The organism is Hyphomonas jannaschiana VP2, assembly GCF_000685215.1.
In the GTDB taxonomy this organism is placed as follows: domain Bacteria; phylum Pseudomonadota; class Alphaproteobacteria; order Caulobacterales; family Hyphomonadaceae; genus Hyphomonas; species Hyphomonas jannaschiana.
Map to the genome: position 1 here is coordinate 504869 of NZ_ARYJ01000001.1, position 53280 is coordinate 558148.

Below are 53280 nucleotides of genomic sequence, written 5' to 3' on the forward strand. Positions count from 1 at the left end.
GGCCAGACCATTGACGCCGGATGTGGCACAAGCCTGCCGGACCATGACGCTGTCGAACCAGCCGCAACGGCGGGCGCGGCCAGTGTTCACACCCACTTCGCGACCAACTGTGCCGAGGCGTTCGCCGATCTCATTGTCCTGCTCGGTCGGGAACGGCCCTGCCCCGACACGGGTGGTGTAGGCTTTGGCGAGACCCAGGACGTAAGAGATCGCACCGGGGCCGACGCCGGACCCTGCCGAGGCGTTGCCTGCCACGACATTGGAAGAAGTGACGAACGGATAGGTGCCGTGATCGACGTCCAGCATTACGCCCTGCGCGCCTTCGAACAGGATGCGCTTGCCTGCCTTCACCTGCTCGTCCAGCAACTTCCAGACCGGCTGGGCATAGGCCAGAATTTTGGGCGCGATCTCAAGCAGATCGGCCTTCAGCTTCGCGCCGTCCGGCTCCGGCAGGTCGAGCCCGGCCCGAAGCGGGCGGTGGTGCGCCAGCAGGCGTTCGATTTTCATGTCGAGGGCCGCCGGGTCTGCCAGGTCTGCGACGCGGATGGCACGGCGGCCGACCCGGTCTTCATAGGCCGGGCCAATGCCGCGCTTGGTGGTGCCGATCTGCGCTGCGCCGAGGGCGCCTTCGCGGGCGGCGTCGATGTCCTTATGCCAGGGCAGGATAAGCGCAGCGTTATCGGCCAGCACCAGCGTTTCGGGGGAAACTTCCACCCCCTGCCCTTGAATGCCTTCGATCTCGGTCAGCATGTGCCACGGGTCGACCACAACGCCATTGCCGATCACTGAGAGCTTTCCACCGCGCACGAGGCCGGACGGCAGCAGCGCCAGTTTGAAGACCTTGCCGTCGATCACCAGCGTGTGGCCGGCATTGTGCCCGCCCTGGAAACGGACAACTACGTCTGCCCGGCTCGACAGCCAGTCGACAATCTTGCCCTTGCCCTCGTCGCCCCACTGGGCTCCTACGACCACTACGCCAGCCATGTGCCGCTCCTGTTCAGTCCGCGGCGACAAGGGCAGGATTCAGAGCAGAAAAGCAAGGGGCCTTTGGCCGCGCCGCTATTCGAAACTGTAGCTGAAGCGGACACCGAGATTGTCCAGGCCCTGATTGCGGCCATTTCCCAGGACCTGTCCGTGGCTGAGATGCTCATACATGATCTCGACACCCCAGGTCTCGTTGATGTCGTGATGCAGGCCGAAGGTCGTGCGGAACAGGTCGCGTGAGCCGAGCAGAACGTGCTCTTCCGTAAACGCGAGGCTCCGCGGATCCCCGTCCGGATAGGGGCTCGCGAGCTCCCCGTCATGAATGACATAGCCAAAGCTCGGCTCAAACTGCCAGCTTTTCGCGACCGGGAACGACCAGTGCAGACCGACGCCGCCAAAGCTGGTTTCACCCTGGAAATTGGCGCTACCCATAACGTAAGGCTTCGGGCTCCAGATGAATCCCAGGAAATCAGGGGAATGGAAGAGAATGTCGCCATTCAGGCTCTGGCCGGGCTCCTTGTTGGCATTGTCGCAGTCGAGCACGCAGATGTTCTCCTGCATGATGCCGAGGCGGACCTCGCTGACGAGATCGGCGGAGGCGGAACCGGCAAACGCGGTCGCAGACGCAACAGCAGCGACACTGGCAAAAAGGTAACGGCGCATGGAGACTCCCTATAATATTACAGGCGAGTAAGGAATTCCGGACTCGCCCGTCAAGCGTGAAACAGGCCGTTCACGTCAATTTGCAGGGACAGGCAACCAAACCGACACAGCGCCCCTACCCCCAATAGAAAACGGGCGGCCCGCCAGGACCGCCCGTCTTGCAGAAAAGAATCAGACTGATCGCCTGACACCCGTTCAGAAGGTCAGCACCCTAGCGTACCGGACCTGCGGCAGGGCGCTCAGTTTATCAACCAGGCCACTGCTCGGTGTGGAGTCGATACCAATCAGGGCAATCGCCTCGTCCCCGGCCGTCGTGCGGCCAAGGTGGAAGGTGGCAATGTTGATCGCCTCTTCCCCCAGCATCTGGCCGAGGGCGCCGATGAAGCCCGGCTGGTCGAGGTTGTTCACGTACAGCATGACCGGCGCAAAATCGCCTTCCAGCGCCATACCCTTCACCTCGACGATACGCGGCTTGCCGGCGATCAGCGTGCCGGCCAGCGTGCGCCAGCCGCCTTCCGGGGCGTTCTGGGTCGCCTTGGTTTTCACCTTGATGCGGACCAGGCTGTCATAGACCGGGCTGTCCTCGGTCTTGGTCTCGGTCAGCTTCACGCCGCTATCAGCAAGGATGGCCGGAGCGGAGACCATGTTCACGTCCCCTCGCGAGGCACGCAGCAGGCCCGCCAGCAGCGCCGCCGTCAGCGGCTTGCGGTTGAGGTCCGCCACTTCGCCTTCATACTCGATGACGACTTCGTCATAGCCGAAGTCGGAGATCTGACCGGCGAAGGAACCGAGCTTCTCGGCCAGTTCTGCGAACGGCTTGATCCGGGGCGCTTCTTCCGCCGTGATCGATGGCATGTTGAGCGCGTTGGTCACGGCGCCCGACAGGAGATAGTCCGACATCTGCTCGGCGACCTGCAGGGCAACATTTTCCTGGGCTTCAGTGGTCGCCGCGCCAAGGTGCGGCGTGGCAATAAAGTTCGGCGTGCCGAAAAGGATGTTCTCCTTGGCCGGCTCGACCGCGAACACATCGAACGCAGCCGCCTTGATGTGACCGCTCTCCAGCAGATCCTTCACGGCCGCTTCATCGACCAGGCCACCACGGGCGCAGTTGACGAGGATCAGGCCCGGCTTCGTTTTCTGCAGATTGTCGCGGCTGAGGACATTCTTGGTCTGCTCCGTCAGCGGAACGTGCAGCGTGATGATGTCTGCCCGCTTCAGCAGTTCGTCAAGCTCGACCTTCTCCACACCGAGTTCCACGGCGCGTTCTTCCGTCAGGAACGGGTCGTAGGCAGCAACTTTCATTTTCAGGCCGATGGCGCGCTCGGCCACGCGGCTGCCGATATTGCCGCAACCGATCAGACCGAGCGTCTTGTAGGAAACCTCGGTTCCCATATAGCCGGACTTCGGCCATTTACCTTCCTGGGTCTCGGCATTGGCCGCCGGGATCTGGCGGGCCGCTGCGAACATCAGCGCGATGGCGTGCTCAGCCGTCGTGATGGCGTTGCCGAACGGCGTGTTCATGACAACGACACCCTTGGCCGTCGCTGCCTTGATGTCGATATTGTCGACACCGATACCGGCCCGGCCGATGACTTTCAAATTCGTTGCCGCGGCGATGACATCCGCATTCGGCTTGCAGGCCGAACGAACGACGAGGCCGTCATATTCCGGAATCTCCGCAATCAGTTCTTCCGTGTTCAGACCGGTCTTGGTGACCGTTTCGATGCCGCGGGCATGGAAGATTTCCACAGCGGCAGGAGAGAGTTTATCTCCGATAAGGACTTTAGGCATTGTCTTTTCCTTTGCTCGCGGCTGTTGCGGGCATGTCGCCCGCGCCGCTGCGCCTTCGCCTTGCTCGTGAAGGCGCGCTTTGCAGATTTCGTTGCTAGAGTGACGCCACTTCTTCAGCGAAGGCCCAGTCGAGCCACGGCGTCAGTTTCGCAACGTCGGACGGTTCCACCGTGCCGCCGCACCAGATGCGCAGTCCCGGAGGGGCCTTTGCGTAACCGGCCGCATCGAAGCAGGCATTTTCCTTTTCAAGGCGCTTCATCATCGCCTTCACGAACGCGCGCTGGCCCGCCTCATCGAGGCCTGCAACCCGCGGATCGACGATCTTGAACGTGACGCCCGTATTGGAGCGGACATCCGCATCCGGACAAAGGAAGTCGACCCAGTCCGTCCTGGCGACCCAGTCGGCAAGAATGCCAAGGCTTTCGTCGGAGCGCGCTTTCAGGGCTTTCCAGCCGCCAAGGCCTTCGCACCAGTCCAGGGCCTGGAGATAGTCTTCCACGCACAGCATGGAGGGCGTGTTGATCGTGGCGCCTTCGAACAGGTCCTCGTTCAGCTTGCCGCCCTTGGTCATGCGGAAAATTTTCGGCAGCGGCCGGTCCGGCGTGTAGGTTTCGAGGCGCTTTACGGCGTTCGGGCTGAGGATCAGCATGCCGTGGGCCGCTTCCCCACCGAGAATCTTCTGCCAGGAATAGGTCACCACATCGAGCTTCTCCCACTCGATGTCCTGCGCAAAGGCAGCAGATGTCGCATCGCAGATCACGACACGATCCGGGTTCGGCTTGATCCAGTCGGCATTCGCAACGCGCACGCCGGACGTGGTGCCGTTCCAGGTAAAGATGATGTCAGCGTCGTCGCGCGCCTTTTCGAAGGGCGGCAGCTCGCCATAATCACCAACATAGGTGTTGCAGTCTGCCAGCTTCAGCTGCTTGGTCGCATCGGTGACCCAGTCCTGCCCGAAGCTTTCCCAGGCAAAGACGTCCACAGGCTTCGCGCCCAGCATGGACCACATGCACATCTCGACGGCGCCGGTATCGGACGCAGGCACGATGGCCACGCGATAGCCTTCCGGCAGGCCGAGAATGGATTTGGTCCGCTCAATCGCGTCCTTCAGCTTCTTCTTCGCATCACCGGAGCGGTGCGAGCGGCCGAGGGCGGCGGTGTTCAGTTTTTCGAGGGAAAATCCCGGGCGCTTGGCAGTCGGGCCCGAGGAAAAATGCGGGCATGCGGGAAGCACGCCGGGTTTGGCGACGGTCGTCATCTGTTTGTACTCCTATCCTTACAGATAGGCTGGCATCCGTTGGGGGATGCTGGCCCGCCGCGTCTGTCTCATATTTCGGGTGCGCGCGCAAATGGCATTTCTGTGACTTGATAAGCGCGTGACCTGATGCCGCGACCTGCTAAGCTGCCCCAAAAGTGGAGGAAACCCTCGTGAGCATGACCATCCAGCCCCTGACCGGCACCCTTGGCGCGGAAATCCACGGCGTAGACCTGAAGCAGGATCTGTCGAATGCCGAGTTCGACGCGGTCCATCAGGCCTTCCTCGACTACAAGGTCATCGTGCTGCGCGGCCAACAGGGCATGACGCCGGACCAGCACAAGGCCTTCGCCCGCCGCTTCGGCACGCTGAACATCCACCCTTATGTCAAAGGTATGGACGGGCATCCGGAGCTCTTGGAGATCATCAAGGAGCCGGAGGAGAAAACCAATTTCGGCGGCGGCTGGCATTCCGACATGAGCTTCCTCGAGGAACCGGCTCTCGGCTCCATCCTGCATGCCCTCGAAGTACCACCCTATGGCGGCGATACGCTCTTCGCCGACCAGCAGGCGGCCTATGACCGCCTCTCCCCTGGCCTGAAGAAGACGCTGGAAGGCATGACCGCCATCCACACTGCCAGCAAGGAATATGGCGCAGACGGCTACTCCGCCGCCGTGCGCCAGTCGATGGATGCCAAGTCCGCGCCCGACGCACCGGAATATGAACATCCGGTGATCCGCACCCATCCGGAAACCGGCCGGAAGGGCCTGTTCATCAACCCTGCCTTCACGCTGCGCTTCGCCGGATGGAGCCGCAAGGAAAGCCGTCCACTGCTGAACTATCTGTTCGACCTGTCACGGGAGGAACGCAATACCTGCCGCGTGCGCTGGCAGGCCGGTGACGTGACCATGTGGGACAATCGTTGCGTCTGGCACTATGCCCTCAACGATTATCACGGCCACCGCCGCCACATGCGCCGCGCCACAATCAATGGGGATCGTCCGCGCTAAAGAAGTTTCATTGAATGCTCACAGACATCGGCGAATTTATAGTGGGTGCGCACCTTCAACTCATCGAAGGTTGCGACATTGTGGACTATAATGTCCGCCCTCCAGGCGGCGGCTTACAAGGACTAAACGAGTTGGACGTGATCGGACTAAATTTCAGTTCGAATACAATATTTTTTTGTGAAGTAACCACCCATATTCGTGGGCTTCTCTACAAGAACAATGCTGAAACCGTCGCGCGCATAAAACGAAAACACGAAGCACAAAAGCGATACGCGGAAATATACTCTGATAATTTCCAGCATCACCGCTTCATGTTCTGGTCCCCAAATGTACCAGTCGGTTTTATTACAAATGGTCTCGCCGAGATCCCCGATCTGCAACTCGTCATAAACGGGGACTACAAGAAAAAAATCCTCGAGCTACAAAACCTCGCTCGCACCACCACGCACGATGCACGAAACCCATTTTTTCGAATGCTGCAGATTATGGAGAATCTACGCGACTAATTGGCATCTGCCAGGAACGGATAGACCCCGCCCCACGCGATCAGGGCCTGCCCGAAGAAATAGAGCCCCCACACGGCCAGCGATGGTGCCATTCGCTTTGCTGCGCCCGGCGGCCGGGTGAACAGCTGCAGTGACAGGATCATATCGGACGCTACGAACATCACCGCCCCCAGCGTCACCAGCAGGAAGGGTGGTTGCAACCGCAGCGCCGCAGCCCCCATCACGAGGATGATCGCCGTATAGGCAAAGACCGGTATCCGCATCGGCCCCAAGGATGGCGCGAGCCAGCGAACGAAGACAACGCCGCCAAGGACCAGCCCGATCTGTGCGGTGAGATTCAACAGGTTCCGCTCTGCCTGAGGCAGTGCCCAGAACAGGGCGACATAGGCAACATGCGCCAGGAAGAAAGCGGCCATGCCAGGCTTCAGCCATTTGTCCTCCCCCGGCTTGTCCATCGCCAGGAAGGCATCCCCCGCTGAGGAGAGCGCGAGGCCAGTCACCAGAAGCCAGGGCCCGCCGACCAGATAGGCAAACAGGGCCAGCAGCGCGGTCGAGCCGGTTTTCACGATCAGGCCGGGCAGGCCTCCGTCTTCGCGCCAGCACCACCCCACCCAGTAAAGAACGCCCAATACAATCGCGCCCGCAAGCGCGGCAGTCTCCCCAGCCATCCGGCAACCTCCCCTTTTGTGTTTTCTAGTCTTCTTTCACCGGCTCCGGCACCCGCAACAGGCGCCGGGCGGCCGTCCGGTGGGTTTCTTTCACATGCATGCCCACCAGACCAAGCGCCGTCGCAAGCACAGTTGCGTCATCTGTGAAACCGAGGCCGGTGATGAAATCGGGCAGCATGTCCATTGGCGTGACGAAATAGGCCACTGCCGCGAACAGCACGGCTTTTGCACGCATCGGTGTGTGCGGGTCACGCGCAGCATACCAGGCCGCCACAAGATCGTCCGCGAAAGGGATCTTGCCCACCATACGCATAAGCTTGGGAATCAGGCCGCGCGAGGTGCGCGCGTCCCGCTCGATCGACTTCGGGATATAACGTCCATCCTCGTTCAGGACGGTGTTGATGACTTCCGCTGCGTCAGACATTGCGTCCTCCTGTGAGACCTATAGATCATCTGAAAAGTTGTCAGAAACAAGGGAGGGCCGCGGCCCATGGAACTCAATTCGAATATTTCGGCAGTCATCACCGGTGGCGCCTCCGGACTCGGCGCTGCAACGGCGAAGAAACTGGCCAGCTATGGCGTCAAGGTCGCCCTGTTCGACCTGAACGCGGAAAAAGGTGAAGCCCTCGCCAAGGAACTCGGCGGCGTGTTCTGCCAGTGTAACGTCACCGACGACGCAAGCGTCGATGCTGCCTTCGAAAAAGCCCGCGCCGCGAACGGCCAGGAGCGGATCCTGATCAACTGCGCTGGCACCGGCAACGCCATCAAGACTGCCAGCCGCAACAAGGAAACCGGTGAAATCAGCCACTTCCCGCTCGATAAGTTCGACCTTATCATCCAGATCAACCTGGTCGGCACCTTCCGCTGCATCGCGAAATCGGCCGCCGGCATGATGACGCTGGACCCGATCGACGGCGAACGCGGCGCGATCGTCAACACCGCATCGGTGGCTGCTGAAGACGGCCAGATCGGCCAGGCTGCCTACTCCGCTTCCAAGGGCGGCGTTGTCGGCATGACCCTGCCGATCGCCCGCGACCTTTCCCGCGAGCTGATCCGCGTCAACACGATTCTGCCGGGCATCTTCAACACCCCGCTGCTGCAGGGCGCACCCGAGCCGGTCAAGCAGGCCCTCGGCGCGCAGGTGCCGCACCCGGCCCGCCTCGGCAACCCGGAAGAGTATGCATCGCTCGCCACCGAAATGTGCCGCAACGGCTACTTCAACGGCGAAGACGTCCGCCTCGACGGCGCAATCCGCATGGCGCCGCGCTGATTGATTGCTCGCGGCGGTTTCCGCGCCTCTGGCGCGGAGCCGCTGCGCCTTCGCCTTGCTCGTGCGATGGCTCTCCACCACAAGCGACGCGCAGGCGCAGGTGCCGCGGGCATCAGCCCGCGAACAGCACCGAGCAGCAAGGCCGGAGGCCGCGCAGCAACAAAAGGCCTGCCCCAAGGGGCGGGCCTTTTTTCTTTGCCGCAACGGCAGGGGCTGTCACCGGCTGCGGGTACGCTACAAGGGTTCCGATAAGAGATTGGGAGAGACACCAGTGGAATATGATGACGTTGTGCGCGGCCGGCGCAGTATCCGGGGCTTCCTGAAGAAGCCGGTCCCGAAGGCGCTGGTCCGGGAGATCCTGGAGATCGCGATGCGCGCGCCGACCTCTCTGAACTCGCAACCCTGGAACTTCTATGTCGTCTCCGGCGAGGTGCTGGACCGCATCCGCAAAGGCAATGTCGAGCGTAACGTCGCTGGCGTGCCGGACAGCCGCGAGTTCCGCATGGGCCCGCCCTATGAAGGCGTGCACCGGGAGCGTCAGGTCGAGATCGCCATCCAGCTGTTCCAGGCCATGGGCATCGAGCGCCATGACAAGGAAGCGCGGATGGACTGGGTCCTGCGCGGCTTCCGCCAGTTCGATGCGCCGGTTTCCATCGTGGTGACCTATGACAAGGCCCTCGCAGGCGGCGACATTCCGCCCTTCGACTGCGGCGGCGTGGTCAACGGCATCGTCAATGCCGCCTGGAACCGGGGCCTTGGCTGCGTCATCAACTCTCAGGGCATCATGCAAAGCCCGGTCGTGCGCGAGGAAGCGGGCATTCCGGATGACCAGGTTATCCAGACCTGCGTCGCCATGGGCTGGCCGGATGAGACCTTCCCGGCCAATGCCGTCGTCTCGAAGCGAAAGTCTGTAGACGAAGCAGCGACATTCCTCGGCTTCGAGGACTAGACGGCTGGTCCGCGCTGCTGCGAAGACGCAGCGCCAACGAAGCACGCCGCGCCGACAACCAGTTCGAGCAGCGTGATCCAGACCATCATCTGATCCGGGACGCCATCCACCATCAGGCTGGCGAACCGGGCGAGGCCGTACCCTGTGTAGAAGAATGCACTGGCCGTCAGGGCAAGGGTCCTGATGCGGCGGGCAAACAGAGCGGCCAATGCCAGCAGGCCTATGGCGAGGATCGGTCCGCCCGCGGCCCGCATCTCATTGAGCAGGGCGGAATCCCCCTCGCCGATATGAATGCCGGCCGTTGCGTGGAACCCAACCGGATTCCAAACGATGCCCGCGCCGATCAGGACGGCAATCACGCCGGAAACGAACAATGCGGCAGAATGGAAGGTGAAACGGGACATGGGAATCTCCATTTGAAAAGCCTGTGATGGAAGGTCAGGCCAGTTCGACAACGGCCATCAGCATGAAGATGGCTGCGGCTGCCGAGGCGCGCGTGCGGACGGTGTTCCAGAAACTCCAGGCCGGCACATATCGGTGCCAGTAGGCTGCGGCGACGGCGCTGTCGTACGCCATCCGGTCGAGGCGTTCATTCATCGGCACATTGAACACCACCGTCACGCCAAACGTGCCGACCACATAGGTCGCCGCGGCTGATACGATCCAGACCGTCGCCGCCTCACCTCCCTGCAATATGGCGAACACTGCCATGAGGGGTGAGACGATCGCCATGCCGATGAGCAGGACCATGAAAAGCGTACGGAACACTTTGCGGTTGATCTGTTGCATCGCTTCGATCCCGCCTGCAGGCTGCGTTGCAGCCAGCGAACGCATGACGAAATCGGAAAAGGTGAGGAACACGCCGGCCACGAGGGCATAGGCGATCACGGAAAACTCGCTGGCAAGCAGCATCCATTGCGGGGTCATATCAGTCTCCTTTGCGGGATTGGGAATACCGGTCAGCTGGTCAGCCAGGCCGGTTTGTGCAGGTAGGTATTGTCCGAAAGCTGACGGATCAGGAAATCCGCCACGTCGGCGCGATTGATGCGGAACTTCAGCTTCCGGTCCAGCGCCTTGCTGCTGAGACCATGCGCATAAGTGCCGGTCCGCTCACCATCCCGGTAAGGACCCGGCCGCGCGATAATCCAGTCGAGGCCGGATGCGGTAATCTCGGCCTCCTGCGCCTCATGGTCGGCAAACATGTTTTCCATCATCAGCGGGCCGAGCAGGTATTTGTAGTGGGCCGGGATCAGCTTGTAGCTGTCCCCTGCCCCGATAGACGACAGACAGACGAGCCGGTCGACGCAGGCGTCTTTCATGGCCCGGATGATCTGGGCCGTACCAGTGGCGCGGATCCCGCTCTTGTCCTGCAGAGGTGCGCCTAGCGCGCAGACCACGGCATTCGCCCCGGCCACCGTGTAATAGACCGCGTCTTCGTCTGAAATGTCGCCCGGAACGAGCGTCAGACCCTGCGGCAGGTCCGCCAGCTTTCCCGGTGACCGGACGAGCGCCGTCACGGCGACGCCCTTCTCCAGGGCCTGTTTCACAAAATGCCGGCCGACGCCGCCGGTCGATCCGAATACTGCAACACGCATGATCGCCTCCTTTGCTTGACACCATGTCAATTGACACGATGTCAAATAGGTGATCACTTGACACTATGTCAAGTCCGAATCCCGATACCCGCCAAAGAATCCTCCAGGCCACGGCCGACCTCCTGTCCGAAGGCGGCGGCACAGGCGTGCGCATGTCAGACATTGCGAAGCGCGCCGGCATCAGCCGTCAGGCCGTCTACCTGCACTTCGCCAATCGTGCCGACCTGCTGATCGCAACGACGTTTTATGTCGATGAGTTGAAAGATACGGCGGCGCGTCTTGCCCCCAGCCGGGCAGCCGAGACGGGCAGGGAGCGTCTGGACGCCTTTGTCGAGGCCTGGGCCGGTTACCTGCCCGAGATCTATCCCATCGGGCGGGCTCTGATCGATATGAGCCCTACGGACGAGGAAGCCCGCAGCGCCTGGGCCCAGCGTATGCAGGATATGCGGGAAGGCTGTGAAGCCGCCATCAGCGCCCTGAAGCGCGACGGAGATCTCGCGCCCGGCCTGCCGGCATCGCAGGCGACCGACCTGCTCTGGACCCTACTCCTGCTGCCGAACTGGGAACACCTGACCAGGACCTGCGGCTGGTCGCAGAAGCAGTACCTGAAACACATCACGGCCACCGCCCGCCGCCTCTTCGTCATTGATGCTTGAGCTCGCCTGATATTTGGCAGAAGATGCAACAATTGACACATTAAGTGCCGCTACATGCGGCCGGGGGAGGACAATATGCTGAAGGTCTACGGGCTCAAGGTTTCCTATTTCACGGGAAAACTGGAAGCCTATCTGCGCTGCAAGGACATCCCGTATGAGTTCTGCCCGATGACGGCGCAGGACTTCATGCGCACCATTCCGGAGAAGACCGGCGCCATGCAGATGCCCGCCGTGGAGCTGCCGGATGGCCGCTGGATGACCGATACCAGCCCGATGATCGACTGGTTCGAGACCCAACATCCGACTCCGCCGATCCTGCCGGAAGATCCGGCACAGGCCTTCATCTGCCGCCTGATCGAGGACTATGCCGATGAGTGGCTCTGGCGCCCCGCCATGCACTACCGCTGGAGCTATCCGCTGTCATCGAAACTTCTCGCCCGGCAGATTTCAGACGCCATGGGCCGGGACATCAAGGCGCCCGGTTTTCTGAAGCGCTGGCGAACCGAGAAGCGCCAGAAATACAATTTCGTTACGCGCGATGGCGTCACACCGGAAACCCGCGCGCATGTCGAAGGCTCTTACCTGAGGTTGCTCGACCTGCTTGAGCCCATCGTGCAGGCCCGTCCCTTCCTGCTGGGCGAGCGGCCCACACTGGCAGACATCGGCCTGATGGGCCCCCTCTTCCGGCACTGCGCGATGGACCCGGTCCCCGGAATCATCATGCGGGAAACCGCCCCCGGCGTGATGGCCTGGGTCTACCGGGTCTGGAACGCCCGCGCCTCCCGAACCAGCTGCACTCTCGTCAGTGGTATCCCGGGCGATCTTTTACCGCTGCTGCGCGAACTGGGCGAAACCCATCTGGAAGCGCTGAACGCCAACGCCATTGCCTGGCAGGCGGGTGCAACGCGCCACGGCATGACCATTCAGGGAACGGTCTATCGGGATATTCAGGTGTCCCAGTACAGGGTCTGGTGTCTGGAGGTGCTGCAAACGCGCTATCGCGCATTGGACGATGCCGCCCGCGAGGCACTCGATCCCGTCCTGCAGTCCACTGGCATACTCGAACCGCTGCTGCGCCTGCCAGACGTGGAGAGCCAGTACGCCAATGCGGAGAGCGCCCCGTTCGGCAAATCCCTTCCCGTGTTTGCAGAGGTCCGGAACTGACAGTCTCCCTTGCGGCAGGTTCCGTTGGGAGAGTGCTGGCGTAGCCGTATCCGGGGCGTATAAATGGCCATACAAGATTGGAAGAGGAACGCGTGACATGGCAGACGCATATATCGTAGCAGCAAAACGTACCGCCGGCGGCCGCCGCGGCGGCGCCCTCGCCGAATGGCATCCGGGTGATCTTGGCGCACAGGTGCTCAACGCCCTCGTGAGCGAAACCGGTATCGACCCCAAGGCGATCGACGACGTGATCATGGGCTGCGTCTCGCAGGCCGGTGAGCAGGCTGGCCAGATCGGCCGGACTGCCGTGCTCGCCTCCAACCTGCCGGACTCCGTGCCGGCCGTGACGATCGACCGCCAGTGCGGCTCGTCCCAGCAGAGCCTCCAGTTCGCCGCTCAGGCCGTGATGTCGGGCACGCAGGACCTGGTGATCGCCGCAGGCGTCGAGAGCATGACCCGCTGCCCGATGGGCATCAACGCCCGCGCCGGCAAACTGTTCGAAGTGCCAACCGACCCGACCCCGCAATCGGTGAAGGAAAAGTTCGGCATCAAGCAGTTCAGCCAGTTCGTTGGTGCCGAGATGATCGCCAAGAAGCATGGCCACACAAAGGAAGAGCTCGACGCCTTCTCCGTGGAAAGCCACAAGCGCGGTGCGGCCGCGACCCAGGCTGGCGCTTTCAAGGATGAGATCATCGCCCTCAAGGGCCGCGATCCCGAAGGCAACGAGGTGATGCACGACAAGGATGAGGGCATCCGCTACGACGCATCCATGGATGCGATGGCGAAGCTGAAGATCCTCATGGATGACGGCATCATGACCGCCGCCAATGCCAGCCAGATCTGCGACGGCGCCTCCGGCGTAATGGTCGCCAATGAGGCCGCCATCAAGGCGCATGGCCTGACCCCGCTGGCACGTATCCACAATCTGACCGTCACGGCAGGCGACCCGGTCATCATGCTGGAAGAACCGCTCTTCGCCACGGACCGCGCCCTGCAGCGCGCCGGGATGAAAATGTCCGACATCGACCTTTACGAAGTGAACGAAGCCTTCGCGCCCGTTCCGCTCGCCTGGCTGAAGCATCACGGCGCTGACCCGGCGAAGCTGAACGTCAATGGCGGCGCCATCGCGCTCGGCCACCCGCTCGGCGCTTCGGGCACCAAGCTGATGACCACGCTGATCTACGCGCTGCGCGCACGCGGCAAGAAGTATGGCCTGCAGACCATGTGTGAAGGCGGCGGCATCGCCAACGTCACCATTATCGAAGCCCTGTAAGCCAGGTCTTCAGACTGAATTGGCAAACGCCGGACCCTCACAGGTCCGGCGTTTTTCTTTGGCCTCAGCCCGCGCGCTCAAGCAGTGCTTCGGCGATCTGCACGGCGTTCAGCGCGGCGCCCTTGCGCAGATTGTCGCCCACGACAAACAGGACGAGCCCATTGTCCAGCGCGCTGTCCTTGCGGATGCGCCCGACACTGACATTGTCCTTGCCCGTCATCTCCAGCGGGTTCGGCACGAGATCGACCTGCACGCCCGGCGCTTTCCGTAAGATCGCCTCAGCCTCTTCAGCGGAAACCGACCGCTCAAACTCGGCATGGATCGACAGGCTGTGCCCGGTCATCACCGGCACGCGCACGCAGGTGCCGGAAACTTTGAGACCCGGCAGCCCCATGATCTTGCGGCTCTCGTCACGCAGTTTCAGCTCTTCGTCGGTATATCCGTCCTCCCCCAGCACATAGTTCATGGGCACCACGTTGAAGGCGAGCGGCACGGCCCATTTCTTTGGTACAGGGAAGTCCACCGCAGCCGGATTGTCGGCAAGGCTGGCCATGTCCCCGGCTGCTGTGGCGGCCACCTGCGCGGTCAGCTCTTCCGAGCCTGCCACCCCTGCCCCGGAAGCGGCCTGATAGGTCGAAGCAAAGAGGCGCGTCAGCCCCCAGGCATCGTGCAGCGGCTTCAGAACCGGCATCGCCGCCATCGTGGTGCAGTTCGGGTTGGCGATGATACCTTTCGGAATGCTGGCCAGCGCACCGGCGTTCACCTCCGGCACAACCAGCGGCACATCCGGATCCTTCCGCCAAGCGGAGGAATTGTCGATCACGAGCGCGCCGGCTTCCGCGAATTTCGGCGCATACTGGCGCGAGGTTTCTCCACCCGCCGAGAAGAAGACGATGTCGAGACCGGACACATCTGCCGTGGCAACGTCCTCCACCACGATCTCGGTGTTACGGAACGGGACTTTCTTGCCGGCGGAACGTGCCGAGGCGAACAGGCGCAGCGAGGCGAGCGGAAAGTCCCGCTCGGCCAGCAGCTCGCGCATCAGGCTGCCGACAAGGCCGGTCGCGCCGACGACGCCGACACGGGGCGGATTGGATCTTGAGAAATGGGGTGACATGGCATTCTCCGGTTTGGAGCCTTCGGAGCGGGAGAGCCATTGTCAGGAATTGGCCGTCCCGCGCCTTGGCGGGACGTTGGTGAGGGTGGCTGGCTTCAGATCGCACGCACCCGCAACGTCCCGCAAAGGCGGGTCGTCTTGGTGGTAATAATGATCTGTGTCTTCAGCATGGCGCGCTGAATACGGTCATGGTGGACAGAAGTAAAGTGCCTTGACCGCGGCCTATCCCCTCAGGATCAGCACGGAACAATTGGCATGAAGCGCTGTCTGCGAAGCGTGCGAGCCGAACAGATGGTCGCTCAGCTTGGGATGGTGCGTCGCCATGACGACAAAATCCACGCCATGCGTCCGGATCACCTTCTGGATCGTCTCGTTCACGGCCTCATGACTTTCGAACAGTGGCGTGATGGCATGGCTCAGCCGTTCTGCCTCTGCTGCGACAAAGGCCTCGAAGTCCGGTTTCCGCGCTTCCGGCATTTCTGTCAGATGCGTGCCCAGCGGATTTATGACCGTCAGGATCGACACTTTCGCTCCAGCCCGTCGGGCAAGATAAACTGCAGATTCCACGGCCAGTTGCGACGCCTCCCTGTGCCGCATGTCCACGGGGACAAGTATATGCGTGGCGGGAAAAGGCGGTGTGGTCTGATCGGTCATGAATGTCTCCTCACGGTCAGCCTAATGGCTCCGGCCCGCTTTGTCAGGCGGCGGTCCTGCCGTAGCAGGCGCGGCGCACGTCATAGGCGTTCAAGCACATAAACAGTCGCGCCTGAATTTTCTCCGTGTGCCTGAAGATGCGGACCATAGGCTTCTGACCGAATGGCCACTTCCCCACTGGAAACACTTCTTCGAACACGCCCGCCATATTCGTCCATCGCCATGCTCTGGTCATTCAGCGAGAAAGCCAGCAAGTCACCGGGGGTCAGGATCGCAAGCAAATCGTCATAAACTGACGCAGGCGCCGCCCCCACGCTAATGACCCCGATTGCGGTTACGGCGCGATATTCGCCTGGTTTCACCGGGAGCGGTACCGACGGATCCGTTTCCCACAGTTTGTGATAGATCTGCTTTCTACGGGCCATGGCGAGCATTTCGCCTGACAGATCCGTGCCGTCTATTCTGGAAAATCCAGCTTCGGCCAATGCAGCCCCTGACAGGCCGGTGCCGCATCCGAAATCCAGAATGGGAGCATCCTTGTGGGCCAATTCGGCGCTGAGCGCCAATGCCACCCGGGCTGGCGTTACATAACCGGTTTCAAGCAGGTCCTGATCGTATTTGTCTGCCCACGCATTGTAGAGGTCGCGCATCCCTTCATTTCCTGAGGTGCGATAGACTTTGTCGATGAAGGTATCGGTCATGCGCGAGACTGTATGCGCAAGCGCCGGGGCGTGTCCATGTAACCAGACCGGACAAGGCGCCGCGTTGACCCGCAATATACGGGAACAGCCCGCCTCATTTCTGAGGCGGGCTTCCTTTTCCGGGCGCGCGGTTTGCAGGGGGTCGCCGGAGCCGCCCGGTGGAGGTTCGGGAGCCTGGCGCTTACTGGTTCTGGCGCTCTTTCACGCCTTCCTCGTCTGCAAGGGCGCGGTCTTCTTCATTGAACTCGATCTCGGCCTCTTCGCCCTTGCCATAGGCGCGGGATTTCTTGGCCAGCGCCGACATGCTCTCCTGCATGCTGCCTTGGCCGACGGCCATGGTCTTGCTGGCATCCATGCCAACGCTTTCGGCATCGTCGAAGCTCGCAAACTCAGCGCCGAGGAAGACGACTTCCCAGCCCTTGGCCCGGGCCCGGTCCAGCGCAGCTTTCGCACCGTCTTTCGTCAGCTCACGGGAGGAATTTTCGAGTCCGTCTGTCATGATGACAATCACGGCCTTTTCCGGCTGGTCGGCTTCGGCAAGGCTCACCATGCGTCCGATGGCATCGAACAGGGGCGTCATGCCGCGCGGATTGGCTTCGTCGTCGGTGACATTCTTCCAGTCTTCGGCCTTCACACTGTCGCGCAGCACGTCGAACTGCATGCCTTCCTGAAAGTCGAACACGGCGAGCGTGACATCGGTCTCGATGTCCTCGCCGTCGATCTCGCCTTCATCGGCTTCGCCAACACTGGCGGCATAGGCATTGACCGAGCCAAGCGCCTCTTCCCAGATATTGGACATGGAGCCTGTCCGGTCGAGCAGGATATAGGAATGGACCGCCCCCGGATCTTCCGGAGCCTCCGGCAGGATCTTGGCGCTGGCCGTTCCCGCCAGTGCGATGGCGGCGGCTCCGAGTGTGAGTTTTGCGATGAAGGATTTCATCCTGGCGTCCCTTCCAGTTTTATGGCCCAGTTTTATAGCCCAGTTTTATGGCCGGAACCGCCGGCCGCGTGCGTCTGAGGCCCCCACGGCCCGATTGAGATAAACGATCGGTTAGGATTGAGGCGCGTTCGTGGCGGCTTGTTGCCGTTTGGAAGGTAAAAGGCCCGCCGGCGAACCGGCGGGCCTTCCAGTCTGAACGGGTGTTCAGTTTCGGCTTATTTCTTCCGCATAAAGAAGCCTTTTCGCTTTTCACCGGTTCGCTTCTGCACATCCGCTTCGCCCGCCTCTTCGCGGTCGGTTTCGTCGAATTCGACCGGCGCACTTGCCTCCGAGGCATAGTAGATCTGGCTCTTGCGGGCGAGCCGGGTCATCGACTCCGACATCCGCCCCCGGCCCATCGCCATGGATTTGCGCGGGGAGATGCCGACCGCGTCGGCGTCAGAGAAGTTTGCAAACTCCGCGCCCAGGAAGACGATTTCCCAGCCGCGTTTCTCGGCCCGGTCGAGCGCGGCCTTCACGCCCTCCTTTGTGACTTCGCGGGATGCATTCTCCGCTCCGTCGGTCATGATGACGATGACGGCCTTGTCCGGATTGTCGCCCTCGGCCATCGAGATGAGCCGCGCAATGGCGTCGAACAGCGGCGTCATCCCGCGCGGGCTGGCTTCCTTGTCGGTCACCTTCTGCCAGCCATCCGGCGGCACGGCGCGCCTCAGCACATCGAACTGGAGGCCGTCCTGCGCATCGAACACGGCGAGCGTGATCTGAGGCGCGACGTCCCCGGCCTGCCCGGCGATGTTGGCCGCATAGGCATTCACCGAACTCAGCGCCTCGTCCCAGATGGGAGACATGGACCCGGTACGGTCGAGAAGAATGTAGGAGTGTATTTTGGCCGGTGCGTGAGTCTTGTCGTCTGTCTGGGCCATGGGAGTCCCTCCTCTGCTGGCCCCCCGGCCCGTCAGGAGAGATGGGGCGGGCCCCTGCCCGCACAAGTGGCAAAATCAAAAAGACCGGGAGGCTTGCACGCTCCCGGTCTCCCCATTTTGGTCCGCACCCGGCCAGAACCGGCCGCTATATATGGTGTATACATGGTGTATATACGGTGTTTTATATTGCCCTTCGGGGCCGATGGTCAGGCAAATTGCGGCGCGATGCGCAGGTTCCGGACCCAGCCGATTTTCTCCATCGCGAGCAGGATCGTGCCGTTATAATCGACAATCCGGTTCCACACGCCCTTGCGCGGGCGGTGCAGCGCGCTGGTCGGCTCGGAATGGTGATGGTCATGGAAGGCTTCGCCACCGGTCAGCAGGCCGATCAGGTGGTCCGCCCAGATGGGCGTCTTCAGGTGGCCCAGCACGTTGATGCCGTAGACAGTCGCGTGGAACTGGATCGCCCGGCCGATCACGACGCTCGCATGCAGTAGCGCTGTCAGCACCAGCGAGCCGCCCGCCGCCCAGACGATCAGATAGATCGTCGCCGGGATGACGAGGTGCACCACAAGGCTGATTTCATTGTAGAAACGGTCCATCCAGACAATCACCGGCTGGTTCTTCAGCCACATGGCCAGCGGACGCTCCATGTCTTTCTTGTCGCGCCACAGGATCCAGCCGACCCAGGCCCAGCGCTTGGATTCGAACGGGTTGTGCGGGTCGCCCGGCTTGTCGGAGAAGCGGTGGTGCTGGGAGTGGTAGTTCACCCAGTCCTTCACATTGCCCTGCATGGCGATGACCAGGTTGATCATGGTCAGCACCTGCCCCGGCACGGCGAGCTCGCCTGCCCGGTGCTGCAGGATGCGGTGCAGCGGACCGATCCCGGCATTGCAGACAAAAATCGTGAAAGCGATCACGGCAAACGCGATCAGCATATACCACCAGTGGAAGGTGAGATGGCTGATAAAGATCCCCAGCAGAACCATGGTCACAAACAGCGCAACACCCAGGACGGGATAACCAATCGCCGAGAAAAAGCTGGCGAAATTGAAGGTTTTCCAGTTCTTCGGAATGGCAAGGGAGCGCGGCAGGGTCATTCAGTTCCTCCAGATGACAGGCGGTCTTCCGCCGGACCACTGTCCATCCGGCGGGTTAAGAGCATCCTTAAGCGGTGTGCCGCCGCCGTAAAGATGAAACGGGCGTCACGTATGCGTTATTCTGCCCACGCTGGCACCGGACGGCGGGCCCTGCCGGGTCCGGGTGACAGCCGGGGGTGACTGCGACGCGGGGATTCGGATAGACAATCCCCTTGCCGGGGCGCGTTCGCGCCATGCGAACGGGGTCAGAATTTCATGGCGGACGAACGTCTCCTGCAGGCGATCCAGCAGCTTGAGGAACTCGGTGTCGACTTCGAGTCGAGCCAGGACGATACCGAAGTCCGCACGCTGTGCGACCTGACACCGGATTGCCGCGAGGGTGGCGAAAGCTCGCTTATTCTCAATCGCAGGCAAGGTACGTTCCACTGCCCGAACTGCGGATCGGAAGGCAGTTTCGCGGAGCTGGTCCGCCTGAAGGAAGACGTCCGCCGCCAGCGCATCCAGGAGATGCAGCCCCTGCCACTTCATGCCGAAGTGATCGAGGAAAGTGACGCGCCCGTTCCCGCTGTGCGCCCGCAGGTCCAGGATGCCGAGTTCACGCCAGCGCCGCGCAAGGTGCGCCGGAACCTCGCAAAGCACGAAGCGAAAGTGAAAACCCTCGGCGAGGCCGACAAGCTGGAAGAGCGCTTCCCGCACCTCAAGCCGAAAGAGAAAAAGCCGTTCAACGGAGAGAAGTTCATCATCTCCCTGCTGGCGTTGGTCTTTTTGACGGCCGGCCTTGCCGCCGCAGCCCTGTCGGGCTTCGCCAATTATCAGGCCTTTTCCAGCTCGGTCGCCGATCCGCTCCAGTCCGGCATCTGGGGCTGGACCGGCGTGATCGCCGCCGTCATCTCCTTTGGCGGGTTCACCTTCTTCTACTGGCACACGGCCAATCACCGCATGAAGGAAGGCTGGCGCGCGCTGATCTTTGCCCTCGCCGGCATGGGCACTTCCATCATCGGGACCGAGCGTTTCATCGCGGCAAACAACACGGCAGCCGCCGAAGAAGTCGTGCGCGCCGATGCCAATCGCAGCGTGCTGGAATCGCAGATCGCCGACTGGCGCCGCCAGCTGGAAGGCATTCCGCCGGAGACACGCTCGGTCGAAGGGCTTGAAGCCTATCTCTCTGAAGTGGAACGTGTCGGGCGTACGGAGCAGAAGCCCTATCGTGATGCGCAGAATGAACTCGGCCTCGCCAAACGCCGCGACGAATTGCAGGCGAAGATCGAGGCCGCCAATGCCGAATTGCTTGGTTCGGGCGAAGGCAACATCCTGACAGAGGCTCAGACACGCACCAATCTGCCGTCCTGGTTCTTTGCCCTGATGCTGGAGGCGTTCTCAAGCCAGGGCACCTCGATCGGCCTGGTCGCCTTGCTCATCCTCTACGGGCGGCGCAAACAAGCTTAACCCAATCCCTTGTTTTATTAATCATAATTTCCAGACAATTTGGAACGGTCCGGGCGGCACACGCATATGTCCTGCGAAGTTCCAATGCTGGTGCTTCTCCATCTTACCTGCTCAATGGGCCAGTTCAGAACGAACTGGCCCTCTTTTTTGGGCTCAGGCCTGGTTAACGGACCATAGCCCCGCCCCGGCTGGCCCGGCCGGGCTTGCATTCGGCCACATCCGCCTCATAGTCACCCTTGGGAGGACGCCGGGCCGTGCAGCAGAGACTGCAGGGGCCGGGCAACTTTCCGTAATGTCTGGACCTGCCACCAGGAGGCGTTCCGCCCCGATGAATCTGTTCTTCCGGCTCCTCAGGATCATGCTTTGGGCATGGTTTTCAAAGACCCGAACGCACATCCTCGATGTGCACACGATCCGCACCGGCGTCTGGATCGGCGACCATGACCCGATGGGGCATATGACCAATTCCCGGTACGCCTCGATCACCGATCTCGGAATCATGAATTTCATGTTCCGGACCGGCACGATGAAGACGTTCCGCAAGCGCGGCTGGATCCCCATCATCCAGTACGAAGCACTCACCTACTTCCACTCGATGAAGTTTCCCCAGAAGTTCGAACTGCAGACGCGTATGGTCGGCTGGGACGGAACCTATATGTGTTTCCGGCACACATTCGTCTCGAAAGGGCGCACCGTCGCCACCAGCCGCATGATCGCCCGGCTCAGGGGACGGAAAAGGGAAAGGGTAACAGCAGACATGGCACTCGAAGCGCTTGGCATGCCGATGGAAAGTCCGCCGCTGGACAAGCCTTTCCTGGATGCGATTGCGGACCTGCGGGCGGAACGGGCCTCTCACGCATGAGCCTTCCCCTGATTATCGATTGCGATCCCGGCGTTGACGATGCCGTCATGCTGATGATGGCACTGGCGAGCGACGCGTTGGACGTGCGCGCGATCACCACGGTGGCCGGCAATGTGCCGCTGTCGCTGACCAGCCGGAATGCCCGCATGATGTGCCAGCTGATGGGACGGCCCGAGGTCCCGGTCCGTGCCGGATGCCCGCGCCCGATCCTGCGCACGCCGGTGACCGCTGAAGACTTTCACGGGGAAAGCGGCATTGCGGGCCTCGCCCCGTTCGAACCGGACAGGCCGCTCGCTGACGGCCATGCCGTGCCCTTCCTCGTCGAGACACTGAAAGCGGCCGCGCCGGGCGAATACACGCTGGTCGTGACCGGCCCGATGACCAATATCGCCGCCGCGCTGGTGCTGGACCCGTCGATTGCGAAGGGCATCTCCCGCCTCGTCCTGATGGCCGGCGCCGACAGTGAAGGCGGCAACATCACCCCCTTCTCGGAGTTCAATGTCTTCGCAGACCCGCACGCAGCAGCCATCGTGTTCCAGTCCGGCATCCCGGCAACGGTGATGAGCCTCGACGTGACCCATACGGTCCGGGCCGAGCTGCCGCGGATCGAAAGTCTGAAGGCCATTCCCACCGAGCGCGCGGCGATCATGGTGAAGCTGCTGGAAGCCGGCAACGAGCTCGAAGGCCGCTGGAAGGAAGGACGCAAGTCGCCGATGCATGACCCGTCCACGATCGCCTTCCTGCTGGCCTCGCACCTGTTCGAGGCGAAGGCCACGACGGTCAGCGTGGTGACCGAAGAGGGTGAACGCTTCGGCCAGACCTGCCTCCCGGCAGAGCCCGGCGGGCCGCATGACTGGGTCACCACTGCCGATGCGGATGGCTTTTTCGGCCTCATCGCCTCCCTGATGGAGCAGGCATGATTACCGTCGTCGGCTCGATCAATCTCGACATCGTGGCCACCGGCCCCGCTCTGCCGCGGCCGGGCGAGACGGTTGGCGGCGCACGCCTTGCCCGGCATCCCGGCGGCAAGGGCGCGAACCAGGCGCTGGCTGCCCGGCGCCTTGGCGCAGAGGTGCAGCTGGTCGGGGCCGTCGGCGCGGACGACATGGCCGACGAAGCCCTGAAACTGCTGCAGTCAGGCGGCGTAGACCTCTCTCAGGTCGCCCATGTGAATGGTGAGACGACAGGAGTCGCCCTGATCGCGGTCGATGCGACCTCCGGCGAGAATCTGATCGTCGTCTGCCCCGGTGCGAACCATGTGCTGCGCCCGGATGATGTGGCCGATCTGCCGATTGAACACATGATGGGCGTGCTGGAAGTGCCGGTGCCGGTGCTGCTGGCGGCAGCGGAAAAGGCGACCGGATTTGTCAGCCTGAACCTCGCCCCGGCCATGACCATACCGGACCAGCTCATGACCATGGCGGACCTTCTCAGTGTCAACGAGACCGAAGCGGAGACTTATGGTGACCGCCTGATGACTTGCGGCGCGCTGGTCGCCGTCTCGCTCGGGGCGGAGGGCGCGGTACTCTACAAGGACGGCAAGGAGATCGCCCGGGCCGCACCGCCGAAGGTCCAGGTCGTCGATACGGTCGGTGCCGGGGACACGTTCACCGCCGCGCTCACCGTCGCCCTGATCGAGGGCAAGTCGCCAGACGACGCACTCGCCTTTGCCGTGACTGCCGGGGCGCTTGCCTGCACACGGCCCGGCGCCCAGCCCAGCCTGCCGCAGCGCCGCGACGTCGACGCGCTTGCCCTCGGCGGGAAATGACGGCACCTGTCTGGCAAGCTTTCCCTGCCCCGTTCCCTGCCGGAGACCTGCCATGCGCCGCCTGCTGCTCAGCCTCGCCCTTGCCGCCACCATTGCCTCCCCGGCCTTTGCCTGGGGCAAGACCGGGCACCGCGTCGTCGCCGCCATCGCGGACGACTATCTGAGTGACGAGGCCGCCGCGGCGGTGGAAGAGATCCTCGGGCCGGAAAGCATGGCCGAGGCCGCCGACTGGGCGGACTTCATGCGCTCGGATTCTTCAGACTTCTGGCGCCGCGAGGCCAATCCCTGGCACTATGTCACCATCCCCGAAGGCGAGATGTATGCAGACATCACCCCGCCGCCGGAAGGCAATGCCATCACGGCGCTGGAGCATTTCCGAGCCATCGCCGTGGACGAGACCCAGCCGCTGGAACAGCGCCAGCTGGCGCTCCGCTTCATCATCCACCTGGTCGGTGACCTGCAGCAGCCCCTGCACGCCGGCAACGGCACGGACCGGGGCGCGAACCTCTTCACCTGCTATTTCTTCGAAGACCTGACCAATCTGCACGAAGTCTGGGACGAGCTGCTGATCAATTACGAGGAGCTGTCCTACACCGAATGGACCGACTGGCTGACCTCCAAGATCACGGCCGAAAACGTCCTCGTCTGGTCTGCCGCGACCCCCGCTCAGTGGGCCGATGAAAGCGCCGCGATCCGCGACACGATTTATCCGGACCACCAGATCCTCAAATGGGAATATGTCTACCAGACCCGCCCCCTGCTGCGCCAGCAACTCTCCAAAGGCGGCGTCCGCCTGGCAGCGTATCTGAATGAGATGTTTGCGGAGGGGGCTGTGGCGCCAGCGGAGTAGCGGTCCGTCGGCAGCTAACGTTCAATGGCGAGTATTCGCCGGAAGCAGTCACTAAGCTTAAGCCTGAGGCTGGCGCCATCGGGATGAAAAAGTTACGACTCTCAAATGCTACCTAACGTGCTTGTGCCTATTTCATCGCAGGTCTTCTATCCGTCGTCACTGCGCAGCCGGCTCATGAACCCATGCGAGGCGAAGTGAGATACCCTCGACAACGACAGGGTCACTCATCGTTCCAATGCTCGCACCCTTGACGCCGATGACCTCAGCAAAAGCAGCATAGTCATCATACCAACCAGGTTCTGCGCTGAAGTCATGAACCAGCATTGCAGCATGCGGCGCATGATATCGTTTCGCCTCAAGCACGGCCGACGCTGTCCGGTGAAACAGCTGCCATCTCAGATCCCCGCAGTCCTCTTCATCAACGCCAAACAGCTTGCAAGCCCACGACAATCGCGCTGAACGACCAGCCGTCGTGTTCCATCCCGATATCAACTCGCCAAAGGTTTCGCCGGCCTTCGCTTCGACAGCGATAATCCCGAGCGTGCTCTCCAGGCGGCAAACGGCAAGAAGGTCACTATTAGATGGGCCCCTGTCCGTATCCAAGGGTGTCGCATGTTCGAAGAAGCCAGACACCAGTTCAGCGTTTTTCCATTCTGGCGCCACATTTAGCGTCGCACGCACGAGCAGAGGCAGGCCCCCTTCCTTTTGAAGATTTCCATTGACCCAGGAGTGGGCCGCCTCATACGCCGAACGCCCCTTCTTCCAATGAAGTTCCGGATCTCTCAGCAAAGGCTGGACCGATTCAGGCTTAAGCAATGGGGCGGCGTAGAGACGAGGATAATTTTTCATTTTTTGATTGATGATGAGCCGACAAGAAAAGGCAAGAGCTTCGGAGGAAGCAAGCGGCCAGCCCCGTGCCGGACTTCGCCGGAAGTGGACAATGGCAAACGACGCTACGCGATCTTTACGAACCAACACGTTTCGGATGCGGCCATATCCGTGGTGTCTTGGACAAACCCGAGCTTGGGGCCAGCGCGCTCATGACTTCTATTTGTCTACGGAGGGATGCTTCCAGCCTTGGCGGGCCGCGAACATGAACGAAGCTGAACCGGCCATTCAAAGCGCATTCAGTACGAAGCCGTCATTCCTGTGCGGGATCGAGCCACACCTCAACCAGGCTCGAGATGAAACCAGGAGTCAGAAACATGAAACGTCTTCTCACCACTGCCGCTGCGGCCCTTATGGTATTCAGCCTCGGCGCCGCGCATGCGGACCCCCGCAACCGGGTGCGTGTCGACCAGTCCGGCTATGGCAACGGCGCCGCAGCTGCGCAGCAAGGCGACCGCAACGGCACCGTCATTGTGCAGGGCGGCCGCGGCCAGTATGCGCGCGGCGTCCAGTCCGGCTACAACAACTTCCTCCGCATGGACCAGTACGGCACGCGCAACAGCGTCGGCACTGCCCAGATCGGCGAGAACAACTTCGCCGTGACCGGGCAGGACGGCCTGAACCTTCGCGCCGACACGCTACAGACCGGTTATGGCAACGTATCCGGTATCGCCCAGATCGGTACCAACAATAGGGCCGTGGCAGACCAGGACGGCTACAACAACACGTCCGGTATCATTCAGGTCGGCAATGGCCAGGATGTGACGGTGCGCCAGCGTGGCGAAGGCAACATCTCCGTAGTCGTGCAGAGTGGCTACAACTGACGCCTCGCGCGGGGAGGCCGATGCGCCTTCCCGCAACACCCGCCCAAGGAGACACGCAGATGAAAATCCCATTGATTGCGGCTGCGCTCGCGGCGGGCACGGCCTGCGCCGCGCCGGTCCCTGCCTCGACCTACGAACTGTTGCCGCCGGACGAAGCGCGCGCAGAGGCCGCACCGGCTGCGTCTGCTGACTGCTGGATCCGCGAAACGAAGACAGCCAACGGCGTTCGGATCGAAGCCGTCGTGCGGGCGAATGACGCAGTATACGGATCTTATGATTTCAGTATGACGTCGTACGGTCCTGGCGGTGGGACTGACGTGACGCAAGGCGGCGAGGTCGACCTGACGCACGGCAAGAGCGCCACCGTCGGCTCGGCGGAATTCTCCGGCGGGCACTACCGCGCCTTTCTGACCCTGCGCGATGCGGGCGGTGAACTTTGCTCGGCTGAACAGCTTTCCTAGGAGACCACGATGATCCGTTCCCGCAAGATGATGCTTGCCAGCCTGGCGCTCGCTGTCTTTACGATACCGTTAGCCGCATACGCCGATCGGGGGCGAGGATACCCGAGGCAATTCCCGGGTGACCGGCTGCGCGAGCAGAGCGTGGTAGCGCCGGCGGCTGCGTTCAACCGGGTCTCCGTCGTGCAGCAAGGCAGCGGCAACGGTGCCGGCGTTCTGCAGACGGGCAGCGGAAACACCGCCAGCATCCTGCAGTTCGGCCGGGGCAATACCGGCGTGATCACGCAGGAGGGATCGGGAAACACGGCGTGCCTCATCCAGGCGGGACGCAATCTCAACGGATCCATCCAGCAGGTGGGCGAAAACCAAAGCAGTGGCTTGCTGCAAAACCGCTGGGGCTCCGAAGTGGTACCGGTGCAGCTGTGTTCAGCCGATACGACACGGCGGGATCTGAAAGACTATGCGACGCCAAATCCGCGAGCTGATGTGCGCACGCGGGCGCGACCGATGGCCCAGCGGCAATAGGCACCGGCGTGGGCTAGTGCCCGGAACCACAATTGACTGTTACGTCGGTGTTTAAATTTCCGCTGGCGGAGCTTGGTCTTTGTCCAGATGAACGGAGCGGCGCCTTCATTGTAAGAACCGATAATAACACCGATGTGATCTTTCAGTTGCAGGACGGATGTACCGGATGTGCCCGCAAGGGATTTTTCCCGCAGGGTCGAGAATCACTTATCGACCTGATTGAGCCATGAGGCGATCGTCGGCGTGAATTGGAAGTGTACGTCTGGATGACGCTTCAGCCAAGCCTCATTCCCTTTATGGATTCTTCAAGATCCTTCCGTCCAGGCAGAGAAAAGGTATCTTTGGCTCAACATCAGCGAGGGTCGAAAGCAAAAGCCTGAACTGGTTAACGAAGCGATGTCGCTGTGCCGGCGGCGGCGTAATGTCCACTTAGGGTCATTTGCGGCCATCCGCGACCAACGGCTTGAGGCCCCTGTCCTCAACTCGCCCTGTTAATCCGGCGGCGTTGGACGCTGGAGGGGATGTTCAGGCTTTCGCGGTATTTGGCGACCGTGCGGCGGGCGATTTCGACGCCGTAGCCGGTGAGGATCTCCACGATCTGGTCATCTGACAGAACGTCTTCCGGGTCTTCCTGATCGATCAGCTGCTTGATCCGGTAGCGGACGGCCTCGGCGGAGTGTGCCTCCCCGCCCCCGGTCGCCGGGATGGCGGCAGAGAAGAAGTATTTCAGTTCAAACAGCCCGCGCGGTGTCGACATGTATTTGTTGGTCGTCACACGGCTGACGGTCGATTCGTGCATCTCGATCGCGTCGGCCACCTGTTTCAGGTTCAGCGGACGCAGATGCGCGACACCATGCGCAAAGAAGGCATCCTGCTGGCGGACGATCTCGCTGGCGACTTTCAGGATGGTGCGGGCGCGCTGGTCGAGGGACTTGATCAGCCAGCTGGCCGAGGCCGCGCATTCGGAGATGAATTCCTTCTCCTGCTCGCGCATCTTGAGCGCTGAGACTTCGGCATAATAGGCCTTGTCCATCAGCACGCGGGGGAGCGTGTCGGAGTTCAATTCGACGGCGAACATGCCGTTCGGCAATTCACGCACATAAACGTCCGGCTGGACGGCGATGGTCGTGTCGGAGGAATAGCCGGCGCCCGGTTTGGGGGAGAGCTGGCGCAGCTCCGACATCATCTCCATCAGGTCTTCCTTGCCGACACCGCAGCGGTCCGACAGGGTTTTCAGATCGTGCTTGGCGACGAGGGCGAGGTTTTCGATCATCGCTTCCATGGCCGGGTCATAGCGGCCGCGCTCTTTCAGCTGCAGCGCCAGGCATTCCGGAATGGAGCGGGCCATCACGCCCGTCGGCTCAAAGCCCTGACAGACCTGAAGCACGGCTTCGACATTGGCTTCGTCGGCGCCGAGGTCCTTGGCGACCTCTTCGACCGTCGTGCGGAGGTATCCGCCCTCATCGGTCTCGTCGATCAGGCGGGCCGCGATCAGGCGGTCGGCGGCGGAGAGGCCGGCCAGCTGGAGCTGTTCGTGCAGGTGCTGGTTCAGCGTCACATCGGAGGATGCGTTGGAGGCCGCGTCGAAATCGTCGCTGGCAGGCCCTGCCCCGATGCCGGACCAGTCGGCCTTGGCGGAGGGGCCGGAAACGCCGGCCGGCATGGCATTGTCGGAGCCGGTGCCCGGCTCGTAGACGTCCTCGCCGGGGGCATCCAGCTGCTCGCGTGCCTCACCCATGCCGGAGCTGTCGTCGAGCGACATCTCTTCACGGCGGGCCGGCTCGCTGCCTTCGCCGGGACCGTCATTGTCTTCGGCCTTCTGGAGCAGCGGATTGCGCTCGATCTCGGCCTCGACGAATTCGGCAAGTTCCTGGTTCGACAGCTGCAGAAGCTTGATCGCCTGCTGCAGTTGCGGCGTCATCACCAGGGACTGGCCCTGGCGCATGTCGAGTGATTGTTTCATGGCCATAAGCCGCGCCCCCTGAGATCAAGCGGCGAACTGTTCACCCAGATAGACCCTGCGCACGTCCTCATTCTGCAGCACGCTTTCCGGCGAGCCGTTGAAGAGCACTTCACCATCATACATCACATAGGCCCGGTCGACGATCTGGAGCGTTTCGCGCACCTGGTGGTCCGTAATCAGGACGCCCAGGCCACGCTGCTTCAGGTAGCGGACAAGGTCGGAAATGTCGGAAATGGCAAGCGGGTCGATACCGGTGAACGGTTCGTCCAGTAGCATGAAGCTCGGACGTGATGCGAGTGCGCGGGCGATCTCGACACGGCGGCGTTCGCCCCCCGACAGGGAGGTGGCGGCCTGGTGGCGCAGATGTTCCACATGCAGTTCGCTGAGCAGGCTGTCGACCTGTGCCATCCGGGCGGCGCGGTCTTTTTCGACCAGTTCCGCCACAGCCAACACGTTTTCTTCCACCGTCATGCCCCGGAAAATCGAGGCTTCCTGCGGAAGATAGCCCACGCCGAGGCGTGCGCGCTGATACATTGGAAGACGGGTTACGTCCTCGCCGTCGATCGAAATCGTCCCCGAATCGACGCCGATAAGGCCCATGATCATGTAAAAGCAGGTCGTCTTGCCGGCCCCATTGGGTCCAAGCAGGCCAACAACTTCCCCGCGCTGAAGAGAAAGCGAGACATCCCGCACGACCTGTCGCTTGCCAAATGCCTTGGCAATATTCTTAACGACAAGGCCTTCGGCCGGCTCGGTCATCTTTCTCCGGAATCCCTTTCAGTGCGGGCGTTGTTGCCCGGGAGGACTGTTACCTTCACATGCTTAAGATCGCTTTCACGATCCCGTTGAAATTCAATCATTCGTCCCATTTTGGGAGTCGGGATCGATCATCATGCGCGTGCGGCCATCGCCGCCATCCAATGTGGTGCGCCGGTTCGTGATCTCAAGCTTGAGCACTTCACCTTCTGCCACATCGCGCCCGCGCATCAGGGCGACATTGCCAGTCATGGTGATTGTATCGGTCGCAGCGACATAGACGCCGCGTTCCCCTTTGGCCTTCAGTTCGGGGGTCACATAGAAGACATCGCCCTCGGCCGTCATCGACTCGATCTGGCCGAAACTGCCGCCGACTGTGCCGGCGCCGCCGCCTTCCTTGCTGGCAAAGACCATCGTCACCTGATTGGCGCGCAGGCGGGCATCGCCCTGCTGGATGTCGACATTGCCGATCAGCAGCACCTTGCGTTCCCGCTCCAGGCTCTCGGTGCGGTCGGAATTGATGTAGATCGGCCCGCCTTCGGAGGAAATCTGGGCATGGGCCGGCGCGGCGAAGGCCGCAAACATGCCTGCCAGCAGAACGCCGAGTCGTCTAATTCGAGCCATCAGTTTCACCTTCACCCGTCGTTTCCATTTCTTCCTGCACCTCCTGGATGGGTGCCGGATAGATCACGGTGCGCACATTGCCGGCACAGACAATGCGATTGCCGTCATCGAGAACTTCATACGAGTCGCAGCGGATGTCGCCAAGGGGCCCTTGCCCCTGCAGCGGCGAAAGCCCCTCGACCCGGCCTTCCCCGACATAGACCCGCGCGCCCGAAGACACGAACGTATAGCCGGAGGCATCGGTAATGCTGACATCGTCATACAGCTCAAGAATGCCCGCATCCCGGTCATACATGCCGGTGGGTGCGCTCACCCGGCTGCCAGCTTCGTCCTGCAGGACCGGGGCTGTCAGGTCGACCGTCTGGTCCGTGCCGAGGCGGCGGCGCGCGGCATCTGCCGTGATCTGGAAGCTCTGCCCGCTGGAGTCGCGCCCGGTGAAGCGCGGGTTCACCATGGTCACCGACTCGTCCTTGGTCACCCGGACAGGCCGGGACTCGCTGGTCAGCGCGCTTTTGATGATGTGGCCGGCGAAGAATCCGATCGAAATGGCTGCGCCAGCCACGAACACCATGCGCAGGATCTTCACACGTTCCGAGCGCTGGCGCGCCTGGGCCAGCGTCAGCTGGCGGCGCGGGGCCCAGAGCGAGGCGGGATCATGGTGTGTGGCGGCGTCCATGCCGATGGCGAACCTGTAAGCAACTCAGCTGTTTTCTTAGCCGCGATCCTGCCATGACAAAAGCGGTGAAGGCATGGCAGCCGGTCAGCTATGGGCGAAAATGTCCTGATCGTCCCAGCCGGCCAGGTCCAGACGGGCCCGCATGGGCAGGAAATCGAAGCAGGCCTGCGCCATTTCCAGCCGGCCTTCACGGATCAGCATGGCCTCAAGGCCCGCCTTGATCTGGTGCAGATGCAACACATCGGAGGCCGCATACTGCATCTGCGCATCGCTCAGCTCGCCCGTGCCCCAGTCAGAGCTCTGCTGCGCCTTGGACAGTTCCACCCCCGCCACTTCGCGGGCGACATCCTTCAGGCCGTGGCGGTCTGTATAGGTGCGGGCGAGCTTCGAGGCGATCTTGGTACACCAGACCGGCGCGCAGGTGATTCCCATCCAGCGCAGCATCATGGCGATGTCGTAGCGGCCGTAATGGAAGATCTTGATCACCTTCGGATCGGTCAGCAGCGCCTTCAGGTTCGGGCAGTCATAGTCCCGGCCGAGCTGGACCAGGTGCGCCGTGCCGTCGCCGGACGACAGCTGCACCAGCGTCAGGTGGTCACGATGGAGGTTGAGGCCCATGGCCTCGCAGTCGATGGCGACGACGGGGCCGAAATCCATGTCGGCCGGCAGGTCGCCCTTGTGAAGTGTGATCCCGTTCATGAACGGGCTCTAGCATGAAAGCGGTTAAGGGCAAGTGTGAACGCTGCCCCGCGGGCAGGTCTTGGCCTGCCTGACCGGTGGGCTAGCCTGTTGGATAAGTCCGCCCGCCGGACCATGTACAATCCAATATATAGACCATGTATGCACCATATACAGGAGCCGGAAATGACCGCTGACCAGCTCACCGCCCTCGCCGCTTCCATGCCCTTCGCCAAACTCATCGGCTTTGAAGTGGTCGAGGCCGGAAAGGACAAGGTCGTCGCGCGGGCAACCGTCCGCGACGATCTCTGCACCGCGGGAGGCATCGCCCATGGCGGCTTCCTGATGACGCTGGCCGACTGTGCGGGGGCGCTCGGCGCCTTCCTGAACCTGCCGGAGGGCGCGAAGACGACCACCACGCCGGAGAGCAAGACGAACCTGATCGCGGCGGCGCCCGCCGGCTCGGTCCTCACCGCAACCGCGACGCCCGTCAGCATCGGGCGCCGCCTGCAGGTCTGGCAGACAAGGATCGAACGCCAGGACGGCAAACTCGTCGCCCTGACCACGCAGAGTCAGATGAACCTCTAGACGCGGGTTCCGTTCGATTGGCCGCATGAGACGACAAACACGCAGGCAGCGGACCTGATTTCATGGGGCCGGAAGGCCGGATCCCTGCAATCCCCTTTCAAATGCTTGTAGGCTGGTGCCATCAAACAACCGCCGTCCGTACACAACATTGCGGCGGCATGCAAAGGGAAGCGCGGAACACATGAACCGGAGACAGATCTTGGGGGTGGCAGGCGCAATGCTGGCGCTCGGGCCGCAGGCAATGAAGGCGGCAGCGCAGGCAAATACAAAGACCCCGGTTCTCCTGCCGCCGCGGCTGAAGGCGGGCGACACAGTCGGCCTGATCGAGCCGGCCTCTGCCACCTGGGAGCCGTTCGCCATCCAGCTGATCGAGGAGGCCCTCGGCAATCTCGGCCTGAAGTCGAAGCGGGCGCACAATATTCTGGACCGCGACGGCTATTTCGCGGGCGACGACAAAGCCCGCGCAGAGGGCGTGAACCAGATGTTCGGTGATCCCGATGCGAACGCCATAATGAGCGTGCGCGGCGGCTGGGGCACGGCGCGCATCCTGCCCTGGCTCGATTTCGACCTGATCGGGCAGAACCCGAAAGCCTTGATCGGATACAGCGACATCACCGCGCTGCACCTCGCCATTCATGCGATGACCGGCATGGTCACCTTCCACGGCCCGGTCGGTATTTCCGCCTGGGGCAAGCAGTCGCTGGAGACATTCAAGCCGCTGCTGTTCGACGGCGCCACGCCGGATTATGTGAACCCGGTCGCGGCGGAAGACCGGTTGGTGCAGCGCAAATGGCGTACCCAGACGATCACGCCGGGCACAGCCCGCGGGCGCCTGCTGGGCGGCAATCTGACCGTGATGACTGCTCTTGTCGGCACGCCCTACCTGCCCGCATTTGACGGCGCCATCCTGTTCTTCGAGGACATTGACGAGGCCGTCTACCGCGTCGACCGGATGCTGACGCAGCTCGGCCAGGCGGGCATCCTCGGGCGCGTCGCGGGCGTGATTGTCGGCAACTGCACCGATTGCAGCCAGGGCAACAGCATTGGCGGCTTCACCCTGACGGAAATTCTGGACCATCATCTGAAGCCGCTGGGCGTGCCGGCCTATTCCGGCGCCTTCATCGGTCATCTGACGGATCAGTTCACCGTGCCGGAGGGCGGCCTGATCGAAATGGACGCAGACGCCGGAACCTTCCGCCTGCTGGAACCGGCCGTGCGCTAAAGCGACTTTTTCAGGGCGACCATGGCGACTTCCATGGCGTTCAGGAAGTTCGAACGGTCCTGCTTCGTGAAGGGCGCCGCCCCTTTGGGGGCGCCTTCGCCGAGACCCGCGCGGAGGTCTGCATGGATCGCACGCACGGCGACCGCATTGCCAATGGAGGCATCGGTGAACGGTTTGCCATTGGGGCCGAGCACGCGGGCGCCCTTCTCCAGCGCGCGCTGGGCGAGGAGAATATCCGCCGTGATGACGAGGCTGGCGGGGCTGGCCTCATTCGCGATCCAGTCATCGGCCGCATCGAACCCGTCCGTGACGATCTGGCGGGAGATCAGCCGGTGCTCCGGAATGCGCAGATAGGAATTCGCGACAATCACCACCGGCACGCCATGGCGCAGCGCCACCCGATACACCTCCTCCTTCACCGGACAGGCATCGGCATCGACGAGGACTTTCAGGCCGCTCAAACCATGCCTCCGTCTGTCGGCAGGCCGAAGAGGATGCGGCCGGTCAGTTCCCAGGTGGCGGGGGCGGTGATGATGTGCTGGGTCATGGCCTGCGCATCCCGGAACTGGCGCTGGAGCGGAGAGGTTTCGAACAGGGCCGCGCCGCCGCCAAGCTCATAGAGGGTGCGGCAGATGTCAGCACCGGTGCGGGTGACATGGGTGCAGGCAAGGCGGAGGTCCGCGCGGGCCTCCATCGGGATTTCGTCAGAAGTCTGCGCAATTTCCCACACCCGGTCGATTTCGGCGAAGAGCAGCGCCCGGGCCGCGCGCCAGCTGGCTTCGGCCTGCGCATAGGCCGCTTGCACGGTCTGGCGTTCGGCCAGCGTCTTGGCAGAGCCCTGGTTCTTCTTGGCGGCGGCCAGCGCGTGGAATGTGTCGAGGCTGCCCCGCGCATTGCCGAGCGCCGCGGCACAGACACCCAGCGAGAGGAAGCCAAAGGGCGGGAATTTGTAGAGCGGACCGGTCTCTCGCGGATTGCCTTCCGCGAGGCGCACGCAGCGCCCTTCCGGCACGAAGATGTCCTTCACTTCGATGTCGCCGGAGCCTGTGCCTTTCAGGCCCATGACATGCCAGGTGTCGTGCAGCGTGGCCTCGGCCGCCGGGAAAACGGCCATCAGCGTCTCCGGCGCGCCGTTTGGCAGGCGCCGCATCTCGCCATTCTCCCAGACGGTGCAGCCACCCCCGAGCCAGGCGCTGTTCGCCGAGCCCGAGCCCCATTGCCAGCGCCCGGTGACGCGGTAGCCGTCTTCCGCCACCACGGCGCGGCCCATCGGCGCGAAGACGCCGCCGGTGATGACATGCGGATCATCGAAGATGGCCTCGGCCTCCTCCGGCGCCATGTAAGCGGCATTAAGCGCAGACGTGTTGGCGATCATGCAGCACCAGCCAGCGCTCGCATTCGCGGTTGAGAGCGTCTCGACGGTTTCGACAAAAGTGCGCGGGCTCGCCTCCAGTCCGCCGAAACGGCGCGGCGTGACAAGGCGGAAGACGCCTGCCTCCGCCATCTTGCGCGCCAGGTCTGCCGGCAGACGGCGCACCTCATCCATTTCGTTTGCGCGCTCTGCGAGTTCCGGCAGCAGGGCTTTTGCTGACGCCACAGGATCCGGCGTGTCTGTCTTCTGGCGCATGCGCCTCCCCTATTGTTCTTTTTCTCTCAAGCGATCTTCCGGAATGTCGCGCGCAGGATCAACGGTAGACTTTCGGTTTCTTCTGCTGGAAGCGCACGCCGGCCCGGGCGAGGCGGGCATGCTGGGCAGGGCCGGCGAGTTCATAGGTCCGCTCCCGCAGAAACTCCATCAAGCCGCGGCGCTTGCCTGCGGCAGCCAGATCATCCGGCGACAGCGTCTGCCCGATCTCCACCCGCAGCGACTGCCCCATGCGGCGGCGCACCTCGCGGAAGACGAGCGCGAGGCGCAGCTCCAATGACAGGTGGCTCGCCATCTGGAACAGGCGCGAATTCTGTCCGTCGAAAAAGACCGGCGTCACGGACGCATTGCCATGGGTGATGAGTTTCGCCGTGAAGGGCTTCCACTCATCGTCCACCGCCGTGCGGTCAAACGGACGCGGCGTGGTCGAGACGCCGCCCGAGGGGAAGACAATGACGCAGCCGCCATTCTTGATGTGGTCCAGCGCCGCCTTGCGCATGGCGACGTTAGCGGCCATGGCTTCGCGCGTGCCGGAAAAGTCGACACGGAGCAGATAGTCCCGCGCCTCGGGAATTCCGTCGAGAGCGGAGTTGGTCAGCACCCGGAAATCCGGCCGGCGGAGGCTGACCAGCCAGCAGATGACCAGCCCGTCCAGCACGCCGAAGGGATGGTTCGCCACAACGACCAGCGGGCCCTCTTTCGGGATCTCCGCGAGGCGGGACGCCGAGAACTGGACATCCAGATTCAGGAGGCGGATTGCCGCCTCGAAGAAGGGCACGTCATTGGCGAGGTGTTCGCGGTAATGCTGGTAAAGTTTCTTCAGCCGCGGCTGTCCGGAGAAACGCTCCACCATCCGCACCAGATGGCGCTTCACCGGATCCTCGAAATAGGACGCGTAGGAGAGTTCCGGAGAAGGCGCTTCGGCGGGAATCATCGCGCTGTTCTACGATGTCACAGCAATTCCGAGAAGCGGAGAAGATAGCCGTCCGGGTCCTGCACCACGCATTGGCGCACGCGGATGGGTTCGTCGTCGCGCAGATAGGTCTTCTCTTCGAGACCCTGGATCAGGGGCGCTCCAGCGGCGAGGGCCGCCTCGCATAGGGCAGCGGCATCCTCCACCGCGATCTGGAAATTGACGCCCCGGCCATAAGGCGCCTCCAGCGGCCCGGCGAGCCAGGTGCGCCCGACCGGTTCCTCCAGCATAAACTCAGCCCCGTTCCGTTCGATATAGGCGAAGCGTTCCTCAGGGCGCTGGTAGACGATGGAGAAGCCGAGGGCGCCGCAATAAAAATCGAGGCTGCGCGCGAGGTCGCTGACATAGAGCTCAGGGACGAGGGCCGCGGTCATGACTCAGTCCTGCACGCCCTCGACGTCTTGCTTCCCAGCGGACATCATTTGTCGCTGTCCCTTCTGCCAGTGCCTGTAAGCAAGCACACCGAGATTGAGTGGCACCAGCAAAGCGACAACAACAGCGCAAGCCAACCATAAAGTATCATGACCGTTGAAATTCGACCAAACGGCACCTCCCACAGCCAGGAAGGCAACAATCCTCGTCCAGTTGAGCCAATCACGCATCGTTCATGCCTCATCCCTTCCCGATCTCGGCGAGATCATACGGCGTGGACTGATAGACCTGGTTTACCCAATTGCCAAACAGGAGGTGCGCGTGGCTGCGCCAGCGGTTCAGCGGCTTGCGGGTCGGGTCGTCGTCCGGGAAGTAATTGTGCGGAATGTCGATGTCGCTTCCGGCGGCCACATCGCGCTCGTATTCTTCCTTCAGGGAGAACGAGTCATATTCCACATGGTTGAACATGAAGACGCTGCGGCTCGGCGCATGTTCCAGAAGGCTCGGCCCGGTGGCCGGGCAATCGACCAGCAGGTCCAGTTCCGGCCGGGCGAGCACATCTTCGGCATGCACTTCCGTCCAGCGGGAGACCGGGATCAGGAAGTCGTCCGAAAAGCCGTTGAGGTAAGGCGAGGCCGGCGCAAGATTACGCTGGCGGTAGACGCCGAAAGCCTTCTTCGCCAGCTGGTATTTCGGCAGCTTGTGGAAGTACCAGGCCGCCGCCATCGCGCCCCAGCAGATGAACAGGTTCGAATGCACATTCGTCCGTGTCCAGTTGAAGATCTGCGTCAGCTCATCCCAATAGGTAACGTCTTCGAAATCCAGCTGCTCGACCGGCGCGCCGGTGACGATGAAGCCGTCGAACTTGCGGTCTGCCACTTCCTCCCAGGTTTCATAGAAGCTGATCAGATGATCTGCAGAGGTATTCTTCGGCGTGTGATTGCCGATGCGGATCAGCGACAATTCCACCTGCAGCGGCGATGCCCCGAGCAGGCGCGCGATCTGCGTCTCCGTGCGGATCTTGTTCGGCATCAGGTTCAGGAGGCCGATCTGCAGCGGGCGGATGTCCTGCCGCGCCGCCTCTGACGCACGCATCACCGCCACGCCTTCTTTGAGGAGGGTCTCACGGGCAGGCAGGGCATCAGGAATCTTGATCGGCACAGGGTTTACTCTCGCTTGGATCGGCCAGCTTAGGACTTGAAAACAAGGAAAAAAGGGGGCGCGGAACGGGTCTATACTTCCTGCGCGCGGCCCTTTTAGCGACTTGTTTTACGTGGCTGCAAGCCGGCCGGCCAAATCACCACGATGATGCGCATGTAGCGCCGGATGCAGCGCGGGACAAGGCCTGCATTGCGTTGCCAGTGGAGACATGATCTATCTGCGGCCCGTGACCTCCATCCTGCTGATCAACGGCCACCAGCCTTTCCCGACCTCACCGGGCAGGCTGAACCAGGCCTTTTGCGACCGCGCGCAGGCGCATTTCGAGACGGGCGGCGCCACCGTCCGGCAGGTCCGCACCGCAGAGCCGTGGGATCTGGAGCGGGAAGTCGAAAACCAGCTCTGGGCAGATCTGATCTTCCTGCAGTTCCCGCTGAACTCGATGGGCCTGCCCTGGTCGCTGAAACGCTACCTGGATGAAGTCTATACGGCCGGCATGGATGGCCGCCTCGCCCGCGGCGACGGACGCAGCCGGAAGGACCCGACGCGGCAGTACGGATCCGGCGGCAAACTTGAAGGCAAACGCTACATGTTGTCGGTGACGCTGAACGCGCCGAGAGAGGCGTTCGAGGACCCGGCCCAGACATTGTTCGCAGGCCGCAGCCTGGAGGAGCTGCTGGCCCCGGTGCATATCAATTTCGCCTTCTTCGCCTTGACGCCATTGCCGACCTTTGCCGCGCACGATGTCAGCAAGGCCCCGCAGATCGAGGATGATTTCGAACGCTTCGATGCGCACCTGAGGACACATGCTTCAGGCTTTGCACCTTAAGACGCTCTAACCGAGCGGGTGCACGAGATGCGGCAGGGTCCGGCCCGGGATGGAGCCGGATTCGGCGGTGCCGCTGCGGACGGCACCGAGGCCCTCATAGAAAGCGGCGGCGTCCGGGTCTGAATCGATCACCAGGTTCTTCGCGCCATTTTCCCGCGCGACGCGGCAGGCCCAGACATAGAGCAGCTTGCCCGTCCCCTCCCCCAGCCGGTCCGGATCCACGAACAGCTTCTCCAGCACCGCATCCTCGCCCTGTTTCGAGAGCTGCACGACCCCCGCAATGCCGCGCTTGTCTTCGGCCAGCATGACGGCGTCTTCGGCCAGATCTTCCGGCGTCAGGGTGAGTTCCGCCTCAAAGGCCTTCAGCATGTCGCCGGAATAGCCCCAATGGGCCTTGGAGCGCAGGCAGAGGCCGGAGAGCGCGGCAAGTTCGCCGGATTTCGGTTCGCGCAGAATCATGGGGAGCCTCGCTTCCAAATGAACCGGCCGCTTGACTCCGGCGCACAAAATGTTCTCTTTATGTTCACGTTCGTTTTCCGGGTCCGTCCGATGCGCCTGCCGACTGAAATCGAGTCTCTGTATATCGACTTCGATGCCTTCTTCGCAAATGCCGAAAAGCAATTGCGGCCGGAACTGCGCGGCCGGCCGGTGGGGGTGATCCCGCTGGAGTCCGAATATTCAGGCCTGATCGCCCGCTGTTACGAGGCGAAGGCCTACGGTATCCGGCGCGGCACATCGGTGCGGGAAGCCCGGGCACTGTGTCCCGGCATCGCCCTGCCGGTCGCCCGCCACGATGAGTATGTGAAACTGCATCACAGGATCCTGGCGGAGCTGGACCGGCATGTGCCGGTGCGCAAGGTGTGGTCTGTGGACGAGATGGAGTGCGCGCTGATCGGCTCTGAACGGCGGCGGGGCGAGAACATCGCGCAGAGCATCCGCTGCGGCCTGAAAGAGGCCATCGGACCGTGGATGACGGCCTCCATCGGGCTTGCGCCGAACCAGTTCCTGGCCAAGGTCGCCGCAGAAATGAACAAGCCGGAAGGCCTGGTCGTGCTGCGCCCGGAAGACCTGCCCGGCCCGCTATTCGATCTGGATCTGCAGGACCTGCCCGGCATATCCGGCCGGATGCATACGCGCCTTGGCAAGGCCGGAGTGTTCACGGTGGAGCAGTTGTGGAACCTGTCCCCCAAACAGGCCCGCGCCATCTGGAATAGTGTGGAAGGCGAGCGGATGTGGGCACAGCTGCACGGCTATGCCGTCTCCCGGCCGGAAACGGAGCGACGCATGTTCGGACACGGACGGGTTCTCTCCGGAGAATGGCGGCAACCGGACAAGGCTCGCGGCTGCCTGCGCCTGCTGACGGCGAAGGCGGCCCGGCGTCTGCGCCGCGAGAATTATCTCGCTCGCGCCATTCATGTGTCCATCGGCGCACAGGACGGCCGACGGTGGAGCGGCGATGCCAGCTTCTCCCCGGCCCGGGACGATCACACTTTCCTGCAGCATACCTCCGTCCTGTTCGATGCCGGGATGGAAGCACTGGGCTCACGGCACCTATCGAAAGTTTCAGTCTTCCTGCACCAGATCAGCCGGCCGGGTGAAACCAGCGGCGACCTGTTCGAACAGGCAAGCTGCGCAACGGAACGCGCCCGCTGGGAACGGGTGACGGATGCAATGGATGCGCTGAATGCCCGCAACGGCGCCTGCGTCGTCTCACTCGGCCCGCGCAAGGAGCCGCCCGGTGGCTATGCCGGGGCAAAAATTGCCTTTGGCCGTGTGCCGGATCTGAATGATTTCCTGACCGCCCCGGCAGACTGACGCAAGGCAAGGGCTTGCAGGCCGGGCCGATCCCGCCTTCTCTGCCCCTCAGGAGGAAACAATCATGAGCGCCAAGCCCGTCCCGACCCGCATCACCGACATGCTCGGTATCGAAAAGCCGATCATCCAGGCCGCCATGGGCTGGATTGCCCGGTCGCAATTGTCGTCTGCCGTCTCGAATGCCGGAGGCATGGGCATCATCGAAACCTCTTCCGGCGAACTGGATGCCGTGCGGGAAGAGATCAAGAAGATGAAAACGCTGACGGACAAGCCGTTCGGCGTGAACGTGGCACAGGCTTTCGTGCGCGATCCGGACATTATCCAGTTCGTGATCGACCAGGGGATCAAATTCGTCACCACATCCGCCGGGGACCCGATGAAGTATACCGGCATGCTGAAAGAAGCAGGCCTCACCGTCTTCCACGTCGTGCCGTCGCTGCAGGGCGCGATGCGCGCGATTGAGGCGGGCGTCGACGGCCTGATCGTGGAGGGGGGCGAAGGCGGCGGATTCAAGAACCCGAAGGATGTGGCCTCCATGGTGCTGATCCCGCAAGTCTGCGAAGCGGTGGACGTGCCGGTGGTCGCTGCTGGCGGCATCATGGATGGGCGAACCATGGCGGCGGCCTTCTGCCTTGGTGCCGAAGGGGTGCTGATGGGCACGCGCATTCTCTCCTCCGCAGAGAGCCCGGTGCACCAGAACTGGAAGGACGCGATTGTCGGCGCGGATTCCACCGACACTGTGTTCCTCAACCGCTCAGGCCCCGGCCCTGCCCTGCGCGCCTTGCGCACGGAACGGACGGACCGCATCCAGAAGGAAGGCGTAGAGAATATCTTCGGAGAGTTTGCCGGCACGCAGGACGTCTATTTCGGCGGAAACCTTGAAGCCGGCATCGCCCTGACCGGTCAGGTCGCCGGCCGCATCAAGGAGGTGAAGCCCATCGCGCAGATCTTCGAGGAAACGATCGAGGAATATCACCGCGTGGTGTCAGGGCTTCCCCGTTAGCAGGTGGATCAGGGCGCCTGCAGGTCGCTGACCCAGTGGATCTCCGGATCCTCCAGCGAATGCATGCCCTTCAGCTCAAAGACGTTCTTGTAGCCATAACCATAGAGATTGATGAAGGTCGGCACGTTGAGGGCCAGCGGCGCGCTTTTCAGCATCACTGGCGCCACATCGTCTTCGAAATTGTTATTGCAATAGATCAGGATGCGCGTGTCCTTTGACGGGATCGCGGCCGCGAGCTTCTCTTCGGTGAAGTCGGAGAAGTTCACATTGATCGCGCCTTCGATATGGCCCATCGCAAAGGCTTCGGCGCTGCGGGAATCGAGAATGATCGTGCCGGGCTCGGCCTTCATCTCGTTGAACTCGATCAGGGGAACAAGATGCTGCTGGCGATAGGCAGCCACTTCTTCAGAGACACCGAGGAAGCCGTCATAATCGATGAAAGAATCCCGCTCCTGCGCATTCGCCGCCAGGCCGCAGCCGATGAATGTCGCAATGGTCAGAATGCCAATCAGCGCATTCCGTATACGGCGATTCTGTTCACTTCCTGCGCTCACGGCGCGTCTCCCTTGTCTGCTTGCCCCTAACATCGCGCGCAATTGCGGCAGGATCAAGGGCAGCAGATGCCGGCAATACGGAGTTTACAACCTTCAGGCGCGCGGATGGGCGGCGGCGTGCACTTCCCGCAGACGGCTCGCATCGACACCGGTATAGACCTGCGTGGTGGAGAGCGAGGCGTGGCCGAGCAGCGTCTGGATGGCGCGAAGGTCTGCCCCGGCCGCCAGAAGATGCGTCGCAAAGGCATGGCGCAAGGCGTGCGGCGTTGCCGTGTCCGGCAGCCCGAGCAGGCCGCGCAGGCGCTGGACAAGTCCCTGGATCAGGCGCGGGTTCAACGCCCCGCCCTTTGCGCCCCGGAACAGGGGTTGCGTGCGGGTCAGTGCATAGGGGCATTGTTCCGCATAGAAATTGATGGCGTCGCGCACAGCCGGGATCAGCGGCACGATCCGCACCTTTCCACCCTTACCCGTGATGCGCAGGCGTTCAGGTGCGGGGACATCCGCGCCGGTCAGGCTCAGCGCTTCGGAGATACGAAGGCCTGCCCCATAGAGGAGCGACAGCACGGCCGCATCGCGGGCATTGATCCAGGGCGCAACATCCGGATCGTCGGCCGCTTCATCGATCATGTCCTTCGCCGCTTCGGCGGAAACCGGCCGCGGCAGGCGTTTCGGGCGCTTCGGCCCCTGCAGGTACGCCACCTCCGCATTCTCGATGTCAAAGGCCCGGTTCAGCCAGCGATACAGCGCCTTGATGGACGAGAGCAGCCGCGCGACCGAAGCGTCAGATAGGCCATCCCGCCGGCGCTGGGCAATATGGGCGCGGATGTCGCGCGCCTTCAGCTCTCCCAGCAGCTTCGGCGTCGGCTCCTCGCCCATATGATGGCGCAGGAAGTTAAAAAATTCCGCCAGATCAGAGCGGTAGGCCTCCACCGTCTTGGCGGCCATGCGGCGCTCATGGGAAAGGTATTCGACAAAGGCAGGCAGCGTTTCCATCCCGCCAGTCTCTCAGACCCGGCTTAAGGAGAAGTTGTCAGCCGCGTCTCAGGGCTCGTTGCCTTCCCAGTCGACGATCCAGTCTTCCGGGTCTTCGTCGAAGACGGTGTCTTCGGACACGGTCCGCCCCCGGATGGAATTGCCGGTTGTGTGGACACGGTTGCGGTCTCCGCAGACGAGATAGTGCCAGTCCGGCAGGTCCTTGCCTTCCAGCACGAGGCGGTAGGCACAGGTGCGCGGCATCCATTTGATTTCGGCCACGTTTTGCGGCGTCAGGATCACGCAATCCTCGACAATCTTCTTGCGGTTTTCGTAGTCCATGCAGGCACAGGCCTGCCCGTCGAGCAGGCGGCAGTGCAGCTTTGTGTAGGCAATCTCGCCGGTGTCTTCATCTTCCAGCTTCAGCAGGCAGCATTTGGCGCAGCCGTCGCAAAGCGACTCCCACTCGTCCCGCGTCATCTGTTCGAGCGTTTTCTGTTTCCAGAACGGGGCCGTCATGCCTGAACGGCCGACCATTCGGGCGTTTTCTCGATCAGGGCGCTGGCGAACCAGCAGCTGGACGAGACCATCTCGCCGCTGGCGATGACATCCGCCATCACGGTTTCAACAAGGCGCTTGCCAAGGCCGCGCCCGCCCAGTGGGCCCGGCACGATCGTGTGCGTGATATGGACCTGTCCGTCGCGCGGGCGCTCATAGGTGAGATAGGCTTCGATGCCATTCTCGAAATACGAATAGCGCATCCGGTTCGGGTCGTGGGTAATCTCGCTCATGCCAGAACGTCCTGCCATTCCTTGTGTTTCTCAATCTGCGCCTTCGCAAAGGGGCAGAGGGGGATGATCTTCAGGCCTGCCGCGCGGGCGTCTTCGACGGCGCGCTGCACCAGTGCCACGCCAACCCCACGCCCGCCAAGCGCTTTCGGCACGCCGGTGTGATCAATAATGATGCGGGAAGTGCCGGCTTTCGAATAGGTCATCTCGGCTTCATGGCCGTCGACGACGGTCACATACCGCCCGCCGGTCTCGCCATCTTCCTGGCGGATCTCGAAAGTCTCCATGGCTCGCTCCTGCTGCGTCTCCCCTATCTGGGCGGCGAAAACCTTCCGTGCAAGCGAAAGCCGCCCGGAGTTACCGGACGGCTTGCTTGAAAGCGGATTGGCTTAGGAAACCTTTTTCACAGCATCCTTCGCATCGCCGACTTTCTCGCGGACTTCGCCTTCGGCCTTGTCCATTTTGCCCTTCATTTCCAGGCTCTTGTCGCCGACGGCCTTGCCGGTGGCTTCCTTCAGCGTACCCTCGGCCTTCTTGGTGGCGCTTTTCACATGTTCCTTGTCCATAATGCGTCTCCTTTTCTGTGCCGCTTTTGTGCGGTCACTCAATCAACGTGCGACTGCGAGGAAAGGTCCGAACTTTCTGAAATAGTTTGCCGGATGCGTGATCTCGCCCTCTGTTCAATACGCGCGCGCGAGGCTAGGCCACCTGCCCATGACCCGCCTGCTGACCCAACCTGAAATCGACTGGAAAGACGACGGCACGCCCGTCGCCCGGGCGGCGGGCGACGTCTATTTCACTGCCGGCGATGGTCTCGGCGAAACCCGGGCCGTTTTTCTGGCGGGGTGCGGCCTGCCGGAGGCGTGGTGTGGGCGGGAAACCTTCACCATCGGCGAAACCGGGTTCGGAACGGGGCTGAATTTCCTCGCGGCCTGGGATCTGTGGCGCCAGACGCGGCCTTCGCCCACCGCTTACCTACATTTTGTCAGCTATGAGGGCTTTCCCCTCGCTAAAGACGACGCGGAACGCGCCCTCTCCGCCTGGCCGGAGCTGGCAGACCTGTCCGAGCGCCTCATTGCAGTCTGGCCCGGCCCGGTACGCGGCGTCCGCCATTTCATCTGGCCGGAAGACGGGGTGACACTTACCCTTCACCTCGCTGATATTGCAGAGTCTTTTCCGGACAGCGTTTACCATGCCGATGCCTGGTTTCTCGACGGGTTCAGCCCCGCGAAGAATGAAGCCATGTGGGCGCCGGACCTGTTCAAATGGGTAAGTGAACGCAGCGTACCGGGTGCGCCAGCGGCAACCTTCACCGTCGCGGGCGCCGTGCGGCGCGGACTGGCCGACGCCGGGTTCTCCGTCGCCAAAGCGCCTGGTCATGGCAGGAAGCGGGAGCGTCTGGAGGCGCGCCTGGCCACGCCGCCCGCCCCGGAACCGGATATTTTCGGTTTGAACCGCCCCCTCCCCCGCGCAAACCGTGTTGCCATTCTCGGTGCAGGCATTGCCGGGGCAAGCGCAGCCCATGCGCTGCAGCAGCTCGGCGCAGAACCGGTCATTTTCGACCCGGCAGACGGCCCCGCCAGCGGCGGCAGCGGCAATCCGATGGGCCTCGTCATGCCGCGCCTCGATGCCGGGGACACCGCGCAGGCCCGCTTGCTGGTCGATGCCTATCTTGCTGCTCGGCACGCCTATCGGGGGCGGCCGGGGGTGACGGAAACGGACGTCCGGCAGGTTCCGAAGGACGACGCGGAAACGGCCCGGTTCGAAAAGCTGCTGGCAGACCCGCCCCTGCCGCTGGAGGATCTGGAAGCCCTCGCTGGCGGCGGCCTGCTGCACAAGCGCGCCCTGATCGTGGAGCCGGCGAAGCTGATCCCTTCCCTGCTTGCGGGTGTAAAACAGCATTATGGCGCCGCGCCGGAGGTGGATCTGGCAGCGCGGACCGTGAATGGCGCTGAGTTCGACGCCATCATTCTCGCCAATGGCATGGCGGCGGGCAGCATGCTGCCCTGGCTGGAACTGGAAGCGCGCATGGGTCAGGTGGATTTCACCGAAGGCCCCGCCGATGCACCGCCTTTCGCCATGGCGAGCGGAACCTATGCGCTGGCCCTTGGCAGGAACCGCCTCTGGGGCGCGACCTTCGAGAAGGTTGCGCCGGATGCGGCGCCCTTCACTTCGGAGGCAGCCCGCGCGGAAAATCTGAGGGGTGTGGAAACGCTCTCCCCCTACTGGGTCCGTGACGCACGGGGCGAAAACCTCGCCTCCCGGGCCAGCCTGCGGGCAACCACGACTGACCGCCTGCCCCTGATCGGCGCGGTGCCGGACCATAACGCCTTCCTCGACGCCTTTGCCGGGATGCGAAAAGGGCGCCCCGCAGATGCGGACGCCCCTTTGCTGGATCGTGTTTTCATTTCGTCTGGCTTTGGCGCCCGGGGCTTTACCTGGGGCCCCTGGGCCGGGTCCATTCTCGCCGCCCGCCTCTGCGGCGCGCCTGCCCCGGCCAGCCGGTCCGCGCTGGAGGCAGTTGCCCCGGCGCGGCTGCTGCTGAGAGCCTTAAAGCGCGGTCGCGCCTAGCGCATCGGCGGTGCGGATCACCGCCAGGCGCAGGCCGCCATCCTCATGCGGGGTGAAAGACAGTTCCAGCCCCGCCATTTCGAAGGCCATGTGGCCTTGCATCATTGAAAACCCGACCATGGCCGCCACGGTAACCAGCGTGATTGCGAAAATCAGCCAGTTGCTGGTCAGATAGGTCCCCTTGCTCATTGTTCCGTTCCTTTACCGGAGTCTGTCAGTTGATATTGCCGCTGGTTTGTTTTGTGTGCGGATCAGTTATTGCCTTGTTCGAGATCGCGGAATTCCTTGCGCAGGCGCCACTCGTCTGATGTGACCTTGCGCTCGATGCTCCGCAGACGCTCGTCGAGGTCCATGAAGGTGTATTTGAGATTGCCGAAGGTGACGCGCGGCCGGTCTGAAACGTTGCGCCAGAATGCGTCTTCATCCGGGGAGACCGACGCCAGGCCAAAAGGGCGGCGCGGCGTGATCATCCAGATTGTGACGTATGCGATCAGGGCGAGCGGCCCCATCACGAAGAAGAAGGCAAGCACGGCCAGGACACGGACCAGGACCGGCTCCCAGCCAAAGCGCTCGGCGAGGCCACCGCAGACACCGGCGATGACCTTGTCTTCGCGGGAGCGGTAGAAACGCTTGGGATTGGGGGAACCATAAATCCGGTCTTCGCCGTGAACGGCATCGCGGTATGGGCGGGAGTGGCGGGACATTTATTTATTCCTCAGTCGTCAAAAGTGGGGCGGGAGCGGCGGGGCGGAGGGCGTTGTTCCTCCGCCTCCCCGGCTTCGAGCAGACGCTCGAGCGTTTCGATACGGCGTTCCATGGCCTTGGCCGAACGCCAGAGGTCTTCCATCATCCGCTCATCGTCCGGCATCAGGGTCTTCTGCTTCCGCCACTGGGTGATGTAGTGGAAGATGATACCGGGAAACCCGATGAAGATGATGCCAACGATGGCAATGGCCATAAATTCCTCAGGCATCAGGCGGCCTCATTCTTCTTGGCGCGGCGGTCTTCAAGTTCCAGCGCGACCAGTCCAGGCGTGCAAACCACGGTCAGAAAGCCGGCAAGGCAGGCGAGCGAAAACAGCATGTGATCAGCCCTCCGACTTCTTGGACGACGACTTGGAACGTTTTGCCTTCAGGGCAGCGAGTTCCTTCTCGATGCTTTCGTCCTGCTCGAGGGCAGCGAACTGGGCTTCGAGGGTCGGCTCGGCGCCGCGGATCTGGTCGGCATAGGCTTCCATCTCGTCGACCTTGCGCTCGATATTGCCGTAGCGGGCAAGCGCTTCGTCGACGCGGCCGTCATAGACCTGGCTGCGCATGCGGATCCGCTGTTCGGCGGCTTCGCGGCGCATCATCAGGGCACGATGCTTTGCCTTGGCCTCGTCGAGCTTCGCCTGCAGCTTGGACAGATCGTCCTGGCGCTTCTCGAAGGCCTCTTCAGCCGCGGCCATGGCATTCTTGCGGCGGTCGATTTCGGCTTCGGCCTTCTGCTTGGCGATCAGGGCGCCGCGGGCCAGGTCTTCACGGCCCTTGTCGATGGCGAGTTCGGCCTTGTTGGCCCAGTCGTCACGCACAGAGGTGAAGTGGGCGATGTCGCGTTCCATCTCTTTCTTGTCGGCCATGGCACGGGCAGCCGCGGTACGAACCTCGACCAGCGTGTCTTCCATTTCCTGAATGATCAGGCGTGCGATTTTTTCGGGGTTCTCGGCATTGTCGAGCATCGCATTGATGTTCGAGTTGATGATGTCACCGAGGCGGGAGAACAGACCCATTGTGGTGTCCTTTCGTGTCAGGGGAGGATTAGAAGAAGAAACCGCCGAGGAAGACGCCCGCGGCAAAGAACATCCAGGTCTCTGCGGAACGGGTCGACAGCCACCGGCCAAAACGGCCTGTGTCCGATCGGGCTTCTGAGCGGGTGTAACGGTCTTCCATTTTCTGTTTCGTCCTTCTGGTTTCGAGCAACGCCCGTCGCTCTGAGCTCTTCTCTCATTTCAAGGACCGTGCCAGACCAAAATTAATTTTGTAAGTTGTTGATTTTGCTTGATAAAAAAGTTTCTCAGCATCATCCGCGAAATATTTTTTCGTTTTTTCCAATATTTTTTTAGTCGATTTTACATTTGTTTTTGACTATTTTGACCAAATGATTGGTCAAACCACACAGCTCATCGGGGAATCCCCTGCCTGGCTCAGCGCTCAGGAGCATGTTTCCCGCGTCGCCACGCTGGAACGGCCGATTTTGGTGATCGGGGAGCGCGGCACTGGCAAGGAATTGATCGGCGAACGCCTGCACTTCCTGTCAAAGCGCTGGGAAGGCCCGTTCGTGAAGGTGAATTGCGCCGCCTTGTCGGAAACACTGCTCGACAGCGAGCTTTTCGGGCATGAACGCGGCGCCTTCACCGGCGCGACCGAGCAGCGCAAAGGCCGGTTCGAACTGGCAGACGGCGGCACGATCTTCCTCGACGAGATCGCCACCGCGTCCCAGCAGGTGCAGGAGAAACTGCTCCGGGTGGTCGAATATGGAGAGTTCCAGCGCCTCGGCGGGTCACGCGTGCTGACCACCAATGTGCGCATCGTCGCCGCGACCAATGCAGACCTGCCTGCCATGGCGGAGGCAGGCGAGTTCCGCTCAGACCTGCTCGACCGGCTCGCCTTTGACGTGATCACCCTTCCGCCACTGCGCGCCCGGCGGGGGGACGCCACTCTGCTGGCCGATCATTTTGCCCGACGCATGGCCATTGAGATGGGGGAAGACTTTCCCGGCTTCGCCCCGTCCGCCATTGCAGCGATCGAAGCGCATGACTGGCCGGGCAATGTGCGGGAGCTGCGCAATTTCGCCCAGCGGCTGGCACACCGCTCCATGGTCATGACACCCGGAGAGCCGGTTGTGTTTGACCCGGCAGCCCTCGATCCGTTCGAGTCGCCCTGGCGGCCGCAATCATCGCCCGGCAAGCCCGCCCCTGCCCGTCCAGCGCCGCCTGTTTCATTCGAAGCGGAACCCGGACGTATCGATCCGTCTGTGACGGCCGATTTCCAAGCCCAGGTGGCGGCATTCGAGATGCGCCTGATCGATGAAGCGCTCAGCTGGGCCAAGGGGCATCAGGGCCAGGCAGCCGATGCGCTTGGTCTGACCTATCATCAATTCCGCGGCCTTTTGAAAAAGCACGATTACGGAAAGAAGCCCGGAAAGCCGAAAGACGAAGAAGACGGCGCGCCCCTCAACGGCGGTCCGCGCCCTGCCATGTGAGATCAGTATCCGCAGAAGGCCTTCATCTGGCCGATAAGGTTTGCGTAGTCGATTGGCTTGGTCAGGACGGGATGGTTCGCAAACTTTTCGTCCTGATGATAAGTGTCATTCCCGGACAGGAAAACAAATGGGGTTCCATCCGCCTGAAGACGTTCTGCGATCGGTGTGGACGTGGTGCCCCGTAGGTTCATGTCCAGAATGGCCGCACCAACCGGCCGCTCGTCCAGAATCGCCAGGGCTTCCTCGACACTCCCGACCGGATTGAGTACCGGATACCCAGCCTCCTGTAATCTCATCTGAACGTCGATTGCGATGAGGAACTCATCCTCAACCAGCAGAATGGGGCTTTTTTCCGAAGTCATCTGACACCTTTCTTCCGGAACCTGAACTGCGCCCAGAGGCCTTCCGGCCTGTACTCAATCTGAACCTTTCCATCCAGCGTATGGGCCAGGCTTTGCTCAATCAGCACGCTGCCAAACCCGCGGCGCGTTGGCGGCGTCACCGGTGGGCCACCCGTCTCGACCCAGGTGAAGATGGCCTCGTTCTGCTCCAAGTCGCTCCCGCGCTTCCAGGTCACTTCAAGCTGGCCGTTTTCGGTCGACAGAGCGCCGTATTTGGCAGCATTGGTCGCCAGCTCATGCAGGATGAGCCCGAACGTATGGGCCGCTTCCGGGCCCAGTACGAGTTGGGGTCCGGACATCGACACCTGCCCGTCCAGGCCGCCAGGCGCGTAAGGCAGCACCTGGTCGCGCACCAATTGGGAAATGTCGGCATTGCTGCGGGTCGTATCGATCAGCAAGTCATGGCATTTCGAAATCGCCATGAGACGTCCGACAAAGGTTTCCCGGAAGGACTCAAGGTCGGAAGCCTCCCGCAATGTGTGCGACGCGATGGTCTGAACCGTTGCCAGCGAGTTCTTTACCCGGTGGCTGAGTTCGTTGACCAGCATTTCACGGTGCTGCTCGGCCTTCTTGCGGTCGGAAATATCGAAGCCGGACGCCACAACATGGGTCACCGTTCCACTCTCATCCAGAACGGGTGCCAGCAGATTTGCCACAGCGATCCGTCCGTCTCCGGAGGTCCGGACTGTTGTATCATGACGAACGCGCTCCCCCTGCGCCGCTCGCAGAACACAGAGGCGCAGCTCATCTCGGGCATCGGCATCATGGGACCACCAATACGTCTCCCAGAAATGCTTCCCCACGACATCTGACGCCTCAAGCTTTGCCGTCGCCAACGCAGACTCATTCACATCCACAATAATGCCATCCGGCGTCATCAGGGTCACGAACGAAATCAGATTGTTCAGAATGGCGCGTGCGTGCTCTTCCTGCTCGCGCAGTTTCGCTTTGGCCTGCTTCTCCCTGGAAATATCTGAATAGTATACGGCAAGCCCGTCATCGACCTTCGCAGCCGTGGCCTTGTACCAGATTCCCCTACCGGAGCGCGCCGGATAGAAGAACTCCCCCTGCCAGGGCGCGCCATTTTCTGCAGCATCGATGAGCTTGTCGAACACCCCCAGATCCGGCAGCAGGGGCGCTTGCCGGAGCAAAGTGGTTGAGAGCATGGTATCAGGATCCAGGCGGGACAAACGCTGAGCGGCCGGGTTGGCATAGACGATACGAAAATCGGTTATCTTCTTGTCGGCCCCGCGTACACTCCTGAAGATAATGAAGCCGTCCGGTGTGGTCTGGTGGAAGGCCCGAAGCCGGGCCTCGCTTTCTTTCAACCGCAATTCGGACCGCTTGCGTTCAGTGATGTCCGAGAATGTCACCGCAAACCCCGCCTCGATCCTCACCGCAGCGATACGAAGCCAGCCCTTTTTTTCCGGGATAGGTAACGGAATTTCCGTTTCAAGCGGCTCGCCCGTTTCGACCAGGTACACACAAGCCTCAAAGAGAGGATGCTGCAGGTCGATTTTCGTGTCCTTCCGCAGCGTCTGTCCCACCATCACACTGGCGGGCCTGCCGGCAATCCGTTCGGCCGCCGGGTTTGCATATTCGCAGACGAAATCCGCAATGCCGCCCTGCTCGTCAAACACAGTACGGAACATCAGGAAGCCATCGGGCGTGGTCTGCTGAGCGGCCCGGAACCGTTCCTCGCTGCGCCTCAGCTCAAGCTCGGCGCGCTTCGAATCGCTGATGTCGGTGAAAGAGACGGCAAATCCATCATCCACTCGCACCGCCGAATAGCGGAACCATCCAAATGTTCCATTGGAAAGCGGGAATTCGAGTTCGCCCTGAATTGTCTCACCCGTTTCGACTACACGGCAATACGCATCGAAAAGCCCGATGTCCCGGTTGCGGGGGTTCCTCTGCAGCATCCCGTGGCCGGTCATCTCGGCCGGATCGATCATCAGCATTCTGCCAGAGGCCGGGTTTCCGTACTCGCAGATAAAATCCTCGATCTCGCCTGAGGAATTCCGTGCACTGCGGAACACCATGAAGCCATCCGGGGTTGTTTTCTGGATTGCCTGGAACCGCGTATTGCTGGCGTCCAGCTCCTGCCGCATCTGCTTTTTCTCGGTGATGTCGTCGATCACCGAAATCATGTACTCGACTTCACCCTTTTGATTGTGGGCACAGGACACGGACAGGCTTGCCCAAACGACACTGCCATCCTTGTGGGTATAGCGCTTCTCGATATGCATCGAATTGCGCTCGCCAGAGAGCATTTCCTCCATGAGGTCGAGCCCCTCCTGAAGATCCTCCGGATGCGTCAGGGACTGGAAATCACAATCCTTCAATTCCTCTTCGGAATAGCCGAGGATCTCGCAAACCTTCCGGTTTGCACGCAGCCATCTTCCGTCTGGCGCAACTTGCGCCATGCCGACGGCTGCGTTCTCGAATATTGCACGGAAACGTTCCTCGCTCCGGTGAAGGGCATCATCCTTCTGTTTTTCCTGCGTGATGTCTTCGATCACCGAGATAAAATAGTCGACATCCCCGCTCTTCGAGCGAGCGCACCCAACCGTCAGTTTGACCCAGACAAGCGTCCCGTCCTTCCGGAAGTAGCGCTTCTCCATGGAATACGAGTCGCGCTTGCCCGCGATCGTCTCTTCCAGAAGGGACAAGTCGATATGCAGATCGTCCGGATGGGTAATGTCCTGGAAGGTCAGCTGCATCAGCTCATCGGCTTTATATCCGGTGATGTCGCAGGCCTTCTGGTTCACCTGCAACCAGGACCCGTCCGTGCCGACAATCGCCATCCCGACGGCCGCATTCTCAAATGTGGCCCGGAAACGTGCTTCACTTTCGGCGAGCGCCTGGGACGTATTATGCTTTTCCGTGATGTCGCTGATAATCGCGACGAAATGCTCGACCTTGCCTTGCGCGTCGCGCGCACAGCCCACAGTGAGGATCGCCCAGACGATGCTGCCATCCTTGTGGATATAGCGCTTGTTCATCTGGAAGGAGCGCCGCTTCCCGGCGAGCATCTCCCGGAACAGCATGATCTGAAGTTCGACATCGTCGGCATCGGTGACAGCATCGGTGTGCCTGCCAGCGAGTTCTTCCGGCTTGTAGCCCAGCATTTCAGCGAAACGGAGATTGCACCGCAGGATCGTGCCGTCGGAATCGATGTGCGCAATGCCGACCGCACCATATGCCAACGGGTTCGTCATCCCCTCTCCGTCAAGGGGAGGAAGGGACGTGTCATCAATCCGCTGGGCGGTGGACCTGTTCATGAATGCTCACACTTTGTTCGAATTGTTTAGCCCGCTACGAATGAGTCATCGATTAAAGGTGAAATGTCCCGCCGCACCTGTCAAACAGGGAAAACGGCGCCTCTCACAAACCTCAGACGCGAATGGAGGGAATGTAACGCCGCACCCTCTTTTTGCCGGCCCCAGTCTCGCCCATCTCTTCAGTAGGAGTCGCGTCGTGCGATATTCTGGGTCATAATGGCCATCCAAAAAGAAGGAGACCGCTCGTGCAGATACAGATTACTGGCAAGCATATGGACCTCGGTGATGCTCTTCGGGGCCGGATCGAAACGGGACTGGAAGCAGCGGT

64 protein-coding genes and 1 riboswitch (2 of these 65 only partly in view) are annotated in these 53280 nt (G+C 62.1%); of the genes, 23 read left to right on the forward strand and 41 right to left on the reverse strand.

The features are described 5' to 3' along the window. From HJA_RS02430 to HJA_RS02445, 4 genes are all read right to left on the reverse strand, one after another. Positions 1 to 984: the 5' portion of an adenylosuccinate synthase gene (locus HJA_RS02430; protein WP_035577648.1), read on the reverse strand. The gene continues 309 nt to the left of window position 1, outside the view; the window shows 984 of its 1293 coding nt (coding positions 1–984); the start codon lies at positions 982 to 984; the stop codon falls past the left edge of the window. 75 nt (positions 985 to 1059) lie between these two features. Further along, a complete protein-coding gene (locus HJA_RS02435) occupies positions 1060 to 1647 on the reverse strand; it encodes an acyloxyacyl hydrolase (RefSeq protein WP_035577651.1) in 588 nt (195 codons plus the stop codon). A 195-nt stretch (positions 1648 to 1842) separates the two neighbouring features. Continuing rightward, a complete protein-coding gene (gene serA, locus HJA_RS02440; protein WP_035577654.1) occupies positions 1843 to 3438 on the reverse strand; it encodes a phosphoglycerate dehydrogenase in 1596 nt (531 codons plus the stop codon). 94 nt (positions 3439 to 3532) lie between these two features. Beyond that, positions 3533 to 4696, reverse strand: a complete 1164-nt coding sequence (locus HJA_RS02445) for a phosphoserine transaminase (protein WP_035577657.1) — start codon at positions 4694 to 4696, stop codon at positions 3533 to 3535. 176 nt (positions 4697 to 4872) lie between these two features. Here HJA_RS02445 and HJA_RS02450 point away from each other — a divergent pair, with 176 nt between their 5' ends. Further along, positions 4873 to 5703 (forward strand): TauD/TfdA dioxygenase family protein, encoded by an 831-nt coding sequence (locus HJA_RS02450; RefSeq protein ID WP_035577660.1) that lies wholly within the window; start codon positions 4873 to 4875, stop codon positions 5701 to 5703. Between the two features lie 14 nt (positions 5704 to 5717). Then, positions 5718 to 6209 carry a hypothetical protein gene (locus HJA_RS02455; RefSeq protein WP_035577662.1) on the forward strand — a complete coding sequence of 164 codons (492 nt, stop codon included), beginning with the start codon at positions 5718 to 5720 and terminating at the stop codon, positions 6207 to 6209. Here HJA_RS02455 and HJA_RS02460 read toward each other — a convergent pair. Both HJA_RS02460 and HJA_RS02465 read right to left on the reverse strand, forming a co-directional pair. Continuing rightward, the gene (locus HJA_RS02460) at positions 6206 to 6877 is read right to left on the reverse strand and encodes a lysoplasmalogenase (RefSeq protein ID WP_051597267.1); all 672 of its coding nucleotides are present in this window, start codon (positions 6875 to 6877) and stop codon (positions 6206 to 6208) included. The genes HJA_RS02455 and HJA_RS02460 overlap by 4 nt on opposite strands. A gap of 25 nt (positions 6878 to 6902) precedes the next feature. Beyond that, positions 6903 to 7301 (reverse strand): YkvA family protein, encoded by a 399-nt coding sequence (locus tag HJA_RS02465; protein ID WP_035577664.1) that lies wholly within the window; start codon positions 7299 to 7301, stop codon positions 6903 to 6905. Positions 7302 to 7367: 66 nt separating this feature from the next. On the opposite strand from HJA_RS02465, the gene HJA_RS02470 reads away from it, so the two are divergent. Next, positions 7368 to 8147, forward strand: a complete 780-nt coding sequence (locus HJA_RS02470) for an SDR family NAD(P)-dependent oxidoreductase (protein WP_035577666.1) — start codon at positions 7368 to 7370, stop codon at positions 8145 to 8147. A gap of 271 nt (positions 8148 to 8418) precedes the next feature. Further along, positions 8419 to 9096 carry a nitroreductase gene (locus tag HJA_RS02475; protein ID WP_035577668.1) on the forward strand — a complete coding sequence of 226 codons (678 nt, stop codon included), beginning with the start codon at positions 8419 to 8421 and terminating at the stop codon, positions 9094 to 9096. Here HJA_RS02475 and HJA_RS02480 read toward each other — a convergent pair. From HJA_RS02480 to HJA_RS02490, 3 genes are read right to left on the reverse strand one after another with little or no spacing between them, the layout of a single operon-like run. After that, entirely contained in the window at positions 9093 to 9500 is a 408-nt protein-coding gene (locus HJA_RS02480; protein WP_035577670.1) for a DUF4345 domain-containing protein, read from the reverse strand. The two genes, HJA_RS02475 and HJA_RS02480, sit on opposite strands and share 4 nt — an antisense overlap. A gap of 34 nt (positions 9501 to 9534) precedes the next feature. After that, positions 9535 to 10023, reverse strand: a complete 489-nt coding sequence (locus HJA_RS02485; RefSeq protein WP_051597268.1) for an anthrone oxygenase family protein — start codon at positions 10021 to 10023, stop codon at positions 9535 to 9537. 32 nt (positions 10024 to 10055) lie between these two features. Next, on the reverse strand, positions 10056 to 10691 hold the full coding sequence (locus tag HJA_RS02490; protein ID WP_035577672.1) for an NAD(P)-dependent oxidoreductase: 636 nt from the start codon (positions 10689 to 10691) through the stop codon (positions 10056 to 10058). Between the two features lie 65 nt (positions 10692 to 10756). Between HJA_RS02490 and HJA_RS02495 the strand changes: the two genes are divergently transcribed. From HJA_RS02495 to HJA_RS02505, 3 genes are all read left to right on the forward strand, one after another. Beyond that, a complete protein-coding gene (locus HJA_RS02495; protein WP_035577674.1) occupies positions 10757 to 11347 on the forward strand; it encodes a TetR/AcrR family transcriptional regulator in 591 nt (196 codons plus the stop codon). Between the two features lie 75 nt (positions 11348 to 11422). Further along, a complete protein-coding gene (locus HJA_RS02500) occupies positions 11423 to 12511 on the forward strand; it encodes a glutathione S-transferase family protein (protein WP_162177014.1) in 1089 nt (362 codons plus the stop codon). Between the two features lie 97 nt (positions 12512 to 12608). Beyond that, a complete protein-coding gene (locus HJA_RS02505; protein WP_035577677.1) occupies positions 12609 to 13784 on the forward strand; it encodes an acetyl-CoA C-acetyltransferase in 1176 nt (391 codons plus the stop codon). Positions 13785 to 13848: 64 nt separating this feature from the next. On the opposite strand, the gene HJA_RS02510 is transcribed toward HJA_RS02505, so the two are convergent. The 6 genes from HJA_RS02510 to HJA_RS02535 all read right to left on the reverse strand — a co-directional run bounded on the left by HJA_RS02510 (position 13849) and on the right by HJA_RS02535 (position 19219). Continuing rightward, on the reverse strand, positions 13849 to 14901 hold the full coding sequence (locus HJA_RS02510; RefSeq protein WP_035577680.1) for an aspartate-semialdehyde dehydrogenase: 1053 nt from the start codon (positions 14899 to 14901) through the stop codon (positions 13849 to 13851). Between the two features lie 222 nt (positions 14902 to 15123). Continuing rightward, the gene (locus tag HJA_RS02515; RefSeq protein WP_035577682.1) at positions 15124 to 15555 is read right to left on the reverse strand and encodes a universal stress protein; all 432 of its coding nucleotides are present in this window, start codon (positions 15553 to 15555) and stop codon (positions 15124 to 15126) included. An 80-nt stretch (positions 15556 to 15635) separates the two neighbouring features. Then, complete coding sequence (locus HJA_RS02520) at positions 15636 to 16256, reverse strand: class I SAM-dependent DNA methyltransferase (protein ID WP_035577684.1); 621 nt, start codon at positions 16254 to 16256, stop codon at positions 15636 to 15638. A 181-nt stretch (positions 16257 to 16437) separates the two neighbouring features. Further along, on the reverse strand, positions 16438 to 17196 hold the full coding sequence (locus tag HJA_RS02525; RefSeq protein WP_035577686.1) for a vWA domain-containing protein: 759 nt from the start codon (positions 17194 to 17196) through the stop codon (positions 16438 to 16440). A gap of 215 nt (positions 17197 to 17411) precedes the next feature. Then, positions 17412 to 18119 carry a vWA domain-containing protein gene (locus tag HJA_RS02530; RefSeq protein ID WP_051597270.1) on the reverse strand — a complete coding sequence of 236 codons (708 nt, stop codon included), beginning with the start codon at positions 18117 to 18119 and terminating at the stop codon, positions 17412 to 17414. Between the two features lie 206 nt (positions 18120 to 18325). Further along, a complete protein-coding gene (locus tag HJA_RS02535) occupies positions 18326 to 19219 on the reverse strand; it encodes a stearoyl-CoA 9-desaturase (protein WP_035577687.1) in 894 nt (297 codons plus the stop codon). Between the two features lie 255 nt (positions 19220 to 19474). On the opposite strand from HJA_RS02535, the gene HJA_RS02540 reads away from it, so the two are divergent. The 5 genes from HJA_RS02540 (at position 19475) to HJA_RS02560 (ending at position 24145) form a co-directional block, all read left to right on the forward strand. Continuing rightward, positions 19475 to 20665 (forward strand): hypothetical protein, encoded by a 1191-nt coding sequence (locus HJA_RS02540; protein ID WP_035577690.1) that lies wholly within the window; start codon positions 19475 to 19477, stop codon positions 20663 to 20665. A 328-nt stretch (positions 20666 to 20993) separates the two neighbouring features. Beyond that, positions 20994 to 21527 (forward strand): thioesterase family protein, encoded by a 534-nt coding sequence (locus HJA_RS02545; protein ID WP_035577693.1) that lies wholly within the window; start codon positions 20994 to 20996, stop codon positions 21525 to 21527. Continuing rightward, positions 21524 to 22447, forward strand: coding sequence for a nucleoside hydrolase (locus tag HJA_RS02550; RefSeq protein WP_035577696.1), 924 nt, complete (start codon positions 21524 to 21526; stop codon positions 22445 to 22447). The genes HJA_RS02545 and HJA_RS02550 overlap by 4 nt, the downstream gene beginning before the upstream one ends. Continuing rightward, entirely contained in the window at positions 22444 to 23295 is an 852-nt protein-coding gene (locus HJA_RS02555) for a ribokinase (protein ID WP_035577698.1), read from the forward strand. Before HJA_RS02550 ends, HJA_RS02555 begins: the two co-directional genes overlap by 4 nt. Before the next feature lie 52 nt (positions 23296 to 23347). Continuing rightward, complete coding sequence (locus HJA_RS02560) at positions 23348 to 24145, forward strand: S1/P1 nuclease (protein WP_035577701.1); 798 nt, start codon at positions 23348 to 23350, stop codon at positions 24143 to 24145. Positions 24146 to 24301: 156 nt separating this feature from the next. Here the strand turns inward: HJA_RS02560 and HJA_RS02565 are convergent, their stop codons facing one another. Next, entirely contained in the window at positions 24302 to 25123 is an 822-nt protein-coding gene (locus HJA_RS02565) for a DUF6946 family protein (RefSeq protein WP_155839838.1), read from the reverse strand. A gap of 227 nt (positions 25124 to 25350) precedes the next feature. Here HJA_RS02565 and HJA_RS02570 point away from each other — a divergent pair, with 227 nt between their 5' ends. Genes HJA_RS02570 through HJA_RS17755 form a run of 3 tightly spaced genes read left to right on the forward strand, consistent with a single transcriptional unit; the run spans position 25351 to position 26840 of the window. After that, on the forward strand, positions 25351 to 25857 hold the full coding sequence (locus tag HJA_RS02570) for a hypothetical protein (protein WP_035577704.1): 507 nt from the start codon (positions 25351 to 25353) through the stop codon (positions 25855 to 25857). A gap of 59 nt (positions 25858 to 25916) precedes the next feature. Then, positions 25917 to 26318 (forward strand): curli-like amyloid fiber formation chaperone CsgH, encoded by a 402-nt coding sequence (csgH, locus tag HJA_RS02575; protein WP_035577706.1) that lies wholly within the window; start codon positions 25917 to 25919, stop codon positions 26316 to 26318. Positions 26319 to 26327: 9 nt separating this feature from the next. After that, complete coding sequence (locus tag HJA_RS17755) at positions 26328 to 26840, forward strand: hypothetical protein (RefSeq protein WP_051597272.1); 513 nt, start codon at positions 26328 to 26330, stop codon at positions 26838 to 26840. Between the two features lie 478 nt (positions 26841 to 27318). Here HJA_RS17755 and rpoN read toward each other — a convergent pair whose 3' ends face one another. The 5 genes from rpoN to HJA_RS02605 form a co-directional block, all read right to left on the reverse strand. Continuing rightward, positions 27319 to 28809: an RNA polymerase factor sigma-54 gene (rpoN, locus tag HJA_RS02585; protein ID WP_035577709.1), complete on the reverse strand. Its 1491-nt coding sequence runs from the start codon at positions 28807 to 28809 to the stop codon at positions 27319 to 27321. An 18-nt stretch (positions 28810 to 28827) separates the two neighbouring features. Continuing rightward, positions 28828 to 29562 carry an LPS export ABC transporter ATP-binding protein gene (lptB, locus tag HJA_RS02590; protein ID WP_035577712.1) on the reverse strand — a complete coding sequence of 245 codons (735 nt, stop codon included), beginning with the start codon at positions 29560 to 29562 and terminating at the stop codon, positions 28828 to 28830. Positions 29563 to 29655: 93 nt separating this feature from the next. Then, a complete protein-coding gene (locus HJA_RS02595; protein WP_035577714.1) occupies positions 29656 to 30183 on the reverse strand; it encodes an LptA/OstA family protein in 528 nt (175 codons plus the stop codon). Beyond that, positions 30170 to 30859: an LPS export ABC transporter periplasmic protein LptC gene (gene lptC / locus HJA_RS02600; RefSeq protein ID WP_051597273.1), complete on the reverse strand. Its 690-nt coding sequence runs from the start codon at positions 30857 to 30859 to the stop codon at positions 30170 to 30172. Before lptC ends, HJA_RS02595 begins: the two co-directional genes overlap by 14 nt. Before the next feature lie 84 nt (positions 30860 to 30943). Next, positions 30944 to 31558 (reverse strand): ribonuclease D, encoded by a 615-nt coding sequence (locus HJA_RS02605; protein ID WP_035577717.1) that lies wholly within the window; start codon positions 31556 to 31558, stop codon positions 30944 to 30946. A 165-nt stretch (positions 31559 to 31723) separates the two neighbouring features. On the opposite strand from HJA_RS02605, the gene HJA_RS02610 reads away from it, so the two are divergent. Continuing rightward, on the forward strand, positions 31724 to 32125 hold the full coding sequence (locus HJA_RS02610; protein ID WP_081814476.1) for a PaaI family thioesterase: 402 nt from the start codon (positions 31724 to 31726) through the stop codon (positions 32123 to 32125). Positions 32126 to 32306: 181 nt separating this feature from the next. After that, on the forward strand, positions 32307 to 33347 hold the full coding sequence (locus HJA_RS02615) for a S66 peptidase family protein (RefSeq protein WP_206741652.1): 1041 nt from the start codon (positions 32307 to 32309) through the stop codon (positions 33345 to 33347). Here the strand turns inward: HJA_RS02615 and HJA_RS02620 are convergent. Genes HJA_RS02620 through HJA_RS02645 form a run of 6 tightly spaced genes read right to left on the reverse strand, consistent with a single transcriptional unit; the run spans position 33344 to position 37498 of the window. After that, on the reverse strand, positions 33344 to 33799 hold the full coding sequence (locus HJA_RS02620) for a YaiI/YqxD family protein (protein WP_035578047.1): 456 nt from the start codon (positions 33797 to 33799) through the stop codon (positions 33344 to 33346). The two genes, HJA_RS02615 and HJA_RS02620, sit on opposite strands and share 4 nt — an antisense overlap. 5 nt (positions 33800 to 33804) lie before the next feature. Further along, a complete protein-coding gene (locus HJA_RS02625) occupies positions 33805 to 34974 on the reverse strand; it encodes an acyl-CoA dehydrogenase family protein (RefSeq protein WP_035577721.1) in 1170 nt (389 codons plus the stop codon). A gap of 58 nt (positions 34975 to 35032) precedes the next feature. Next, positions 35033 to 35926, reverse strand: coding sequence for a lysophospholipid acyltransferase family protein (locus tag HJA_RS02630; protein ID WP_051597274.1), 894 nt, complete (start codon positions 35924 to 35926; stop codon positions 35033 to 35035). Positions 35927 to 35943: 17 nt separating this feature from the next. Beyond that, positions 35944 to 36339, reverse strand: a complete 396-nt coding sequence (locus HJA_RS02635) for a bleomycin resistance protein (protein WP_035577724.1) — start codon at positions 36337 to 36339, stop codon at positions 35944 to 35946. Positions 36340 to 36342: 3 nt separating this feature from the next. Continuing rightward, positions 36343 to 36567: a hypothetical protein gene (locus HJA_RS02640; protein ID WP_035577726.1), complete on the reverse strand. Its 225-nt coding sequence runs from the start codon at positions 36565 to 36567 to the stop codon at positions 36343 to 36345. 10 nt (positions 36568 to 36577) lie between these two features. Beyond that, on the reverse strand, positions 36578 to 37498 hold the full coding sequence (locus HJA_RS02645; protein ID WP_035577729.1) for a homoserine O-succinyltransferase: 921 nt from the start codon (positions 37496 to 37498) through the stop codon (positions 36578 to 36580). A 74-nt stretch (positions 37499 to 37572) separates the two neighbouring features. After that, positions 37573 to 37651, reverse strand: a riboswitch (SAM riboswitch). Positions 37652 to 37706: 55 nt separating this feature from the next. Here HJA_RS02645 and HJA_RS02650 point away from each other — a divergent pair. Further along, positions 37707 to 38324 (forward strand): NAD(P)H-dependent oxidoreductase, encoded by a 618-nt coding sequence (locus HJA_RS02650; protein WP_035577731.1) that lies wholly within the window; start codon positions 37707 to 37709, stop codon positions 38322 to 38324. A 6-nt stretch (positions 38325 to 38330) separates the two neighbouring features. Here the strand turns inward: HJA_RS02650 and HJA_RS02655 are convergent, their stop codons facing one another. Then, on the reverse strand, positions 38331 to 38783 hold the full coding sequence (locus tag HJA_RS02655; RefSeq protein WP_035577733.1) for a GNAT family N-acetyltransferase: 453 nt from the start codon (positions 38781 to 38783) through the stop codon (positions 38331 to 38333). An 18-nt stretch (positions 38784 to 38801) separates the two neighbouring features. On the opposite strand from HJA_RS02655, the gene HJA_RS02660 reads away from it, so the two are divergent. Both HJA_RS02660 and HJA_RS02665 read left to right on the forward strand, forming a co-directional pair. Then, positions 38802 to 40139 carry a Y-family DNA polymerase gene (locus HJA_RS02660; RefSeq protein WP_206741654.1) on the forward strand — a complete coding sequence of 446 codons (1338 nt, stop codon included), beginning with the start codon at positions 38802 to 38804 and terminating at the stop codon, positions 40137 to 40139. 64 nt (positions 40140 to 40203) lie between these two features. Beyond that, positions 40204 to 41142, forward strand: coding sequence for an NAD(P)H-dependent flavin oxidoreductase (locus tag HJA_RS02665; protein WP_035577735.1), 939 nt, complete (start codon positions 40204 to 40206; stop codon positions 41140 to 41142). An 8-nt stretch (positions 41143 to 41150) separates the two neighbouring features. Here the strand turns inward: HJA_RS02665 and HJA_RS02670 are convergent, their stop codons facing one another. The 6 genes from HJA_RS02670 to HJA_RS18305 all read right to left on the reverse strand — a co-directional run bounded on the left by HJA_RS02670 (position 41151) and on the right by HJA_RS18305 (position 44022). Then, positions 41151 to 41696 carry a rhodanese-like domain-containing protein gene (locus tag HJA_RS02670; RefSeq protein ID WP_035577737.1) on the reverse strand — a complete coding sequence of 182 codons (546 nt, stop codon included), beginning with the start codon at positions 41694 to 41696 and terminating at the stop codon, positions 41151 to 41153. Between the two features lie 93 nt (positions 41697 to 41789). After that, the gene (locus HJA_RS02675; protein WP_035577740.1) at positions 41790 to 42689 is read right to left on the reverse strand and encodes a tyrosine recombinase XerC; all 900 of its coding nucleotides are present in this window, start codon (positions 42687 to 42689) and stop codon (positions 41790 to 41792) included. 48 nt (positions 42690 to 42737) lie between these two features. Next, the gene (locus HJA_RS02680) at positions 42738 to 43205 is read right to left on the reverse strand and encodes a YcgN family cysteine cluster protein (protein WP_241764277.1); all 468 of its coding nucleotides are present in this window, start codon (positions 43203 to 43205) and stop codon (positions 42738 to 42740) included. After that, a complete protein-coding gene (locus tag HJA_RS02685; protein WP_035577742.1) occupies positions 43184 to 43459 on the reverse strand; it encodes a GNAT family N-acetyltransferase in 276 nt (91 codons plus the stop codon). The genes HJA_RS02680 and HJA_RS02685 overlap by 22 nt, the downstream gene beginning before the upstream one ends. Then, on the reverse strand, positions 43456 to 43743 hold the full coding sequence (locus tag HJA_RS02690; RefSeq protein ID WP_035577744.1) for a GNAT family N-acetyltransferase: 288 nt from the start codon (positions 43741 to 43743) through the stop codon (positions 43456 to 43458). The genes HJA_RS02685 and HJA_RS02690 overlap by 4 nt, the downstream gene beginning before the upstream one ends. A gap of 102 nt (positions 43744 to 43845) precedes the next feature. Continuing rightward, positions 43846 to 44022 carry a CsbD family protein gene (locus HJA_RS18305; RefSeq protein WP_081814478.1) on the reverse strand — a complete coding sequence of 59 codons (177 nt, stop codon included), beginning with the start codon at positions 44020 to 44022 and terminating at the stop codon, positions 43846 to 43848. Positions 44023 to 44170: 148 nt separating this feature from the next. Between HJA_RS18305 and mnmC1 the strand changes: the two genes are divergently transcribed. Then, complete coding sequence (gene mnmC1, locus HJA_RS02695) at positions 44171 to 46027, forward strand: FAD-dependent 5-carboxymethylaminomethyl-2-thiouridine(34) oxidoreductase MnmC1 (protein WP_035577747.1); 1857 nt, start codon at positions 44171 to 44173, stop codon at positions 46025 to 46027. On the opposite strand, the gene HJA_RS02700 is transcribed toward mnmC1, so the two are convergent. The 5 genes from HJA_RS02700 to HJA_RS18810 all read right to left on the reverse strand — a co-directional run bounded on the left by HJA_RS02700 (position 46007) and on the right by HJA_RS18810 (position 47955). Then, the gene (locus tag HJA_RS02700; protein ID WP_035577750.1) at positions 46007 to 46216 is read right to left on the reverse strand and encodes a hypothetical protein; all 210 of its coding nucleotides are present in this window, start codon (positions 46214 to 46216) and stop codon (positions 46007 to 46009) included. The genes mnmC1 and HJA_RS02700 overlap by 21 nt on opposite strands. A gap of 62 nt (positions 46217 to 46278) precedes the next feature. Further along, the gene (pspC, locus tag HJA_RS02705) at positions 46279 to 46731 is read right to left on the reverse strand and encodes an envelope stress response membrane protein PspC (protein WP_051597275.1); all 453 of its coding nucleotides are present in this window, start codon (positions 46729 to 46731) and stop codon (positions 46279 to 46281) included. Between the two features lie 11 nt (positions 46732 to 46742). After that, complete coding sequence (gene pspB / locus HJA_RS02710; protein WP_035577752.1) at positions 46743 to 47000, reverse strand: envelope stress response membrane protein PspB; 258 nt, start codon at positions 46998 to 47000, stop codon at positions 46743 to 46745. 114 nt (positions 47001 to 47114) lie between these two features. Beyond that, on the reverse strand, positions 47115 to 47795 hold the full coding sequence (pspA, locus tag HJA_RS02715) for a phage shock protein PspA (protein ID WP_035577755.1): 681 nt from the start codon (positions 47793 to 47795) through the stop codon (positions 47115 to 47117). A 28-nt stretch (positions 47796 to 47823) separates the two neighbouring features. After that, a complete protein-coding gene (locus HJA_RS18810; protein ID WP_255342720.1) occupies positions 47824 to 47955 on the reverse strand; it encodes a hypothetical protein in 132 nt (43 codons plus the stop codon). Between the two features lie 208 nt (positions 47956 to 48163). Between HJA_RS18810 and pspF the strand changes: the two genes are divergently transcribed. Beyond that, positions 48164 to 49267, forward strand: a complete 1104-nt coding sequence (gene pspF / locus HJA_RS02720; protein ID WP_051597276.1) for a phage shock protein operon transcriptional activator — start codon at positions 48164 to 48166, stop codon at positions 49265 to 49267. A 2-nt stretch (positions 49268 to 49269) separates the two neighbouring features. Here the strand turns inward: pspF and HJA_RS02725 are convergent, their stop codons facing one another. Both HJA_RS02725 and HJA_RS17760 read right to left on the reverse strand, forming a co-directional pair. Then, the gene (locus HJA_RS02725; RefSeq protein WP_035577759.1) at positions 49270 to 49629 is read right to left on the reverse strand and encodes a response regulator; all 360 of its coding nucleotides are present in this window, start codon (positions 49627 to 49629) and stop codon (positions 49270 to 49272) included. Next, positions 49626 to 52889 carry a PAS domain S-box protein gene (locus HJA_RS17760; protein WP_051597277.1) on the reverse strand — a complete coding sequence of 1088 codons (3264 nt, stop codon included), beginning with the start codon at positions 52887 to 52889 and terminating at the stop codon, positions 49626 to 49628. Before HJA_RS17760 ends, HJA_RS02725 begins: the two co-directional genes overlap by 4 nt. Before the next feature lie 308 nt (positions 52890 to 53197). Here HJA_RS17760 and hpf point away from each other — a divergent pair, with 308 nt between their 5' ends. Further along, positions 53198 to 53280 carry the 5' portion of a ribosome hibernation-promoting factor, HPF/YfiA family gene (gene hpf, locus HJA_RS02735; RefSeq protein WP_035577760.1) on the forward strand. The gene runs 511 nt beyond the window's last position, so 83 of the gene's 594 nt are visible here — the first part of the coding sequence; its start codon is at positions 53198 to 53200; the stop codon falls past the right edge of the window.

What these genes read in the sequence shown, in the direction of transcription:
- HJA_RS02525 (WP_035577686.1), bottom strand. Translation starts at nt 17,196, where the DNA reads ATGAAATCCTTCATCGCAAAACTCACACTCGGAGCCGCCGCCATCGCA.
- HJA_RS02700 (WP_035577750.1), bottom strand. Translation starts at nt 46,216, where the DNA reads ATGAGCAAGGGGACCTATCTGACCAGCAACTGGCTGATTTTCGCAATC.
- HJA_RS02555 (WP_035577698.1), top strand. Translation starts at nt 22,444, where the DNA reads ATGATTACCGTCGTCGGCTCGATCAATCTCGACATCGTGGCCACCGGC.
- HJA_RS02630 (WP_051597274.1), bottom strand. Translation starts at nt 35,926, where the DNA reads ATGATTCCCGCCGAAGCGCCTTCTCCGGAACTCTCCTACGCGTCCTAT.
- HJA_RS02680 (WP_241764277.1), bottom strand. Translation starts at nt 43,205, where the DNA reads ATGGTCGGCCGTTCAGGCATGACGGCCCCGTTCTGGAAACAGAAAACG.
- HJA_RS02490 (WP_035577672.1), bottom strand. Translation starts at nt 10,691, where the DNA reads ATGCGTGTTGCAGTATTCGGATCGACCGGCGGCGTCGGCCGGCATTTT.
- HJA_RS02540 (WP_035577690.1), top strand. Translation starts at nt 19,475, where the DNA reads ATGGCGGACGAACGTCTCCTGCAGGCGATCCAGCAGCTTGAGGAACTC.
- HJA_RS02550 (WP_035577696.1), top strand. Translation starts at nt 21,524, where the DNA reads ATGAGCCTTCCCCTGATTATCGATTGCGATCCCGGCGTTGACGATGCC.
- HJA_RS02515 (WP_035577682.1), bottom strand. Translation starts at nt 15,555, where the DNA reads ATGACCGATCAGACCACACCGCCTTTTCCCGCCACGCATATACTTGTC.
- HJA_RS02690 (WP_035577744.1), bottom strand. Translation starts at nt 43,743, where the DNA reads ATGGAGACTTTCGAGATCCGCCAGGAAGATGGCGAGACCGGCGGGCGG.
- HJA_RS02465 (WP_035577664.1), bottom strand. Translation starts at nt 7,301, where the DNA reads ATGTCTGACGCAGCGGAAGTCATCAACACCGTCCTGAACGAGGATGGA.
- HJA_RS02530 (WP_051597270.1), bottom strand. Translation starts at nt 18,119, where the DNA reads ATGGCCCAGACAGACGACAAGACTCACGCACCGGCCAAAATACACTCC.
- HJA_RS02605 (WP_035577717.1), bottom strand. Translation starts at nt 31,558, where the DNA reads ATGAACGGGATCACACTTCACAAGGGCGACCTGCCGGCCGACATGGAT.
- HJA_RS02675 (WP_035577740.1), bottom strand. Translation starts at nt 42,689, where the DNA reads ATGGAAACGCTGCCTGCCTTTGTCGAATACCTTTCCCATGAGCGCCGC.
- HJA_RS02495 (WP_035577674.1), top strand. Translation starts at nt 10,757, where the DNA reads ATGTCAAGTCCGAATCCCGATACCCGCCAAAGAATCCTCCAGGCCACG.
- HJA_RS02660 (WP_206741654.1), top strand. Translation starts at nt 38,802, where the DNA reads ATGAACCGGCCGCTTGACTCCGGCGCACAAAATGTTCTCTTTATGTTC.
- csgH (WP_035577706.1), top strand. Translation starts at nt 25,917, where the DNA reads ATGAAAATCCCATTGATTGCGGCTGCGCTCGCGGCGGGCACGGCCTGC.
- HJA_RS02445 (WP_035577657.1), bottom strand. Translation starts at nt 4,696, where the DNA reads ATGACGACCGTCGCCAAACCCGGCGTGCTTCCCGCATGCCCGCATTTT.
- HJA_RS02665 (WP_035577735.1), top strand. Translation starts at nt 40,204, where the DNA reads ATGAGCGCCAAGCCCGTCCCGACCCGCATCACCGACATGCTCGGTATC.
- serA (WP_035577654.1), bottom strand. Translation starts at nt 3,438, where the DNA reads ATGCCTAAAGTCCTTATCGGAGATAAACTCTCTCCTGCCGCTGTGGAA.
- HJA_RS02655 (WP_035577733.1), bottom strand. Translation starts at nt 38,783, where the DNA reads ATGATTCTGCGCGAACCGAAATCCGGCGAACTTGCCGCGCTCTCCGGC.
- pspB (WP_035577752.1), bottom strand. Translation starts at nt 47,000, where the DNA reads ATGCCTGAGGAATTTATGGCCATTGCCATCGTTGGCATCATCTTCATC.
- lptC (WP_051597273.1), bottom strand. Translation starts at nt 30,859, where the DNA reads ATGGACGCCGCCACACACCATGATCCCGCCTCGCTCTGGGCCCCGCGC.
- rpoN (WP_035577709.1), bottom strand. Translation starts at nt 28,809, where the DNA reads ATGGCCATGAAACAATCACTCGACATGCGCCAGGGCCAGTCCCTGGTG.
- HJA_RS17760 (WP_051597277.1), bottom strand. Translation starts at nt 52,889, where the DNA reads ATGACGAACCCGTTGGCATATGGTGCGGTCGGCATTGCGCACATCGAT.
- HJA_RS02640 (WP_035577726.1), bottom strand. Translation starts at nt 36,567, where the DNA reads ATGCGTGATTGGCTCAACTGGACGAGGATTGTTGCCTTCCTGGCTGTG.
- HJA_RS02635 (WP_035577724.1), bottom strand. Translation starts at nt 36,339, where the DNA reads ATGACCGCGGCCCTCGTCCCTGAGCTCTATGTCAGCGACCTCGCGCGC.
- pspF (WP_051597276.1), top strand. Translation starts at nt 48,164, where the DNA reads ATGATTGGTCAAACCACACAGCTCATCGGGGAATCCCCTGCCTGGCTC.
- pspC (WP_051597275.1), bottom strand. Translation starts at nt 46,731, where the DNA reads ATGTCCCGCCACTCCCGCCCATACCGCGATGCCGTTCACGGCGAAGAC.
- HJA_RS02595 (WP_035577714.1), bottom strand. Translation starts at nt 30,183, where the DNA reads ATGGCTCGAATTAGACGACTCGGCGTTCTGCTGGCAGGCATGTTTGCG.
- HJA_RS02485 (WP_051597268.1), bottom strand. Translation starts at nt 10,023, where the DNA reads ATGACCCCGCAATGGATGCTGCTTGCCAGCGAGTTTTCCGTGATCGCC.
- HJA_RS02725 (WP_035577759.1), bottom strand. Translation starts at nt 49,629, where the DNA reads ATGACTTCGGAAAAAAGCCCCATTCTGCTGGTTGAGGATGAGTTCCTC.
- HJA_RS02545 (WP_035577693.1), top strand. Translation starts at nt 20,994, where the DNA reads ATGAATCTGTTCTTCCGGCTCCTCAGGATCATGCTTTGGGCATGGTTT.
- HJA_RS02685 (WP_035577742.1), bottom strand. Translation starts at nt 43,459, where the DNA reads ATGAGCGAGATTACCCACGACCCGAACCGGATGCGCTATTCGTATTTC.
- HJA_RS17755 (WP_051597272.1), top strand. Translation starts at nt 26,328, where the DNA reads ATGATCCGTTCCCGCAAGATGATGCTTGCCAGCCTGGCGCTCGCTGTC.
- pspA (WP_035577755.1), bottom strand. Translation starts at nt 47,795, where the DNA reads ATGGGTCTGTTCTCCCGCCTCGGTGACATCATCAACTCGAACATCAAT.
- HJA_RS02505 (WP_035577677.1), top strand. Translation starts at nt 12,609, where the DNA reads ATGGCAGACGCATATATCGTAGCAGCAAAACGTACCGCCGGCGGCCGC.
- HJA_RS18810 (WP_255342720.1), bottom strand. Translation starts at nt 47,955, where the DNA reads ATGGAAGACCGTTACACCCGCTCAGAAGCCCGATCGGACACAGGCCGT.
- HJA_RS18305 (WP_081814478.1), bottom strand. Translation starts at nt 44,022, where the DNA reads ATGGACAAGGAACATGTGAAAAGCGCCACCAAGAAGGCCGAGGGTACG.
- HJA_RS02650 (WP_035577731.1), top strand. Translation starts at nt 37,707, where the DNA reads ATGATCTATCTGCGGCCCGTGACCTCCATCCTGCTGATCAACGGCCAC.
- HJA_RS02520 (WP_035577684.1), bottom strand. Translation starts at nt 16,256, where the DNA reads ATGACCGATACCTTCATCGACAAAGTCTATCGCACCTCAGGAAATGAA.
- HJA_RS02615 (WP_206741652.1), top strand. Translation starts at nt 32,307, where the DNA reads ATGAACCGGAGACAGATCTTGGGGGTGGCAGGCGCAATGCTGGCGCTC.
- HJA_RS02610 (WP_081814476.1), top strand. Translation starts at nt 31,724, where the DNA reads ATGACCGCTGACCAGCTCACCGCCCTCGCCGCTTCCATGCCCTTCGCC.
- HJA_RS02535 (WP_035577687.1), bottom strand. Translation starts at nt 19,219, where the DNA reads ATGACCCTGCCGCGCTCCCTTGCCATTCCGAAGAACTGGAAAACCTTC.
- mnmC1 (WP_035577747.1), top strand. Translation starts at nt 44,171, where the DNA reads ATGACCCGCCTGCTGACCCAACCTGAAATCGACTGGAAAGACGACGGC.
- HJA_RS02460 (WP_051597267.1), bottom strand. Translation starts at nt 6,877, where the DNA reads ATGGCTGGGGAGACTGCCGCGCTTGCGGGCGCGATTGTATTGGGCGTT.
- HJA_RS02450 (WP_035577660.1), top strand. Translation starts at nt 4,873, where the DNA reads ATGACCATCCAGCCCCTGACCGGCACCCTTGGCGCGGAAATCCACGGC.
- HJA_RS02480 (WP_035577670.1), bottom strand. Translation starts at nt 9,500, where the DNA reads ATGTCCCGTTTCACCTTCCATTCTGCCGCATTGTTCGTTTCCGGCGTG.
- HJA_RS02455 (WP_035577662.1), top strand. Translation starts at nt 5,718, where the DNA reads ATGCTCACAGACATCGGCGAATTTATAGTGGGTGCGCACCTTCAACTC.
- lptB (WP_035577712.1), bottom strand. Translation starts at nt 29,562, where the DNA reads ATGACCGAGCCGGCCGAAGGCCTTGTCGTTAAGAATATTGCCAAGGCA.
- HJA_RS02560 (WP_035577701.1), top strand. Translation starts at nt 23,348, where the DNA reads ATGCGCCGCCTGCTGCTCAGCCTCGCCCTTGCCGCCACCATTGCCTCC.
- HJA_RS02500 (WP_162177014.1), top strand. Translation starts at nt 11,423, where the DNA reads ATGCTGAAGGTCTACGGGCTCAAGGTTTCCTATTTCACGGGAAAACTG.
- HJA_RS02510 (WP_035577680.1), bottom strand. Translation starts at nt 14,901, where the DNA reads ATGTCACCCCATTTCTCAAGATCCAATCCGCCCCGTGTCGGCGTCGTC.
- HJA_RS02570 (WP_035577704.1), top strand. Translation starts at nt 25,351, where the DNA reads ATGAAACGTCTTCTCACCACTGCCGCTGCGGCCCTTATGGTATTCAGC.
- HJA_RS02470 (WP_035577666.1), top strand. Translation starts at nt 7,368, where the DNA reads ATGGAACTCAATTCGAATATTTCGGCAGTCATCACCGGTGGCGCCTCC.
- HJA_RS02435 (WP_035577651.1), bottom strand. Translation starts at nt 1,647, where the DNA reads ATGCGCCGTTACCTTTTTGCCAGTGTCGCTGCTGTTGCGTCTGCGACC.
- HJA_RS02625 (WP_035577721.1), bottom strand. Translation starts at nt 34,974, where the DNA reads ATGCGCCAGAAGACAGACACGCCGGATCCTGTGGCGTCAGCAAAAGCC.